The sequence below is a fragment of the Enterococcus thailandicus genome, assembly GCF_001886265.1.
GTDB lineage: Bacteria > Bacillota > Bacilli > Lactobacillales > Enterococcaceae > Enterococcus_B > Enterococcus_B thailandicus.
The window spans coordinates 1-57671 of sequence record NZ_JXLE01000012.1 but is presented as its reverse complement, the minus strand read 5'-3'; the positions used below and the strand labels follow the sequence as shown (position 1 = coordinate 57671).

Below are 57671 nucleotides of genomic sequence, written 5' to 3'. Positions count from 1 at the left end.
AAGTTCATCTTGTCTCTCCTTTTTAATTCTGATATTCAATTGTTTTTGATAAAAAATGGATTGTGTTAGTCATGAAACCACACAATCCATCATTAGATTAAACTGTTTCAGAAACAGTGTCCTTAAACGTATACTGAATCACTTTTGCTTGGTCTTCAGATAACGTAGCATATCCTTCCTGACCAACACCGTTAACAGCGAAAGCTAAGCTTAGTTCCACATTATCTTCTGCTGTCGCATTTGGTGTAAATTCCGAAACATAAGCTTGATAATAAGTTGCTTTATATTTATCCGCGTCTTCACCAATTCCATTTTCTGCTTTGTTAATTTCCCAAATTTCAACAATTTCGCCATCTAATAATGCTTTTTTCATCTCGTTGACATGTGTGTCTCCTTTGGCAACAATCGAAGTTGCAGAGAAATCATATTCAACGGGACTCAAAGTATGGACATTTCCATCTTTCGTCACAGTGGCTTCTGACTCACGGGTTAAGCCATTTTCGTGTTCCGTTTGAAACGCCATTTTCCATGCGGGTCCTTCACTTGATTTGCTTAATAAACGATAAAGCAAAATAACGTCAATTCCTTTTAGTGCTTCCATTTTTCTTCCTCCTGTTTTTGGTTCAAACAAAATAGCTCCATTTTTGACCATCTTATTTGAATTTTTTTGAAACAAAAAACATTAATCTAAGTAGAAATCACCACCTTATAATAACTTCAAGAAAATCTTTCAATTCTAGTTTAGTTTTCTTCATTTTTAAGAAGCAAGTTAGTTCATTCTGAAATGTTTATTTTCTTGATGATATTATTTTAGCCTGTTGACTATGAAAAAAATTCCTGAGTTTTTCCATAGTTACAAACCTAACTCATCTGCAACAGTTTCAAAAAATTCATTTCTTAGTTCATAAGCCTTACTTTTACTAATAAACAAACGTTGACTCATTCCTAGTAAATTAACTGTTGCATTTTTTTGTAAATAGAGTTTTTCAATAATTTCTCTCGTATTTTCATCCGCACGCGCCAAACAATCTTTCACTACGTCACGATTCCTTTCCAAATTCCAAAGTCGGCGATCCATCGCAATGGTGATGGCCATTCTTTCAGTTGCTATACTATGGCTTCCTTGACCACGAATCGAACTATTTAAATCAGCTTCTATGAATGGATGACGTAATTCTTCTTCTCTTTGTTTAATATACGCATCTGTTTGATAATAGTCGGATAAAATATCCTTAATATAATTAAATGTTGATTTTCGCAAAATACTTCACTCCTAACTAATTTTATATAGGTAAAAAATATATTTTATTGTAAATTTCTCCTCTCACTATCTTCATAAAAAAATATAATTAACCAGATAAATCAAACTTACATTGACACAAATCCCAAAGTTCTATAAAATAAAAGTAACAAAACGACTCTTCTCATTCGTTTTGTGTTTCTATGAGTAATCTATAAACAATATTATCCCATTATTTTATAATTTACAATATTTTTATAAAAAAATATAAAAAAGGAGCTTTTACAATGATTTTATACGAAAGAGTTTCAGAACTTTCAAAAAAACAGGGAATCAGTTTAAACAAACTGGCAGAAGATATTGGATTATCTAAAAATGTGATTTATCAGTGGCGAACAAGTAGTCCAAAAGCTGAGACTCTTGAAAAAGTAGCAGAATATTTTCATGTTTCTGTAGATTATCTGCTTGGACGAACAGATACACCTGCTCTAGGAGATAAAGTAAAACTACCTGAGGATCTCGACAAAATTCTAGACAATGTGAAAAGCTTTGATGGAAAACCAATGACTGATAATGACAGAGAGGCCATTCGCGCATTTTTAGAAGGACGAATGAGTAAGTAAGGAGTCTTTTTTATGAAAACAATAAAGGAGCTACTCGCTAGTCATGGAATTGAGCTAGTCGTAATGGAATTAGAAAAAAGAGGCTATTATTTTGATGAGTTGAAACTGATGGTCGTTAATCAAAATCAATCGGAAGAAAAACAAAAACAAGTGATTCTTCATGAACTCTATCACGCTCTTAATCATTCAGATTTTAACGCGTTATACACTAATCCTGTCTTCCATTCAAAAATGGAAAACGAAGCAAATACTTCGATGATTAATTATTTGATTCAAGAAAATGATGGTCAATTCAACTACACAAGTGTGCTAGAAGAATTTAATTTGGGGTTAGGTTGGGAATGTCACCTGAAATAAAAAAAGTCCGTGCTGTGAACACGGACTTCCACCTCATTTTTGAGATACTTACAACATAATTATATCAAAGAAATGGGGAGTTAAGAATGAGAAAAGTTATTTTGGGGTTATTATTTACATCATTATTTTTAGGAGCATGCGGAAATAAGCCTAACAGTGAGTCTAGTGCATCAAGCAGCACACAACAAGAGATTACAGAAAAGAGTAGTGAAACAAAGGCCACTTCTTCAAAAGTAGAAACTACAAGTGATTTTGTTGCAACTGCGTCAGAAGCAACTTTCGATGGCACTATGTTAAAAGGGAACTCTTATTCTATTAAGATTACCGATTATAAAGTTATCCAACCTGGTGAAGCTGGCAATGACTACGGGGAAAAACCAGTGATTGCTTTTTGGTTTGATACTTTAGTAAATCCTGATTATGATAATTCAGCACCGATTTCGCCCAACACTGCATGGATTCTAAATTTTAAAGCGATACAAGATAACGATCCAAATAAAGTAAATAAACTAACTATTGCAAGTTTGCCTGATGATAAATATTTACAAGATCAATCAGCTGAAATTAAACCCGGTGGCTCCATTTCAAGTGCAGTTGCCTATGAATTGACAGATACAGAAACGCCTGTAACTCTTACTGCTGAAAGTATGATGGGGGATAATTTTGGTAGTGCTGATTTTCCTGTAAAATAGCACAAAAAACACACCTTTCAAAGTAAAGGTATGTCTAAGATAAATAAACCTAGCATTATGCTTATTATAACATCAACAGGAGACGTTAAAAATTGTGTATGAAATTATTGATTGGCGCTTGAACTATTTTTAAGTATGTAGAAAGATATAAAAATCCTTATTCTGAAAAGGAAAAAAAGATTAGACTAAAAAATTTATGTGCAACTTAATGAGAAGAAAAAAGAGAAAATTCTGTTTCATGAAAAAATAAATCAGTAAGCTGTTTAGAAAGAAATGGTCTTTAATTATTTTGTATCTTTTTCGCCTCTTTCTCTTTATAGTATATAAAAAAGATAAAACCCATTAGAGCCCTAAAGCTCCAATGGGTTTTATTGCACAATTATTTAACTGCGTCTTTCAATGCTTTACCTGGTTTGAATGCAGGTACTTTGCTAGCTGGGATTTCGATTTCTTCACCAGTTTGTGGGTTACGACCTTTGCGAGCTGCGCGTTCGCGAACTTCGAAGTTACCAAAACCGATTAATTGAACTTTTTCGCCGTTAGCTAAAGCATCTTGAATAGTTGAAAATACAGCGTCTACAGCTGCAGTTGCGTCTTTTTTAGTTAAATCAGTAGCTGAAGCAACTTTTTCGATTAATTCTGCTTTGTTTGCCATGGATTAGATTCACCTCCTCAACAAGAGATATGATGTAAAACATCAACCAATTAAACAATCTGAGTGGTCCAGAATGTTTAATAGAAATATTGACTTACTTCAATATTCTGTTATCACGATATCATATAAACCGCTTAATGGCAAGGTTTTTACTGATTTTAACGTGCTTTTTTTGGTCATTAAAACGTAATAAAAGAAAGTACCTTTATCCTTTGAAAAAAAAGAATGACTATGGTAAAATGCCTATTTTCTTCTTCTTGGAATGATTCGAATCGAAGTTCCTTCAAAAGTAAATGCCTTACGAATTTGATTTTCTAAAAATCGTTCGTAAGAAAAATGCATTAATTCTTCTTCATTAACAAATACCACAAAGGTTGGCGGCTTAACAGCCACTTGTGTTGCATAAAAAATCTTCAAACGTTTGCCTTTATCTGTTGGTGTTGGATTGATTGCCACAGCATCCATGATGATGTCGTTCAACACCGCAGATGAAACACGTAGATTTTGATTCATGCTGACATCTTCAATCATTTCTGGCAGACGATTCAAACGTTGTTTCGTCACTGCAGAAACAAAAACAATCGGTGCGTAGTCAAGATAACGGAACTCATCGCGGATTTCTTGTTCAAAATCACGCATTGTGTTCGTTTCTTTCTTCACTAAGTCCCATTTATTCACCACAATGATGACTCCGCGACCTGCTTCGTGTGCATATCCCGCAACACGTTTATCTTGTTCACGAATTCCTTCTTCAGCATTTAAGACCATCAAAACGATATCTGAACGATCAATAGCGCGCATAGCACGCATAACACTGTATTTTTCAGTATTTTCATACACTTTCCCGCGTTTTCTCATACCTGCTGTATCAATCATCAAGAATTTTTGACCATTTTCTGATACAAAATGAGTATCGATTGCATCACGAGTTGTTCCTTCAATGTCCGAAACGATTACACGATCTTCGCCTAAAATTGCATTGATTAAAGAAGATTTACCGACGTTTGGACGACCAATTAAACTAAATTTAATTGTATCATCGTCTTCTTCTTCCGTATCAGTGGCAAAATATTTGACTGCTTCATCTAAAATATCACCAATTCCCAGACCATGACTCCCAGAAACAGGGTATGGATCGCCTAATCCTAATGCATAAAATTCATAAATATCATTACGCATTTCAGGATTATCTACTTTGTTAACTGCTAAGATAACAGGTTTATTACTGCGATATAAAATCTTTGCAACCATTTCATCCGCATCAGTGATACCTTCTCGTCCACTGACTACACAAATAATCACATCTGCTTCATCAATCGCGATTTCTGCTTGATGCTTGATTTGTTCCATAAATGGTTCGTCACCTAAATCAATCCCGCCTGTATCGATCACGCTGAATTCACGACCTAACCATTCGCCTTTTGCGTAAATACGATCGCGAGTCACTCCTGGAGTATCTTCGACAATCGAGATACGCTCGCCAGCGATGCGGTTAAAAATCGTAGACTTACCGACGTTCGGACGGCCAACGATTGCAATTGTTGGATTTGCCATATTTTTTCCTCCTCACAAGTTTCCAATCCTACTTAGTTTAACGAATGAACCCCAAACTTTCAAGCTTAGTTATTCAATTCATCCAACTATTTTACATTTTTCTTGATTATCTGTAATCAATAACGAAAAAAATAAGACCAAGACAAAAGCTTTCACTTTCGTCCCAGTCATAAACTGACGTTACTTAATTATTTATCTGATTCGTCGTCTGCTGTTTCTTCAACTTCTTCTTTTAAAGCATCACCTAAAATATCACCCATTGTGAATCCAGTATTTTCTTCTGGTAATTCATATGATTCAATATTTTTTGGTTCTTCTTCAGAAGCTGGTTTTTCTTCCAGTGCTTTGATACTTAAAGCAATACGATGTTCTTCTGGATTAACTTCTAACACTTTCACATCAATTATTTGACCTTCTTGAAGTACTTCATGAGGTGTCGCAATATGTTTATGTGAAATTTGAGAGATATGAACAAGCCCTTCTACCCCAGGAAAAACTTCCACGAAAGCGCCAAAACTTGTTAGTCGTTTAACTGTGCCTTCTAAAACAGCTCCAACTGGTGCTTTGGCTTCAATGTCTGTCCAAGGTCCAGGCAATGTATCTTTGATTGATAGTGATACACGTTCTTGTTCAGGATTGATTGATAAAACTTTTACGTTTACTTCATCCCCAACAGCCAATGCATCACTTGGTTTTGCTACGTGACTGTGTGAAATTTCTGAAACGTGAACAAGTCCGTCGATTCCGCCTAAGTCAACAAAGGCACCAAAGTCAGTCAAGCGTGCAACACGCCCTTCAATGACATCACCTTCATGAATAGCAGTTAACACTTCTTTTTTCTTTTCTTCTTTTTCAGATTCAACTACTGCTTTATGAGAAAGGATCAAGCGATTTTCTGATGGTTCGATTTCAATAATCTTGAAGCTCAACGTTTGACCTTTATAATCTGAAAAATCAGCTACAAAGTGATCTTCAACCATTGATGCAGGTACAAATCCACGTACGCCAACATCAACAACTAAGCCACCTTTAACTACGTTTGTTACTGGTGCTTCGATAATTTTACCAGCTTGGAAGTCTTTTTCGATGTCTTCCCAAACTTTTTTTGCATCTAAACGGCGTTTTGATAATAAATAACTTCCGTTTTCTTTATCTTTACCAATTGTACTAATAACAACTAAGTCTAAAAGATCGCCTACATGAACAAGTTCATCAATGTCATCTACAGGTAATGTCGATAATTCTTTTGCTGGAACGACACCTTCAACGCCAGCACCTTCGATTCCAACAATTACTTGTTTGTCTTCAATAGCTAAAACTTCACCTTTAACTACATCGCCAACACTAACTTCTTGAACGCTCTTCATTGCATCTTCCATTGACTGATTGCTATCTGCTTGATTTTGATCAAATTCTGTCATAACACTTGTCCTCCTAACCAACATTATGCCGTAAATACGGTACTAATTTAAGTTTAATTGATTCTTAAAAAAAAATAAAGCGATTTCGCCCGGTTTATTTGAAAATTATTGACTTTCCGCCAATTTCATCGTTTTTTGTCAATTAATACTTACAGTTGGTAGCCTTTTTCAGAAACAACGTTTTTAATCATTGCTACCACTTCTAAAATAGATTTTCCAGTTGTATCAATTCGGACGGCATCTTCTGCTTGTTTCAACGGAGAAATTTCACGCGTTGAATCATAATGATCACGCTCTTGGATTTCTTTTGTTAGTGTTTCTAAGTCAGTTGGGATTCCTTTTTCTTGGTTTTCTTTATAACGGCGTTGTGCTCGTTCAGAAACACTCGCTACTAAAAAGATTTTGACCTCTGCATGTGGTAGTACGGCTGTCCCAATATCACGTCCGTCCATTACTACGCCACCGTTCTCACCAATTTGTTGTTGAATAGCAACCAGCTCTTCTCGAACTTTTCCATGTGCAGAAACCTCCGAAACAGCTTTCGTTACATCTGGTTGTCGAATTTCAGCTGTTACATCTTGTCCTGAAATAAACACATGTTGACCATCTGCTTGTTGTTGGAAAGAAATCGGATTTTCTTTAATCAAAGTAACTAATCCTGCTTCGTCAGCAAACGAAATTTGATGCTTGATTGCCAAATAAGTCACTGCTCGGTACATGGCTCCTGTATCTGTGTAAATATATTGAAAATCTTTTGCTAAAATTTTTGCTACAGTACTTTTGCCCGAAGAAGCCGGCCCATCAATTGCAATACTAATCTTTGTCATAAAAACGCTCCTCAAAAAAAAGCCGCAAAATGCGGCTCACATTATTTCACTCGTAATTCTTGTCCAGGATATAACATATATTTATTTGGATCCATTCCATTTAATTGGAATAGTTGATCAATGGTGATTCCAGCACGCTCAGCTACTTGTTTTGGTCCTTCACCTGCTTGAACAACTGTCGTTGAACCAGCTGCCACTTCTGTTGATGAAGAAGGCGTTGTTTCTGCTTCTTGTGCTACTGTTTCACTTGAAGCTGGTGGTGTAACTGGTGCAACTGAACTTGAAGTTTCAGGCTCAGTGATACTTGATTCTACTGTTTCAGAGCTTTGAACTGTTTCAGTAGTTGAAGAAACAGTTGTTGACTCTTCTTTTGAACTCATAGTTGAACTTTCAACGATTGATGAAGTTGTCGATGTTGAAGACGAACTTGCTGCATTATTACTTGAACCATTTCTAATCCAGAAGTAAGCACCTGCTGGGATTGCGATACAAAGTACTAATAAAAACAAAAAGAGTGACAAGAAAACAGTGTTTCCTTTCTTTTGCTGTCTTTGAGAGCTTCTTGAAGAATTTTCATCTTCTGTGTCATAAATTGGTTGCTCCCATGGTTCTTGTGTTTCGTTATTTTCTGATGATTGATGTCTATCTTTTCTGCTCACCTTTGCTACCTCCTAATTTCTTTCGTGAGTATTATACCATAGGAAAATGGGCCATGCCTAAAAAAATTACCCCTCTACGTTTTTTTTAAATAAATTTAGTAAAATCTCTTCCCAGTTATTCTCAAAATTACTTGTTCCTACTTTTGTTTCTGCTAAAAGGAGCCATGATGCTTCATCAATGTCACAACAATTTTGTGGTTTTTCTGTCAATTTTTCGCCAAAATAGTTCAAAATAAATTCTCTGCGACAAGTCGTTGCATGAATATAACGTAACATTTGATATAAACGAAACTGCTTCTCTTTTTCTTGAATCTTTAATTTTTCCATCCATTGATCTGGCTGATTTGTTTTTTTGACAATTTCTAGCCATTTTTGCTGAAGTTCGTCAAAGGGTTGTTCGATCTCTTGCTCATGTGCTAAATAAATTTCAAAACCTTGACGCTGCTCTTTCGCTAATTGATTAAAAAAATGATGAATCACTTCATCTCCTGTTTGATACAATAAAATTGCTGTACTTGGCTTCTGATCGCGGCCAGCACGTCCAATTTCTTGTACATAATTTTCCAGACTATCTGGTAAATCATAATGGATAATATAACGAATATCCGCTTTGTCTATCCCCATACCAAATGCGTTTGTTGCAATTAAAAATTGCAATTGATTTTGGGAAAATTGTTGCTGTAACTGGCGTCTTTGGCTTGCATCTAGACCACCGTGATAGTAGCCAATTGAAAAGCGACCACGCAATTCTGCATACAAACGCTCCACTTCTTTTTTAGTTGCACAGTAAATAATGGTTGCGCCATTGATTTCTTTCATAATGGCTTCTAGCTCAGCTGTCTTTTGAGTTGTTTTCCTTACAAATAGAGCGATATTTTCTCTGTTCACAGAATGCTTAACGATTTTGGGTTTGTTAGTAAATAACACAGTTTCAATATCTTGTTGAACTGCGCTTGTTGCTGTAGCTGTAAGTGCCAAAGTCACTGGAATCGCTAATTGTGTTCTTATTTCGCCCAAACGTTGATATTCTGGGCGAAAATCAACCCCCCATTGTGAAACACAATGTGCTTCATCAACCACAAAAAGACCGATTTTTTGTCTTTTTAATTGTGTTAATATTTCTGATTGCACTAACATTTCCGGGCTTAAAAATAAAAATTTGTATTGAGATAAATGCTCCATAACGTATTTCCGTTCTGAAAAAGTCAGCAAACTATTAAATGCTACAACTCTTTTTTCTCCCATTTTTTGCAACTGCATAACCTGATCTTCCATTAGCGATAGCAAGGGTGAAACCACAATGACCAAACCTTCCGATAGATAGCCAGTTAACTGGTAACATAAACTTTTCCCATTTCCAGTTGGCAAGACAGCTAGTACGTCGTCTTTATCCAGCAATGTTTGAATAATTTCTTCTTGGCCTGGACGAAAAGTTGAAAAGCCAAAATAACGTTTTAACTCAGCTGATAAGTTCATCTTTTTGGCCTCCTTTTAATGCTCGTATTTGATAAAAACGAAATTCACCATAATCAAGTGTACCTGTTTCATTTAACTCTTGGTAACGCCAAGTTTGAACAGGAGCTGTTTGACTAGCTAATAATTGGTTCGTCTCTTTTGAAATCAACTGATCAAACGGAAAGTCGTCTAAGAACAAGGCCCATTCAACTAGATGATCCGTGATTGTCCCCTTTTTCAAATGACGACCTGCCATAATTTCAGTAAGTGAATATCCTTCAAGAAAAAGTTGCCGTGTAACCAGCATACTTTGATTGTAATTTTGTGCCACAACAGGTAAAAGCAACTGAGCCAATAAGAAATCCGGAAACTGTTTCAATTGGCTCAAAAAAGCGTGAACAGCTTGCGCCTGTTGTAAATAAATTGTCGTTTCATCCTCGTTCGTCTCAATTAGCTGATAAGGCAGTAAACCGATTTGTTCAAAACCAGAAAACTGATTGGCTAATAAATTGGCCTGCTCTGTCGTTAGTTTGCTTAAACAAGCCGATAGCTCGTGATAAAAAGTATCAGCTAGCTGTTCTTTTGAACAATCGCTATGGGCTAGCCAAGATTTGATTCTAGTTGTATAAAATGGGCTAGTCTCTGCAGGTAAATAATCTGACTGACTTGCAGCTAAATATGAAACAACTTGAATTGCGAATTTTGTCAGTCGCCACACCTCTTCCCAGTTTCTACCGTAGAGGTCAAAACGTAATTCAGGATATAAGACATTCAATTTCTCTTGGCGTTCTCTCCCTCTCGCTGTCAAGAAAACTTCATTTTCTTCAATTTGAATCAAGCCTGATGTTTCTAACTCAGTTAATCGTTGCTGGTAGGTTTCCTGAGTTAGTTCTGGTAAACTACTGTGAGCTGGCAACAATTCATTCAAGAAACCAAAAATCAATACTGAAGTTGTTTTTTTACCTGTCAGTAATTGATAAAAAGAACTGACTCGCAACTTGTTTCTTGTAGGAAATAAAGATAGAATAAATGAAAGCATAGCAATTCTCCTTAAGTTAGGATGGTTAAAAATGTCACTATTATGTAAACTTGTACCCGAACGTTGTATTGCTTGCGGTCTTTGTCAAATTGAGGCCCCTGATATTTTTGATTACGATGAAGAAGGAATCGTGCTTTTTGCACAAGAACCAGAAGCACATCAACAATTTGTCACTGAAGCAGAAACTGAGTATGTAAAGAAAGCCTATCAGAAGTGTCCCGTTCGAGCAATACTATTGGAGGAACAAAACTAATTTGTCATTACTTCGACAATTCAATTATGAGTTTCATAAGAAGAGTTGTCTATAAAATAGGATGAGCAAAGCTTCTGCTCAAAAAAAACGTGAGTCCAATCAGAAACAGCTTGAAAAATTAGCTCAATCGCTACTTTTTCAAGCTGTTTCGCTAGACTCACGTTTTTTACTTACTAGTGGTGAAAGGGATTACCAACCATTTTGCTTCAACCAATTTTCAATCGTATTTACAAGAGCGATTTGCTGGTCTTCGTTCGTAATTTCTGCTTCTCCATCTTTTTTCTGTTCACCATATGCACCAAATCCACTGTGGTTTCCACCATTAATCACCACATACTTTGTTTGCGCAGGTAAGTATTGTTTGGCCTCTTCATATGCTTCGTGATTTAATACTTGATCTTTTGATGCCGTAATTGAAAGTACCGGAATTTTCGACTGAGATAGTGCTCCTTTTTTGTCAGGATAACTTGCTAAGAAAAAAATGCCTTTATTCTTATCTGTTACATTTTGAGAAACATACCGACTACTCATTACCCCGCCAAGTGAATGTCCGCCAAAAACAAAGGTGCGATCAGGAAAATCCTCAATCACTTTTTCTGCACGATTTTTATCTAGTATCGCTAGATTGAGTGGCATTTTAACAATTGCCACATCGTAGCCAGTTTCAGAAAGTTTATTTGCCCAAACACTGTAACTTTCTGGCTCAACTAAAGCACCTGGATAAAAAATAATGATTGGATGTTGTTGTGCCAGTTTCTTTTTTGGACTTTTAAAAAAAAGATACTCCTTATTATCAATTGCTTTTTTACTGGTTGTTAATGCGGTTTTGCTTGGTTCATAAGTATTTTCTTTTAAATAATAATAGCTTCCAACACTAATCAAACCTAAAATAACCAATAAGCCTAAAAATATTTTTCCTAATTTTTTCAAGCAACCACCCTCCTTCAATCATCTTTTAATTTATTATACGTGTATTTCAAAAAAATGACGAAAGAAATTTCTTAATTGCTTCAAAAAAAGAGATGTGACAGCATCGTCACACCTCTTTGATTAAACATTGTACAAAAAATTTTCTCTCATAGAATTAAGATGTTTCTATAAGATTACTCACAAGCTACTTATTTTGCACACAAGCGATAAACAGCTTCAGCATAAATTTCCATTGCTTTATACATGCTGCTTAATTCCCAACGTTCGTTGGCTTGGTGCATGAAATCTGGTGTATCAGGGAACATTGCTCCAAATGCCACACATTGATTCATTGTACGAGCAAAAGTTGCGCCACCTGAAACAAATGGTTCAGTCATGTCGCCAGTGATATCACGATAAGTTTGCAAAAGATTTTTTACTAGTTCACTATCTAGTGGCACGTATAGTGAATCTAAGAAATCAAAATCTTCATAAGTTAGTTCATATTTTTTAGCTGTTTCTGTTAGTTTTGCTACTAAATCATCTTTTTTAAATGTTACTGGAATACGCATGTCTACACCAATTTTTGTTTGTTCTGGTGTAATTTCTAAACTAGCAAAGTTCATTGTTAATTCGCCAGATTGTTCATCTTTCGTCTTTCCAACAACATTTTCACCCGTTGCGTTTTCTTTCACTAATTTACCTAAGAAATCAATTGGTGCAAAATTAAAGACTTCAGCTAAAGCCATAGACAAACGTGAAATAGCATTTATGCCTTCTGGTGCATCCTTCGCATGAATGCTTTTTCCAAGAACAATAATTGAGTCACCATGATCCTCAAAATCAAAACCAAGTTTGTTCAATGCTTCTTTCACTTCTTCTAATTTTTCACCAGCGTATGGTGCAGCATCAGGAACGACGTTTAATGCGCCACCTGCTTTCACAGAAAAATCAGATGTACCAGGACCTGTCAAATAGGCTTGTAGTAATCCTTTTTCAGCATAAATCAATGGGAATTCAGCATCTGGTGCAAAACCTTGTGTGATTCCTTCTTCTTTTTCATTGTATTTATCTAAGCAGCGCCATAAGTTTTCTTCATCTGTCCCAAAAATAAAGCGAATCCGTGTATTAAATTCAATCCCAGCATCCATCAATGATTTAACAGCATACATTGCCGCAATTGATGGTCCTTTATCATCTTGTGATCCACGTCCAATCAACCAGCCATCTTTTACAGTTGGATCAAACGGCTTTGTATCCCAATTTTTTTCATCCCCAGCAGGAACAACGTCCATGTGACACAAAATACCAAATAATTTATCACCAGAACCAACTTCTGAATAACCATAATAGCCGTCTGGGTCTTTAAATGTGCGGAAGCCTAATTCTTCACTGATTGCTAAAACCTTATCTAATGCTTCAACAACTTTTGTTCCGAAAGGATGGCCTTTCCCAGTATCCTCTTCATCTAATACAGAAGGGATTCTGATTAGTTCATTAAGTGATTGTAACGCTTGTTCATGATGTTCTTTTGTAACAAATTGTTTCATTCCACTTACCTCCTAATAAGATAAAAGACCCGATAGTTTGCCTACCGAGTCTTCTTAAAGCCAACTCAGTTAGCTTTGTTTACTTTATTATTTAATGATAGATGTTTCTAACTGTTTTGTCTAGGCAAAACTAAATCATTGCCGCAACACCGAGAATCACACAGATAGCTACAAATAAAATAGCAATCAGTTTACCTGTGAATTTCCACCAAACAGAGATGTCAAAACGAGCAATCGCAACAGCCCCCATAACAATAGCAGAAGTTGGTGTAATCAAGTTAACCAATCCAGAAGCAGATTGATAAGCAGTGATAACTAAGTCTTTACCTACACCAGCAAATTCACCCATTGGTCCCATAATTCCCATTGTAGCCGCAGCTAAACCTGATGTTGATGGAATCAAGAATGACATTGGGATATAGAAGATGAACGTAATGATGATGAACACGCTTGAAGATAATGTGCTCAATCCTTGTTCTCCCCAGTGTAAAATAGTATCAGTAATCAAACCATTGTTCATAACAACTTGGATACCACGAGCAACAGCAACAACGATTGCTACGCCGATCAAGTCTGATGCACCAGCTAGGAATTCTGAAATAAATTCAGATTCTTTCATGCCGTATGTGAATGCAACAACGATTGCCATAACTAAGAATAACATAGTGATTTCTGGGAAGTACCAGTCACCAAGTGGTAACATGTCAATCCCTAATACTGTACCAATTACAGGAAGTCCTGTTAACCAGTTTGTTAATGATTCAAAAATAGTAAAGTTTTCATTCAATGTTGTCCAAGGAATCAAACTGATGATCATGATACCAAACGTAATAAAGAATAAAATATTAACAGATTTTTGTTTGCTTGTAATTGTTTCTTGACGACCAATCGATTCGATATCGAAATGTTTCATGTCTTCTTGTCGTTGGCTATAAACCAAAGACTTGGTTGGATCTTTTTCGATTTTTGAAGCATAACGATAAACATAAACGATTGAAATACCTAATAAAATCACAAACATCAAGAAACGTAAGCCAATTCCTTCACCCATTGAGATACCAACAGCTTGAGAAGCTACCCCTGTGGCAAACGGATTAACAGTTGATGCCAAACAGCCTACTTGCGAACCAACTAAAACGATTGCAACAGCTACTACAGTATCAAAACCAACCGCCATCATAACTGGAATTAGTAATGCATAAAAAGGAATTGTTTCTTCGGCCATTCCGTAAGTTGAACCACCTAAAGCGAATAAAATCATTAACACAGGAATCAACATTTTTTCTTTGCCTTTAAATTTCTTAACGACAGAAGCGATTCCGGCATCTAATGCACCCGTTTTATTGATAATTCCTAAAAATCCACCCACAATCAAGATAAAGAACGAAATCGGAATAGCAGCTGGTGTCGCACTTGTTAGCTCACCTGCTTCAACCCCCAACATCCCATTGATTGGTGCCATGAAAATATCCCAAAGACCTTGTGGATTTTGTTTTACTCGTTGATAAGATCCAGCAATGATGTTGCCTGCATCATCTACACTATAGTGACCAGCCGGAATAAACCAAGTAAGGACAGCGATAATTGCAATGATAATGAATAAGACCGTATACGCTGACGGCATCTGAAATTTTTTCTTTTTTTGTTCCATTTTCTTCTTCCTTTCCCTTTTTCATTTTTTAGAATCAAGTAACATTGGTTCTATCGTTATTTTATCAAAAAGAGTGGCAGAACAAAAATAATATCTCAAATAAATGATACTTTTTGTTCATAAAACCATTTATAATGACGAATCATTGCCTCCTTTCAGCTAAGATACTTCTTTCAAAGTAATTGTAGCCTGTCTTTTTGTTTTTCAAACAAACCTATTCGTCATTTAAAAAGAGAAGAATTTCACATTCGTTCATTACAAATTCATGTTTATGCATAAAAAAATAAAATACTCAATAACAACTAATAAAACGTTTACATTTACGGTTTTATTGCATTTTTTTTCAAAAAAAAAGGACCAAAAAATTACTGGTCCTTTTGAATATACATTTTAAATCGTATGTCTTTGTTCTAAGGCATGCTGTTTACGACTTAGCCAAGGTAATAACTTAGCATGTAAAACTAAGAAAGCAGCACTAACGATAAATCCTTTGATTAAGTTAAACGGAACAATTCCAATCAATACATAATTAACCAACGGCATACCTAGCATTTGATTAGCATTCAATCCAAAAAACATAAGATATAATGGTGTAATAACAAAATAGTTTGCGATACTCATGAAAATTGTCATTGCTAAAGTTCCTGTGACAACACCTAAAATTTTGTTTCTATTCGCATGTTTTTTATTTTGTTTGAAGAAGTAGAAAATTGGTAACGTAAAAATTGTCGTTGCCAAAAAACTTGCAACATCACCAACTAAATTGTCTGGTGAAAATCCTGTTGTCACCAAATGTAAAAGTGAGCGTAAGAAAGCTGTTGCGACACCAGCTACCGGCCCGAATAAAAACATACTGATCAAGACAGGTATATCACTAAAATCAATTTTTAAAAAACTAAATGCTGGCATAATTGGAAAAGCAATAAATTGTAAAACCAATCCGATTGCAGCAAACATCGCTACCATGACCATTTTTTGTACCCGTGTGTTCTTCATTTGAAATCCTCCTGTTAGGACTCCTCTTCAGCGAACTATCCAACTAATTTTTTCAAACAAAAAAACTCTACTTTCACAGGGAAAATAGAGTTAGAGTTATCTGATAAATGATTAGTCAAATAAGCTCTATCTTCTTTATCCAGACTTTACTGTCGGTATCGGAATTTCACCGATTCAGCTATTTCTTAGAGAAATAGGTCGTGGACTGTAACCACCGGTCGGGAATTGCACCCTGCCCCTGAAGACGAACCTTTTATATTATTTTGTTTACACTTACATTATACATAGCCTTGAAAAAAAAGCAACAATTAGTTCTTACAAAAAGTAAGCTGTCATTTTGAATGATTTAATAATGTACTGATTTCTTTTTTGTTTAACTCACGATACTCTCCTGGACGTAGCCCTTGAAGAGTCAGATCACCATATTTTTCTCGTTTCAGTTTTTGTACGGGTAAGCCAACTGCCTGTAGCATGTTTTTCACTTGGTGATTACGTCCTTCATGAATTGTTAACTCAACAATACTGTGATTTGTTTTAGGATCAACTGACAAGATTTGAACTTTAGCAGGTGCCGTTCTTCGTCCTTCTAGTTTAATTCCTTTCGTTAAAGGAGATAGCACCGATTTTGTAGCGATTCCTTTTACTTTTGCAACATAGACTTTATCTACCTCATGCTTTGGATGCGTCAAACGTTGCGCAAATTCACCATCATTTGTTAATAGTAAAATACCAGATGTATCATAATCAAGGCGTCCTACAGGATAAATTCGTTCTTTTACCATCGGCAACAAGTCAGTAACCACTTTTCGGTTTTTATCATCTGATACTGCAGAAATGACCCCTTTTGGCTTATAAAGTAAATAGTAACCATATTCTTCTTGATAAATTGGCACTTCGTCTACTTCAACAACATCGTGTTTTCCAACTTTTACACCTAATTCTCGCACAACTGTGCCGTTGACTTTTACCCGACCAGCTAAAATAAATTCTTCTGCTTTTCTTCGAGAAGTAATTCCCGCATGCGCGATTACTTTTTGCAATCTTTCCATTACATTTTTTCTCCTTCGCTCACTCCATCAAAAAATAAATCCAATGATTCATCATCTTTTAACGCGTTTTCTAATTCTTGTGTATCTGGCAACTCAGTTAAATCTTTTAATCCAAAATAATCAAGGAAATAGCCAGTTGTTCCATACAAAATGGGACGACCAGGACCTTCCACCCGCCCTTTTTCTTCAATTAGCTTATGAGCAACCAATCGCTGAACGGGACCAGAAGCTTGGACACCTCTGATTTGTTCGATTTCTGTACGTGTAATTGGTTGTTTGTAAGCAATGATTGCTAACGTTTCAACTGCTGCTTGTGATAACGTATTTGATGATCCTTGCGCATATTTTTTTAAGAGTGGCGCTAATTCTTTCTTAGTTGTTAAGACGAAATGGTCTTCTGTTTCAAAAATGTGTAACGCTGAATCAAGAGTTGCTTGGTATTTTTTTTCTAAGGCTAAAATCAATTCAGCTAATTCTTGTTTATCAACATTCAATAAATAGCTTAGTTCTTCACTACCGATTCCTGCTTCGCCGGCCACAAAAAGGATAGCTTCTAGTTCACTTAATTTTGTCATTCGTTGTATCTCCTACTACTGGATAAAGCATGATTGAATCATAATTTTCAGCCTGCTCAGCAAAAATCTGGCCATTTTTCATCAGTTCAAGTAACGCTATGAAGGTCGTCACGACTTCTGCTTTTGTTGGTGCTTCAAAAAATGATTCAAATGTACAGCCCGCTTGACTGTTCACTAGCTTTTCCTTAATAAAACTCATACGTTCTTCGATTGTCGTGTCGTCTGGGGCAATCGTCTTTTCCACTTTTTGTGAAAATTGTTTGCGCTCCAAAATGGCTTGCATCGCCCGAAATAAATCGACTTTTTTTACTTGTCCACGTTTGAGAGGCAATTCTTTTTCTGCTAAGTCTTCTACCATCGTTGGCTCTTTTGAGTAATATAAACTACGTTCCTCAGCTTTTTCAACTAGTTTTTCTGCTGCATACTTGTACTTTCGATATTCTAAAAGTTGCATAACCAATTCGTCTCGTGGATCTTCTTCCCACGTTAAATCATCTTCAATGGCGAGTTCCTGAACAGGCAATAATGTTTTACTTTTGATTGCCATCAATGTAGCTGCCATCACCAGGTATTCTCCCGCTAGCGCTAGCTCCATTGTTTTCATCGTATGAATATAGTTCATGTATTGCTCAGTAATTGTCGCAATTGGAATGTCATAAATATCAATTTCCATTTGCTGAATCAAATGAAGCAATAAATCCAGTGGTCCTTCAAAAATATCTAGTTTAATATTGATTTCAGTCAAATGATTCACTCTTTCTTCATTATGCTTCATTGCCATTTAGACAAGTAAGGTTTCGTAACCTCAGTTGCTAAAAAAGTCACTTCTGGATATTTTTCTTGAAGCTCATTTAGCATCAAGAATCCCATGTTTTCTCCTCGATAAGAAGGGTTCAACGAAATATCATGAATGACTAATTGATTCTTGTCGATCCATTCAATACCGATAATTCCTTGAATATTTGTCGAGTCTTCTGGTGTGAAGAAAAACAGTTCATAATCATTTTCTTCCTCATAAACATCGATTTCTTTTAACAAATCGGTTTGATCCGTCAATTTTTTATGAAAGCTTAATAAGCCCATTGCAATTTTTCGGTTCTCTTTTCGGTAATGTGTTAACATTGTTTCACCTTCCTCTGATTAAGCCCTTGGAAAATGCTGCTTGTAAACATCTGTCATTCTTTTCTTAGTGATATGTGTATAGATTTGTGTTGTTGAGATGTCTGCATGTCCCAATAGTTCTTGTACCGTCCGTAAGTCTGCTCCGTTTTCTAATAAATGTGTAGCGAAACTGTGACGTAAAGTATGTGGCGTAACGTCTTTACGAATCCCCGCTTGTTGTACTAATTGTTTTAAATTTTTCCAGATTCCTTGTCGAGAGAGTCCTTTTCCATGATTGTTTACAAATACATGTAGTTCGGAAGTATCCTTTACTAACAGAGGGCGCGCTTCATCCAAATAACGTTCTAACCATTGAATTGCATAGTCTCCTAAAGGAATGATTCGTTCTTTATCTCCCTTACCGATTGTTTGTAATAAGCCGAGGGAAAGATGAAGATCACCTAATTTTAGACTGATTAATTCACTGACCCGCATGCCCGTTGCATACATGACTTCTAAAATTGCTCGGTCGCGAATCCCTAATGTTTTGGATGTATCTGGTGTTTCAATCAATGTTTCGACTTCTTTAAGTGTCAATGTACTTGGTAATTTTTGCGCCTTCTTTGGTGTATCAATATGCTGCATAGGATCATGGTCTGTATAGCGTTCTTGTCGCAAAAACTGATGAAATCTTCTTAAGCTAGAAATCATTCGAGTAATCGTCGCAGTCGCCTTTTGTTCTTCATGTAGTTTTTCTAAATACTGAATAACTAGATAACGATCGACCATTTGCCAAGAGGTAATCTTCTTTTCTTCCATAAAATGCAAATATTGTTCCAAATCACGTTCATAACTTTTACGCGTATTGGCCGAGAGTCCACGTTCAATATTCAAATAATGAAGGTACTCACTTAGTTCTTCTTTCATACTATAACCCACCTCATGCTTTCTCTATCATATCAGATACACCCTTATTTCGATAGTCTATTTACGTTATCTGCACAAAGAAAAAGCCGTCTTTTAACAGACGGGCTACTTTTTCTTTTCGTTTTCTTGACAGTCGTGACAAATTCCATGAAAGGTCAAACGATGATCTTTCACTAAAAAATGATATCTTTTTTCAACAACTTGTTCGACTTCTCCTAAAAGATCTTCTTCAACTTCCTCGATAGCACCACAATTAAGACATAACAAGTGGTGATGAAAATGTTTCGCACCCTCTTTTCGTAAATCGTAGCGTGCTAATCCGTCATTGAAGCTCACTTTATCGACAATTTTTAAATCAGTTAGAATTTCTAATGTTCGGTAAACCGTTGCAAGACCAATTTCTGGACTTTTTTTCTTAACTAAAAAGAAAATCTCTTCAGCAGACAGATGCTCTTTTTCATTTTCTAAAAGTACGAGCAGTGTCGCCTCTCGCTGCGGAGTTAACTTAAAACCCGATTCATGTAATTGTTGTTTCGTTTTTTTCATTGCCAATATAGCATTCATCCATTAATTCAACTCCAACAATTTATAATAATTACAAATAAACAAATGATAATACTTTGTTAAATTATAATAATTATAAGCTAGTTAAGAAAAACATGCAAGATATTCTCAATTAGATTTTTCAATTAATTTTGTGACGCCATCTTCTTGTTTGATTAATCCTTGCTTCATCAGATTACCCATTGCACGTTTGAAGGCGCCTTTGCTGATTCCAAAAGTTTTCATGATATCTTCCGGATCTGATTTGTCGGTAAATGGTAATTGTTTTTCTGCTGAGCGCTCTAAAATTGTCAAAATCATTTGTGCATCATCACTGATGGCTTCATGCGCACGTGGTTTCAACGAAATATTCAAAACACCGTCTGGTCGAACGCCTACAACACGACCGCTCACGTGTTCGCCTAATCGTGGCTCTTGATAACGTTCGGAAGGATGAATAAACGCCACATAAAAATCATCGGTTAAGACATACGTTCCTGCTAATTTCAAACGGTACGTTGTTCCAGAAATATCTTTATTTTTTAACTCTTCATTCCCATGTTTACTCAATGACTTAAAGATTTTTTCATCTGCGAGTTCACCCCAAATGCGATCTTTTGCATCCACCTTCAAAGCAATCATCAATCGATCCCCTTTTTTAGGCCACAATTCTGTCATCGTGGGTAACTCGTCTAAAGAAACAACAAAGTCTTTATCTGGTAAGCCAATATCAACAAAAGCACCTAGATCTCTTCTAGTTGCTGTTACGGTTCCAAAGGCATAATGACCAATGCGACTTTTAGGAATCAATGTTGTTAAACGATTTTCGTGTTTTTGATTTTGATAACCAAATCCTTCAACTGCTTCACCAATTTGATGCTCTCCTTCTGATTTGCTTAATCCAAAAGTTTGTCCGTTTTTTTGGACAAAATAATTTTTTTCATTTTCATCAATAATAATTCCTGTAAATATGTTTGCTAATAAATTATTCATTTCGATCTCCTTTTAATTGAAAGGCTTTGATTTCCCGTCACTTTTCTCTGCTATCATAACATACAGCTTTCACCAAGAACAATGTTCGAAGCAGTACTCCATAAAAAAAACTTAGGCGAATCATTCATCCTGATTCGCCTAAGCCAGTCATCTGTTAGATTAGTAAGTTTTTTAATTACTTCCATTCCCGCCAAACCAACCTGTTTTACAGTTGATTGTTACGATATAAAATGGTAAGGCACTTTCCCCAATACCACTCATTAGAGATGATTTGGTTGAAGTCGCATAAAGATTATAATAGCCCTCACCATTTTTAATTTGCGCTTTTTCTAACTTATAGCCGCCTTCGACAATATAGCCTCGTTGAATACAAGTAGCAATGACACTTTCTCCCACTCCAGATGCCCAGTTCCACGCTGTATTAGAACTATCTGCTACATCACTTGCATTCGTTCCCATGATTGGTTGATTTGCTGTTGAACCTGAACCTACAGTAGTCGTACCAGAAGCTGTACTTGCTTTCGCGGCTTCTTGAGCTGCTTTTTCTGCTTGGGCGGCTGCTTGAGCCGCAGCGGCTTGCTCTTCTTTTGCCTTTTGCTCTGCTTCTTGTTTTGCTTTTTCTTCCGCAGCCTTTTTCTCAGCTGCTTGTTTTTCTTTTTCAGCTAATTGATGATCTACTTTTGTTAATTGTTGTTTGAACGGCTCGGCAAGTTCTTTGTTTACGATTTTATCAACCGCTTCTTTCGCTACTTTGTATTGATCACGTGTAGCTGAATCAACAACTTTTTCATTTTGATACACAACTTTTATTTTTTCTTTAGCTGTTTCAATTTGTTCAAGTTGTTTTTTTGCCTCTTGTTGTGCTTTTTGAATAAGCGCTCCAAAAGCTGAATCATCTGTTTCAATTGCCTCGATTTTATCAGTATTTTTTAGTACTGGCTGTTCAACTAAATGATCATCTTCAATCACAGGTTCAGTAAACAAATCATTTACTTTTTTGATACTGATTATCTTTTCTTGAATGTCGTTGTATGTTTCATTTAATTTTTGATAATCTTTTGTAGAGTCAACTTCTTTTAACTCTTGCTTGATTTTTGGCAAGTCTTGATTCAAGTGGTCTGTACGAATGAACTCATTTGTATCATCAACATAAAAACTAGCTAGTTCTTGTTTCATTTCAGAAACTTGCTTTTCTTGTCTGGCTACCTCAGCAATTCGCTCGGCTTCGACTTTTTGCTGATTGTCATAGTATGCCCAACCACCAACACCTAATAAAATAACTGCAGCTAATAAAAGATAAGGTCCTTTTTTAGCTTTTTTTGGTTGTTCAGTTGGTTGTTTTGTTTCTGACATTGTCGGTTCTGATTCTTTTTGAAAGGCTTCTTTATCTGTAGCGGATGTTACAGTTGGTTTTTCAAGCTTTTCAGGCTTCACAGTTGTTTGCTCAACCGTTTCTTTCGTTGATTGTTTCACTGCATCGGCATTTTTTTTAGAACTCATTTTCTCTTTTTTTACTTGAACTGGCACAGCTTTGCTTGTATTTTTTTTAGCAACTTTTAAGGATTCATCTTTTGTTGATTGTTTCTTAGAAACAACTGTTGGTTCTTCAGTTGCTTTTTCTACTGTTTTTTTTGCTTCGTCAACTTTAGATTTCTGGTCATCGACAACTTGCTCAACAGTTTTTTCTTTTGTTGCCAAATCTTCTGAATGTTCTATGTTTTTTTCTTTTTTGTCGTCACTCTTAGCAGAATCAGATACGATAGCTTCTGTGTCAGTACGGTTTTCTTCTTTGATATCTGCTACATCTTCTGCAATCTCAGGTGCCTGTTCAGCAGCAATCTTTTCGTGGATCATTTGCATTAATTCTTTTGATTGTTCTTCATCCACGTCTTCACGATGAGCCTGAATGTACGCTGCAAGAATTGACTGGTTATCTTCTTTTTCAACATTTTCTTTTAGCTGTGCAATGCGTTCTTTTTTTTCTTTTTCAACCGTTTCATCAATCGAAAGTTCTTGTTTCACTTTGGTTTCTTTTTGATTTTCTGGTTGGTTATCTTGATTTTTTTTCATAGGTTTGACAGCTTTCTCTTTCTTTTCTTCCAATTGTTCACCTGCAGTTTCTTTTACTGCTGTTTCTTCTGGGGTTTCAGACGTATCAAACAATTCCATAACTGATTCAAGTGGCAAATCTTTTAGCTCTGACCATTCGATTGGGTCATTTAACTCTGTATCTGGAAAATCTGGTTGATTATTTTCTTCAGGAATTTGTTCAAGAGATTGGTCTGTTGTTTCGACAACATCTCGTTCATTTTGAATGTGCTGATCATTTTCTTCAAGGCTAAAGCCGCAATCTGGACAAACTTTTTGGCCTTTAATCTTTTTTGATCTACATTTTGGACATTTTTTTTTCACTTAGTGATCGGCTCCTTTAACTAAGTTTAACGCTAACATTTAATCTATCACATTCTAGCCTATCAGCCAATAGTTTATCTTTACGATTTTCTAACAAATCAGTAAATCGAACGTTAAAAATAAGAGTTAAAAAAATTTTTTCACACAAAAACAAGTTTTAGAAAGCAAAGATTATGTGAAAAAAATTATCCATTTGAACAACTAAAAAAAGCTGACACAAAACGAATTAACGTTTTGTGCCAGCTTTTTAGTTTTTATTCCAAGAAATCTTTTAATTGTTTTGAACGTGATGGATGGCGTAATTTTCTTAGTGCTTTTGCTTCAATCTGACGAATACGTTCACGCGTTACACCGAAAACTTTCCCAACTTCTTCTAAAGTTCTTGTTCGACCGTCATCTAAACCGAAGCGTAAACGCAACACGTTTTCTTCACGGTCAGTCAATGTATCCAATACATCTTCCAATTGTTCTTTTAATAATTCATAAGCCGCATGTTCAGCAGGGCTTGTAGCTTCTTGATCTTCAATGAAATCACCAAGATGTGAATCATCTTCTTCACCAATTGGTGTTTCTAATGAAACAGGCTCTTGCGCAATTTTTAAGATTTCGCGTACTTTTTCTGTAGGTAGGTCCATTTCTGCCCCAATTTCTTCAGGTGTTGGTTCTCTACCTAAGTCTTGAAGTAGTTGACGTTGGATACGAATCAATTTATTAATTGTTTCAACCATATGAACTGGAATACGAATTGTACGTGCTTGGTCAGCAATCGCACGTGTGATTGCTTGACGAATCCACCAAGTCGCATAAGTTGAGAATTTGAATCCTTTACGGTAATCAAATTTTTCAACGGCTTTCATTAAGCCCATATTTCCTTCTTGGATCAAATCTAAGAACTGCATACCACGACCCACATAACGTTTTGCAATACTTACAACTAAACGCAAGTTTGCTTCAGCTAAACGTTGTTTTGCTTCTTGGTCGCCTTCTTCGATTTTCAAGGCAAGTGCTACTTCTTCTTCAGCTGTTAAAAGGGAAACTCGGCCGATTTCTTTTAAATACATACGAACTGGATCGTTGATTTTTACACCAGTTGGTGCAGATAAATCTTCTGTTTTTGCTTTTTCAGCTTTTTTCTCACCACTTTTTAAACTGTGAATTGATGGATCACCATTTTCATCGACAACACTGATTCCAGCATCCTCAACTTTTTGAATTAGTTTGTCCATTTCTTCAGCACTCAATGTAAATGGTGTAGCAAGTTGGTTTGATAGATCATCATAGACAACTTGTCTTTTAGGTTTGTGTTCTTTGATGAAAGCTGTCACTGCTGCTTCATACTTTTTCTTATCTGTTACATTTGCCATAAAAGAAGGCCCCCTTCAAGTAGCTATTTGGCTTGTTTTAACTGTCTCGTTAAATTAATGATCTCGATTGTCAATTCTAATTCTAACTGTTTATTACCTGTACGTCTGGCTTCTTGCTGCAATTGTTTTTTTTCGATTATTTTATCAGCTAAGCCAGATTTACTGATAACAGCCAGTAAATCTTGAATTTCTCGCGTAGAGCTTTCTTCAGCGACTCGCAAATAGGCAATCTCCACCACTAAACGCCTAATTTTTTCATCTTGCAAAAAGTTTAAAAAATCTGCAAGGTTAAACTCTTCATATTGTGATAGATACGCATCAAACAAAAAATAGATTTCTGCGTACTCATCGTGGATAAATTGAAACTCTTGTTCTTTCAGCAAATTCCGAACAGAAATTTCTTTAAACACCCGATACAACAACATTTGCTCCGCTTTTTCGACTTGCGTCAGAGGTTGCTTTTGTTGCGGTAACTCCTGCTTGACCATTGGTATATTCGGCTCAGCAGTCCGTTGCTGTTCTTGGCGGTTTGCTCGTTTCAATTCACGCAATTGTTTTTGAATCGTTTCACGACTAACTTGAAATTCACTTGTCAGTTGTGAAAGATACATATCTTGCTCAATTGGCGAGACAACTTTACTTAATTCAATCAACACTTCTTGAAGATAATCTAACTTATCTTTTTCATTATCCAAATTCTTATTTTGCTTTAGATAGCGTGTTTTGAATGTAAAGACTGTTTCACGACCATGTTGAATCAATTCCTGAAAGGATGCTTCACCATACTTTCGCAAATATTCGTCTGGATCTAGCTTTTCTGGTACAACTACAATTGATAACTGTAATCGACTATTTTCACGTAGAAGTTCGATTCCACGATTGGTAGCCTCAAATCCTGCTTGGTCACCATCATAACAAAACACCAGGTCTTTCGTTAAGCGCTCCATTTGCTGGATTTGTTGAGTAGTTAAACTGGTTCCCATTGAAGCTAAACCATTTTTGATTCCGGCTTGCCAAGCTGCAATTACATCCATAAATCCTTCAAATAGTAGTATTTCACCAGTTTTTCGGATCTCGCTTCTTGCTTTATCCAAGTTAAATAAAACTTGACGCTTATTAAATAGTTCTGTCTCTGGACTATTTAAATACTTGGGTTGATCTTTTTCTTGACCTTTTTCTGGTGCTAACCACCGACCAGAAAAGCCAATCGTTCGACCTTGCGGATTGTTGATTGGAAACATGATGCGCTGATAAAAGCGATCAGAAAAATGACCATCATCATGCTTGATAAACAATCCAGAATGCTCAAAAACATCACTTGATAATGATTCATTATTGAACACTTGAACTAAAAATGAACGTTCATTTGGTGCAAAACCAATCTTAAACGCTTCAATTAATTCCATTGTTAACCCACGATTCAGTAAATAATCAAGTGCAGGCTGTCCAGCTTTCGTGTGTAGTAACATGTGGTGATAGACCTCTACAGCTTTTTCATGTGCTGTAAGTAACTTGCCCGTAGCTGAATTTGTTTCATCAGTAGCATACGTTTGTTGTTTCCATTGATCTGCTAAGGGAATTTGTTCAAATTCTGCAACTTTTACCACTGATTCTGGAAAAGTTAATCCTTCAAGTTCTTGAAGAAAAGTAAAGACATTTCCACCTTTCCCGCAACCAAAACAATGAAAAATCTGTTTGTCTTCAGCTACAGAAAACGAAGGTGTCTTCTCTTCGTGAAAGGGACAAAGTCCTAAATAATTTTTTCCAGATTTCTTTAATTGAACGTATTGTCCAATCACCTCAACGATATTCGTTTGACTCCGAATATTTTCAATCACTTCCTGAGGAATTCGCTGAACCATTGTTTCCACCCCCTCATTTGTATACTCCATAAAAATCGAGTAAATCTATCAGGAGAATAACCGGTAAAAAATCGCACCAACCGAAATCAGCGCGATTTTAAAGGACACAATTATACATGTTTGATTGTATCATATTCCTGTTCTTTTTCAAGTATAACGTTTTAAGAAGTTAATGAATTGTTTAAGCAAACTTATTCAACAGTTTTTCTTGAATATTGGCACGCCAATAAGCTAGACGAAGAACAATATTTATTGCCATGAGCCCAACGAATAAGCCAAGTTGATTTCCCACACCTAAATTCACTTCTAAAATGCCATGGAAAAGCATCGCTGCCACATAAATTCCAACAACCGTCGTAACAGCTAAGAAAATTCGTAATGGGTTGAAAGGATAACAAGCTTTGATTACAGCTAAACAACTAATTCCAATCAATAAATAATACATTAATGTTGTCGTTTCACCATTCGACCAATCCAATCGTTGTCCCAATAGATAAACTGTCACAACATTTAAGACAACTAAAAGTGCATTTGGTAATGCATTGATAAGCGCTGTTGGCAAGTAGCGATAATTGACTTTTCGTTTATCTTGCTCAAAAGATAAGAAGAAAGATGGGTACCCTTCAATTGCTAAGTCAATCAATGTGATTTGAATGGGAATGAATGGGAACCCAATCGCAGTAATCGCACATAAGATAGACAAGATGAAAGAATAAATTGTTTTGATAAAGAAAATTCCTGAAACCTTCGTCACATTGTTAACCACTCGACGACCTTCAAACAAAACTTCTGGCAACGTCGTGAAGTCCGAATCCAGTAAAACTAAGTTGGCGATTTGACGAGTTGCGCCATCACCTTCTGCCATTGCAATACTACAATCAGCTTCACGAAGTGCTAACACATCATTTACACCATCACCTGTCATCGCAACTGTTTTACCACTTTCCTTTAGCTCATTGACTAAGATTTTCTTTTGTTGAGGGCTTACTCGACCAAAAACTGTATAGTCATGCGCAGCTTGTCGTACATCTTCTTCATTAATTAAATCAGAAAGATCAATATAGGCATCGTAATTCGGTAAACCTGCACGTCGCGCAATATTCGAAACGGTAAAAGGGTTGTCCCCAGAAATAACTTTTAGATCCACACCTTCTTCATGCAAGTAAGCTAATGTTTCTGGTGCATTTTTTCGAATAGGATCGTCAATTTCAAATAAAGCAATCGGATCAATACCGGTTGGTTTATCCTCTGATAATTTTTGATTAGGTGCAACACCTAGCATCAAGACACGATAGCCATTTGCTTGTGCGGACATTAGTCGATCTGGCAACTGATTTTCTGGAACTAATCGTTCTGGTGCCCCAACGTACACTACACCTAGTTCAGGAAATTCCATTGCGCCCCATTTTCGGTCAGAAGAGAACGCTAAGACTTCTTCTACTTGGTAACGATTGGAAACTGCAAAATAATTACGTAAAGCTTGCATCGTCACATTATTATCATTGCTTTCTGCTAAATAAGTACCAATAATTTCTGGAATTGCCTTTTCATAACGTACATCCAACGCCTCTACATGTTGGATACTCATTTTTCCTTCCGTAATGGTTCCCGTTTTATCTAAGCAAAGTGTATCGACATGGGCTAAGGTTTCAATTGCATACATGTCTTGAACAAGGATTCGTTTTTTTGCTAGCTTCGTAACTCCAGTTGTCAAAGCAATACTAATTAATAATACCAATCCCTTAGGTAACATTCCTAGTAACGCAGCGGCTGAAGCAACAACGGATAGTTTGATTGATGCATCTCTGATGAACAAGGCTTGTAGAAATAAAATAATCCCTAATGGAATAATGACAAAACTGGTAAATTTTGATACTTTTCTGATTGAGTCAACTAATTCAGACTGAATTTTCTTGTGCTTCTTAGCTTCGCTCGTCAAACGAACTGCATAGTTGTCTGCGCCAACGCGAATCACTTTTGCAAAGACTGAACCACTTGTTAAGAAACTTCCAGAAAGCAATTCTGCTCCAGCTTCCTTAATAATTAAATCTGATTCGCCCGTCAACAAAGCTTCATTTGCTTCTGCTCGACCACTCAACACTTCCAGGTCTGCAGGAATTTGCTCTCCCGCACCAATTTTTACTAAATCATCTAGTACAAGTTCTTTCGTCGAAATCGCTCGCTCTTTTCCATCTCGCACAACTGTTACTTCAGATTGAGAAACAATCGACAATTTGCGGACAAGATTTCTTGCATGAATTTCTTGGTAGATTCCGATAACGATATTCATGATAATGATTGCGATATAAGCCATGTTGGAATACGCACCAACTAATAGCAGGCAGACCCCAATTCCAAAGTTCAGGAAATTGAATAATGTCAGAATATTATCGCTGAAAATTTGTCTAGTTGTTTTTGAAGCATCTTCTTGATAGTCATTTTGCTGACCTAACGCCAGCTTTTGCCTAACTTCTTCCTGTGTTAGACCGATCATTTTTTTATTTTCCATTTTTCGCCAACTTTCAAAAATAATCACGTCTTTAAGTCTAGCGGTTTCCAGACTTAAAAACAACTTGTTTTTTAGGGTTCAAACAGATTCTCAACTAAAAAATTAAAGTCTGTCCCTCGAATCTGTCTAAATAAAATTCAGACAGATCGTGCGTTTATTTTTGCTTACTTAAACATTTCTTCATACGCTTGAATAATTTTTTCATTCATCGCAACAATATCCGCATAAAACATATTTCCACCATTATGGTAAAGGTACCCACCATTATATAAAACGGATTGGACTCGCCAATAACGATATTGTGTTTGCTCTTCATTTCCTAACAGTGGACTCAAAATTGTTTTAGAATATTTTTCAGCTAACTTAACTGTGTTTTCACCACCGTTTTCTTTTACATACGCAATATAATCCTTTCCAAAATTATACGCTTGAATCGCAGTCGCTAAATCACAACCTTGTTTTTTAGCTTCCGTTATCATTTCTGCCAGATAGCTTACACCTTGATTGATACTTTCTTGTGGGTTATCGATTACGTTAGCTTCCCCATGCGCACTTTCAGAACTCTGCATCAAATCTTTACCAGAACCTTTTGATTCCGTTAAAATGATTGCTTTGACTAAAGCTTCATAATTTTCCATTTGATATTTTTGCGTAGCTTCTGTTATTTCTGTTTGATAAGCTTCTACTTTTTTTACAGCTTGGTACGTCCGATTAGCAAAAAAGATTGCGCCTCCGACCAGCGCGAGCACTACTGTAAAAAAGAAAGCTTTCAGTATTGAAAATCTTTTTTTCTTCATCACACATCACCTAGTTATTTAGACATCTTTTTTTATCTTACTATTTCTTTTCAAGATTCGCCATTTCTTCCTTGTTTTCTGTAAATTACTTAATAAAAAATGAAATTTTCCAATAAAATTTGTCAACTTACAAAATTGATCGGTAAGTTTCAAGGAAAACAATTGTCTAAAAACAGAAAAAATCGTTATAATTTAAACAGTAGGTGATTATGTGGAAAAAGAAAAGAAATATGCAAAAATGACAGATGGCAGTCAAATCTATTATGAAAAAAGTGGTAGTGGATTCCCTCTTTTTTTGCTTCACGGTAATGGTGGTAATGGAAACTTTTTTTCACAACAAGTACCGCTTTTTGAACAACACTTCACAGTTTATTTAATTGATAGTCGTGGGCAAGGACACTCAACAAACGAATCAGCCAATTTGAGCTTCAACTTAATGGCGGAAGATCTAGCAACCATTTTAGCTTTGGAAAATATCCAACAAGTAGACATTTTAGGATTTAGTGATGGGGCAAATTTAGCTTTAGTTTTTGCAAGTTCCTATCCCAAAAATGTTCATCGCTTGATTTTAAACTCTGGAAACACCTTGGTTCAAGGTGTTCGTCTACTTCCATTGATTGGTAGCTATCTTCACTATGGCATTATTTGGATTACTTCCTTATTTTGGCCAAAGTTGCGAAAAAAATTAGCAGTGATTTCTTTACTGTTACATAATGTTGGTTTGACTGAAACACAATTAAGTAATATTACGTGTCCAACACTGATTTTAGTTGGGAAAAAAGATGTGATTAAGCTCCAACACTCCCTTTTCTTGGCGAAAACTTTACCTAACGCCTCCTTTGTATTAGTAAAAGGAAGTGGCCATCAATTAGCGCGTCAGGATCCACAACGATTCAATCAGGAAGTACTCAAATTTTTAGAAGAATAGTAGGTGATTTATGTGTTAAAAACAGCCCTTCAATGGTTTAAAAATCATTTAGGACTATTTAAAACAATTTTTTTGATTTCTGTTGTTGTTATTATTTTTGGAGAACTCTTATCAATTGGTAAAACTTTATCTGTCGATCAGCTTGCTCAAACTTTCTCCGACATCCCAATTTGGAAAACATTTTTGATGTTCATCATCGGGCTACTTTGTGTCGCACCAATGATTGGTTACGATATAATTTTAAATCGTTTATTGGGTCAAAAATTATCTTGGAGTTATTTACTCGAAACTAGTTGGTTAATCAATTCGATTAACAATGTCGCTGGTTTTGGTGGTTTTGTAAGTATCGGTCTTCGTTCAGAACTTTACGGACAAAAAAAGGATGGAAAAAAAGTCATGCAGGCCCTCTCAAAAATTTTCTTATTTTTGATGGCAGGACTCTCTATCTATAGTTTGTTGTCATTTTTGCTGGTACTTTTTACGCCTGTCACTCCCTTTATCAAACAATATTGGATTTGGTTAATTGGCGGCGGATTATATTTCCCGGTTGTCTTGTTAGTCACTACCTTAAAGAAAGAAGGATACTTAGGTGGGTTGACTTGGAAGCTACGTGGACAACTACTTCTTGTTTCTATTTTGGAATGGACAGGTGTATTGCTAAGTTTTCTTTCGGTCGGTTTTTTGATGGAGATTCCGATTGATTTATGGCAAACAATTCCTTTATTTATTGCAGCTTCTGTCATTGGGATTGTGTCAATGATTCCCGGTGAAATTGGAAGTTTCGATGTAATGATGATTCTTGGGTTATCAGCAATTGGAGTTCCTCGTGAAATTGTAGTAGTCTGGATCTTGCTCTTTCGGATTTTCTATTACTTTATTCCATTTTTATTAGGCATCGTCTTTTTCTTCAAAAATATTGGTGCCTCTTTCAATCAAAGATATTCTGGCATTCCTAGACAACTAGCAACAGAAATCGCGCACAAAATTGTTGTCGTTTTACTTTATTTTTCTGGAATCATGCTCGTATTATCTGCTACAATTCCACAAGCTTTTTCGGAGTTTCATTGGTTACATACATTGAACCCGCTAAAATTCCATTTTATCATTCAATTTCCAAGCATTATTTTAGGTTTCTTACTATTGATTATGGGACGAGGAATCGCCGCGCGGGTCACTAGTGCCTATTTACCAACCATTATCATTGTAGGACTCGCTTTACTTTACGTTATTCTTGGTGATTTTACCTTAACTGGATCAATTTTCTTGACCTTATTATTAGTAATCATCATCGCTTCAAAAAATGAACTTTTCCGAGAACAATTAGTTTATTCTTGGGAATGGTTAACTGTCGATGGCTTGTTGATTGGCACATTAACTATTTTATATCTGGTGATTGGCGTCTATAATCTGCCAACCTTTCCACATCGGAAGCATCATTTTATTTCATTCTTTTTATTCCCATCTGAAAAAATTTGGCTTTCTGGTTTCTTAGCCATTGTTACCGTTAGCTTGATCATGATTCTCTTTGTTCACTTTTTACAAGGGAAAAAAAAATTAGTCGGTGAAGCTTTTGATGAAGAAAAAGCAAAAGCTGTACTTGTTAATTATGGAGGGAATTCTGATAGCCAACTGATTTTCTTGAAAGATAAACGAATGTTTACTTACGAAGCAAATGGTGAACCAACTGTATTATTACAGTTTGCTTCTTATAATAATAAATGTGTTGTTATGGGTGATCCTTCTGGGAAAAAGGAAGACTTTCCAAAAGCAATTGAAGCATTTATTACAGAAGCAGATCGTCTTGGCTACTTACCTGTTTTTTATGAGTCAAGTGAAGAACTTGTAATGATTCTCCATGATGTGGGCTATGATTTTATCAAAATGGGAGAAGAAGCGTATGTTGAGTTACCTGAATTCACAACTTCAGGTAAAAAGATGAAGGGCACGCGAGCAGTCATTAATCGAATTGAACGTGAAGGCTTCACATTCGAAGTCCTTTCTCCACCGTTTTCAGTAGAACAAATGCAAACATTTAAACAAATCTCAGATAACTGGCTTGGCAGCCGTAAAGAAAAAGGATTCTCTCTAGGTTTTTTTGCTGAAGATTATCTCCAACGCGGCCCCATCGCCGTTGTCCGAAATTCCGAACAAGAAATAGTTGCCTTTGCTAACATTATGCCAACTTATACTGATAATAAAGTTGGAACAATTGATTTGATGCGCTATGATCCAAAAAAAGCGCCTTCTGGTAGTATGGATTTCTTATTCATCCACCTATTCAATCATATGAAAGAACAAGACATTCAATGGTTCAACTTAGGAATGGCTCCCCTTTCAAATGTAGGAACCTCGAGAAAAAGTTTTCTTCAAGAACGAATTGCTTACTTGGTTTATGAATTTGGCTCCCACTTTTATTCTTTCCACGGATTACGTGAATACAAAGAAAAATATGCAACACATTGGACACCTCGATATACGCTTTATTCCCGAGATAGTTGGATTGCGTATGTCATGATTGCATTACTGATTATCGATAATGCTCCTGTCGAAAAAAATGGAAAAATGAATCCTTTACAAAAAGGATTTAAAAAATGGTTTAAAAAATAGCAAAAAAAGGATTCCAGAAATCATTTCTGGAATCCTTTTTAATTGTAACAAATTGTTTTTCTCAAAGTTTTTATGCTTCAATTTCAGTAACGATACCTGAACCAACAGTACGTCCACCTTCACGAATTGAGAAAGTTGTACCATTTTCAATTGCGACTGGGTGAATCAATTCTACGTCGATTGTTACGTTATCGCCTGGCATAACCATTTCTGTACCTTCTGGCAATACGATTGTACCTGTTACGTCCGTTGTACGGAAGTAGAATTGTGGGCGGTAGTTATTAAAGAATGGTGTGTGGCGTCCGCCTTCTTCTTTTGTCAACACGTAAACTTCTGCTTTGAATTTTGTATGTGGTGTGATTGAACCTGGTTTAGCAATTACTTGTCCACGTTCGATATCTTCACGTTGAATCCCACGAAGTAACACACCTACGTTATCTCCTGCCTCACCGTAATCAAGTGTTTTACGGAACATTTCAACACCCGTAACAACTGCCTTTTGCGTTTCTGGTTTGATACCAACGATTTCAATTTCATCACCAACACGAACGGCACCGCGGTCAATACGACCTGATGCAACAGTACCACGACCAGTAATAGAGAAAACATCTTCCACTGGTAATAATAATGGTTTTTCAGTGTCGCGCTCTGGCGTTGGAATATATTCGTCAACTGTATCCATTAATTCCATGATTGCAGCTTCAGCATCTGGATCACCTTGCAAAGCTTTCAAAGCTGAGCCTTTGATTACAGGTGTATCATCACCTGGGAAACCATATTCACTTAATAGTTCACGAACTTCCATTTCAACTAAGTCAATTAATTCTTCATCATCAACTAAATCTGTTTTGTTTAAGAAAACGATTAGATATTTAACACCTACTTGGCGTGATAACAAAATGTGTTCACGAGTTTGAGGCATTGGGCCATCAGTAGCAGATACTACTAAGATTGCACCATCCATTTGAGCCGCACCGGTAATCATATTTTTTACGTAATCCGCATGTCCTGGTGCATCAATATGTGCATAGTGACGTTTTTCTGTTTCATACTCTACGTGCGCTGTATTGATTGTAATTCCACGTTCACGTTCTTCAGGAGCCGCATCGATACTTGCATAGTCTTGAGGATTTGCTAGGCCTTTTTTCCCTAATACTGTTGTGATTGCAGCAGTTAAAGTGGTTTTACCATGATCGACGTGTCCAATGGTACCAATGTTAACGTGTGGTTTACTTCTGTCATAATGTTCTTTTGCCATAATTTACAAACCTCCTAAATAATATAGATCACTGAAATTTTCAGCTCTCACGCTTTTATTATAGTCCTTTTTTTATAAAATAAAAACGAATATGTCCTCCTTACTTTTTGTAAGGTTGGAACTATGATTATTATACGTCAAAATTGGTCAAAGTCAACTAAGAACACTTTCGCTGAACTTCTCTCTTCTACGCTTACCTTTTGTATCCTTTTTATAAATAAAAATTAGTTTGAGCGGATTCAATAGACGAATCACAACTTTTCAGGAATAATAGAGAACAGAGGTGAAATAGATGAAAAAATTAATTGGACTAATTGCCCTACTAGCCGTCTTTCTCGGTGGCAGTCTGTTTGCTTATGATTATTTTTATGGTGGCGAAACTTACTACACTGAAATTACTACAAATGGGGAAAAGCATACTGAACTCTCTGATAACGGAGAATCTTATACCGCGTATACGTACAAACAAAACGCCTACAATAAAAATGGCGAAAAGAAACGAGTTACTTTGAACGAAATGCGGGAACGTCCTTTGAAATTAAATGCCTATTTAAAACTTAAGGTCAATCCACGTAAAGGCGTCATGAGTTGGGAAGAAGTCAAAGAAGCTGACGTTCCCAAAGAAGCTTTAGAAAAAATGGAATAATCCTCTCATGTTCTCGAAACAAAAAGCAGTTCAGAAAAATTTATCTGAACTGCTTTTTTGTTTATCTTTTGTCTATTGTTTCTCGTTGATTGATCAAATTTTTATTACAATCGATTCAAGACCTCATCAACGTTTTTAATCATTACAGAAATTGTTCCATCTGGATTGTTCACAAATTCAATCAAATCGGGATTGCGATAGACATCTACTGGAACGATCAATTCAATTCCGTTAGATAATTTGAACTTTTGCTTGCCAAATTTTTTCTCTGAGATTTCTTGTACTTCTTTCACAGGAATTGCTTCTGGAACAAAGCCATGTTCCTGTACTTCCTCCTTAAAAGCCATCTTGGCAGAGATATTTTCCTTGAATACTTTTTCGGCAATCATTTCATGATCCAGACGACCTTTTTCCTCAATGGTATCGTAAACAGCTTCTTTCAGATCAGCAACCATATCAAATTCATCAGTCTCAAATTTCTTGCCTATTTGTTTCGCCACTTTTTGAATTACTTTGACGTTTTGCTCTAACGAAGGTGCTGGTACACTTTCAATCACTTTTTCTGAGAAATACCACTCTTTTTTTCCAGAAAACTCATATTTTTTCTCTAAGAGTTCATACGATAGCTCTTTCAGATTCACCGCAATTGCCTCATCTGCCTTTTGAGATTTAGAACCTAAGATTGCGCGGTTCAAGATTAATTTATTTTCAATCCCAGTTTCATCTGCGTCAACGAAATGGGTATACGATTCACGATAATTCACCTTTAATAGTGCCACATAAAGTTCTGTGTCTAGTTCATACAACACAACAAATACATCGGCACTTGGCGCCTCTTCACTTTCTTGATAGATTTCATACCAACGCGCCACGATTTCTTCACTGGCTACAATGAAATCTTCAGAAAAATGCTGGACGCTTTTGGCAAATTGGCTTTCTTCTGCTAAGTGACCTGTTTTGGTTTGTGCAGAAGAAATTTTTTGAATTTTTTTTTGTAAAAAATCACGAATGAAGTCCTTCGTTAAGTCTAATTCTTTTTGTGAAAAAACAGGTGAACCTGTTTCGCGATCAATAATATGCAAGATTGCCTTCTTTAAATAAATATCCATGAGCTCATTCCCTTCTTGTCTAGTTTACCGAAAAAACGAAAAAAAGCTAGCTTGGTCAAAAACATTTTTGTTCAAGTTTTCTTTTTCCTTTTTCTCGTGATAAAAATCAAAGCATGATGCCTTACTTTTTGTAAAAAGTGCGCTAAACTAGATAAAGGAAAAAAGAAATGGAGATGTGAACATGGAAAACTTAACAAGCACGTATCGTTTAGCAAATGGTTATGAAATCCCAGTTGTTGGTTTTGGTACTTGGCAAACACCTGATGGCGATGTAGCAGTTGCCTCTGTAAAAGAAGCATTAGCGGCAGGTTACCGTCATATTGATACAGCACAAGGCTATAAAAATGAAGAAAGTGTTGGTCAAGCAATCAAAGAAAGTGGTATTCCTAGAAAAGAAATTTTCTTAACAACAAAATTGTGGAATACCAATCATAGCTATGATTTAGTAATGTCTTCTTTTGAAGAGTCTTTAGAAAAACTACAAACAGACTATCTTGATCTTTTTCTTATCCACTGGCCAAATCCAATTACTTTCCGTGAAAATTGGGAAGAAGCAAATGCTGAAACTTGGCGTGCTTTTGAAGAATTATATGAAGCAGGAAAAATCAAAGCAATTGGTGTAAGTAATTTCTTGCCTCATCATTTAGATACTTTAGCAAAAACAGCGAAAATCATGCCAATGGTGAATCAAATTTTCTTAGCACCAGGTGAACTACAACCTGAAGTAGTTGACTATGCTCGACAACATGACATGATTCTTGAAGCTTACAGTCCTTTAGGAACAGGAAAAATCTTTGATGTTCCTGAAATGCAAGCAATTGCTGAAGCACATGGAAAAACAATTGCACAAATCTCATTACGCTGGTCTTTACAACACGGCTTTTTACCTTTACCTAAATCGGTCACACCAAGTAGAATCAAAGAGAACACAGAGTTATTTGACTTCGAATTGACTGAAACAGAAATGGCACAAATCGATTCATTAGATGGTGTCGTAGGTAAAGCCAAAAATCCTGATACAACTGAATTTTAATTTAGTAGGTGATTGTATGAATCCCATTCAAAGGTTAGAAGCGTTACCTGAAGAAATTCTTCGGACATTTCATCCAGATTTTATCTTTTTGATTGAACCCGATAAAATCCAACACTTTCCAGCCAGAAATATGTCACATAATCAAAAAATCCACGAAGTCAAAAAGCGCTTGGATCATTCGTTGATGGTGACTCACTGGAACGAGCATGAAATTATCTACTCGCCGGAACTAACCGTTTTTGCGTTACTACCAAAAGAGTAAAAACAGCTTGGACAATCTCTTTGTCCAAGCTGTTTTTTTGTAGCCATTTATCTTCTTCATTATTCTTCTGAGCAGAACTTTTTTATTCGTTTTCCCCGCTTAATATTAAAAAAAAACAAAAATTTTTGATAAAAATCAACAATTATTGGGTCATTATGCGTACTTACGCAAGTTTTTTCCTTTAAATCCTTTTCAATTGGCAAAATTTTTCTTATAATCGATAAGGTATGAGTGAAGGAGAGAAATCAAAAATATGAAGAAAAAACAAAAACAAAAATTATTAAATCAATTTCGTCCCTCTTTAGATGGAATTAGAAGTCAACTATTCAATTCATTAGAAGAAGAAAGTTTACGTCGTTACGGCTTACCTTTACAAGTAATGCTTGATCCAAAGAATCGTCAAATTTTAACAATTGGTTTGGCTGGAAATTCAAACGAATCAACTCGTATTAACGTACCAATTGATGAGAACTTTACGAGTGTGTTAAAACGCATTCGTTCTGGTGAACAAGATATCTTTGAACGTTTTCGTGATAACTTGTTGATTGAAATTGTTTCTTATTGGAACGATCAACGAATGAAAAACGATGAACCAACTGCAGAAGTTGTTTCAACTCCAGTCGCTCCTGTTGCTGAAGTGAAAGAAGAAAAAACAGAAAAATCAGTTGCAACTGAAGAAGTCAACGCAGAACCTGTCACTGAGGAAGCACCAGCAACAACTTCTAACTTAACCTTTGATCAGTTTGCAGCCGCTGTTGCAGAATATCCAAAATTCTATGTTGAAAAAACAGCAGATGCTGCAATCGTTTTTGAAAAAACAGCAGATGAGCCACGCCAATTAGCTGAAATCTCAATGACTTCTGAAAACGAGTTTACAGTTGAAAAAGCACTTGAAAGAAAGTATAAAGTGAAATTAACGCTTGTACCATTAATTGAGCAATTTGCGGCAATGCCAATTGTTAATCGCTAATAGCTAATAATAAAAAAGATGACATCCATGCGTATGGCCCTTCCGTTAGACAAAAAATCTAACGGAAGGACAGACATGGGTGTCATCTTTTCTTATCTGATTACATTTATCACAAATTTTTGATTTGTTTTTCCTGTATACGGGTAAGTAATCAACTCACCGGATTGATTATGAACACTGTTTTTTACATCTAGGTAAAGATTACTTGCACAATTTTTCAAGTAGTATACCTTGTTCTTGCCATGTTCTCCTGCTGGAATAAGTTGCCATAATCCCCTGTTACTGTCGTCCGCACGTTCAATCACAACATTATATCGTGATGTATTATAAGGGGTAGTTGCTTGTCTTAGTGCAAGGTGACCATAGTCATATGTATGTATGCGATAGGCTTTTGTATTTGAATCGTACCACATTTGCCATTTTTGGTTACTTCCGTTTTTATTTGGATAAATAATACCCAAATCGTTGGCTTGGTTCCAGTCGACAATTTTATTTGTATCCAGTAAAGTTTGGATTGTTACAATCGAGCTATCGTATACTCCATAGTTCTCTGGATTTTTTAAAAGCCGTTGATTTAAATCAATAACACTATTCACTAACTCACTGCTCGGATAATCAGCTATTACGATCCCTGCATGTTTCATTTGGTTATTACGAATATAATCTACAACGAATGGATTCATTTTTCCTGCAAAGCCTTTAATTTGATAAAAGAAATTTGATGCACTTAAATAATTAATATATTTAATATTATCTGTTCCTCCACTCTTTGTGGATTTTACCAATTGTTGCTCAATTGCCCAGCGTTTATCTTCAGGATTCACTGGCTCCCAATAATCTTGAATATCAAATTGACTTGGATAGGAGATTCCAACACTATTTCCCAAAAAATTGCGTAAAATGACGATTTTCCCTCTCGTTTCGCCTAAAGTTGGATTACTATTTCCGTAATAAAAAAAATCTTTCCAACAACTATTTTTTAGGTATTTTTCATTTAAAACTTGATTGAATATCTGATCGTTTACTGAACTATTTTCTTGCTTCAGACGCATATAAACAACTTCACTTGGATTTTTTGTAAGAAAACTCGTTACTTGATTCAAAACATCGCCAAACATTTGATTCAAATAAAAACTACCATGATGCATCGCAAAAGAACCATTTGTTTCACACACACGCGCATCTAAAAAGCGGATTCCATTATTCAATTGTCTCGTGATATCAATACTTTGTGTCTTCACATACCCCAGTCCCACAGTGTCTTTGATAGCATGTGTTGCTGAATCGTGTGTTCCTGGAATTGACAGCTCTGAAAGGCGTGTATTATCTTTAAGTTCATTCATCCAGTATCTATTTTTTGCTCGACCTTCCCAATAAAAATCACTCATCTCAGCATTTACCGTTATTGCTGGTACTATACATCCCAAAAAAATTATTCCTACGAACAACATCTGCCATACTTTCTTTCTCATAGATTCTCTCCTTCATATTTATTTTTGTTACTTTTTTATTTTATCATCTATACATTTAATTAAAAAAGCGATAACTTAAGTAATGACAGTGTTTCAAAGAAAATAATATAATGTTATAAAAAATACAATCTATCTTATCTTAAGATATTAAAAAGCAAAAAACTGAGACCATAAATTTGCCCCAGTTTTTGCCTATCTATCAAAAATAGTTTATTCAATTGATTTTATGTTGCTTGCTGAACATCAAGTAATATTTCTTTCGCAATTTCTTGGTTCATTTTTGCTTTACTTCTTAGTGCTTGCGCAACTTGCTCGATTTCGGCTCCTTTTGCACCAACAGTCATCGCTAATGTTCTTGCTTGAAGTGCCATGTGTCCTTTTTGGATACCATCAGTTACTAACGCACGTAACGCAGCCAGATTTTGAGCCAAACCAACGGCTGCAATTAGTTGTGCAAGTTCTTTTGCAGAATCGACTTTTAGTAGCTCAAAAGACGCTGCAGCTTTTGGTAATACCTTTGATGCACCACCAACACTTGCCACAGCTAACGGCAATGTGATTTCTCCAACCAAACCATCCTCAGTTAGACGCCATTGTGTCAAGCCTTCGTAGTGACCATTTTTAGCAGCATAGGCATGGATAGCTGCGCCCGTTGCGCGAGTATCGTTACCTGTTGCTAAAATAACTGCATCGATTCCGTTCATGATTCCTTTGTTATGCGTTGCTGCACGGTAAGGATCTAATTTAGCATATTCTGCAGCTTGTTGGATTTTTTTAGCAATTTGTTCACCCATTTGACGATCAGCAGCTAACCGCTCAAATGGAATAATACAATGAGCGGTTGCCAAAGACTCAGTGGCTAAATTACTTAAAATACTAAACAAAATTTCTCTTTCTGGAAACCATTCACGAAGTTTTGTCGCCACACCTTCTAGAATAGCATTAACAATATTGGCACCCATCGCATCTTTCACATCAATCAAAAAATCAATTGATAAGTAAGCTTGGTCTTCTCCCTGAAATTCGCGACTTGCGATTTCACGAACTCCTCCACCACGTTTAACAATGGATGGATAGCTGTCATTTGCGCACAGAATCAATTCTTCTCTGCGTTCTTCAAGTGCTTGAATGATGTCCTGATACGCTTGTTGACCAGCTAAAACAATTTGCCCACGCATCAATCGTTGTGGTGTTTCTGCCTTGATATCTCCACATAATTTTGCACCATTACTGGCTGCTGCAATCACTGAGGGTTCTTCTGTAGCCATTGGAATCCATTTTTTAATCCCATTAATTTTAAAATGCTGTGCAACGCCTAAGGGAATTTCAACTTCACTGATTTGATTTTCAATCAAGTGATTCGCTATTTCTTCGGGTAATGTTTGTTGAGCAAGCAGGTCAGCAGTGTTTTCTGTTAGCTCACCTTCTTCAACTAATTGATTTCGACGTTGTGCTGGCGTCAACTGATAGAACTTTTTTTTTTGTAAAAATTGTTCTTCATTCCATTCTAGATTTGCTTCAAGTAACATCGCTAATCCTAGACCACCACCAATGCATAATGAAGCGACACCATAGCGTTCTTCTTCTCTTAATAGCCCATAGCCTAAAGTTGTCAAGATTCGAGCACCACTTGCACCGATTGGATGGCCTAAAGCAATGCTACCGCCATAAATATTGACTTTGTCACTTTCCAACTGAAGTTCCTGATTCACAACAAATGAAGAAGCTGCAAAGGCCTCGTTGATTTCAAATAAACCAATTTCTTCTAAAGGAATATCCGTTTTAGCCATCAAATGATTAATGGCAGTAATTGGCGCAATGCCCATCATTGATGGGTCGATACCGACTTCCGCTACTGCTTTGATTGTCGCCAAATAAGGAAGATCATTTGCGATAGCATATTCTTTTGAAGCCAAAATTAATACAGAGGCTCCATCATTTAATGGCGAGGCATTTCCTGCCGTTACTGTTCCATCCTCAGCAAATACGGTACGCAATGTTCCTAATTTTTCTACCGTACTGTTTCCGCGAACAGATTCATCTGTTGCTAACCAGTGCGTTTCCTCAACTTCAATTGGAATAATTTCTTCCTTAAAAACGCCTGCTTCTGTTGCTTTAGCTGCTTTAAGTTGTGAAGCAAGTGCATATTCATCTTGTTCTTTTCTAGTAATGTGATAATGTTGGGCAACATTCTCAGCTGTTAATCCCATATGCGTATTTGAAAAAGCATCGGTTAATCCATCATTGACCATGCTTGAAATTGGTTCACCATAACTATTTGTTTCAGATTCATAAGGTTGAAGCAAAGGTGCTCTGGACATACTTTCCGTCCCACCAGCGATAACGACTTGTGCTTCACCTAATTGAATCAGTTGGCGTGCTAAAATAACTGCTTTCATTCCTGAGCCACATACTTCATTGACTGTCATCGCGGGGACACTTGTAGGAATCCCACTGTTGATTGAAATTTGTCTAGCAACATTTTGGCCATTACCGGCTTGCAAAACATTTCCAAAAATGACTTGGTCAATTTGTTCTTTGTTGATACCAGTTTTTTTCAATAATTCTTTCGTAGTCAAAGTTCCTAATTCGACAGCAGAAAAACGGCTCAAGCTCCCACGGTATTTACCTATAGGGGTTCTTGCAGCATCTATAATTACGACTTCTTTCAAGTAAGCCACCTCCTACAAAAATATAACATTCTTTCAAGTAAAAACAAATAGCTCACTACTATCGACAGTTTTTTCCGCTTGAAAATTTTAACAATCCTTAAATATTATCTTTTTTATATTTCTTTTAAACATTTTGTGATACTTTATTAAAGTAAGTTTTAATTATGAGTGAAGAGGTGTTGAAATGAAAATCGGGATTGATCGTCTTTCCTTTTTTATTCCAAATTTATATTTAGACATGACAGAGCTAGCTGAGAGTCGTGGAGATGATCCTGCCAAATATCATATTGGTATTGGACAAGATCAAATGGCGGTTAACCGCGCAACAGAAGACATCATCACTTTAGGAGCGAATGCTGCTAGTAAATTAGTTACAGCTGAAGACCGTGAACAGATCGACATGGTCATCGTTGGAACAGAATCTGGTGTTGACCATTCAAAAGCCAGTGCCGTCATTATTCATCATTTATTAAAAATCCAACCATTTGCTCGTTCATTTGAAGTAAAGGAAGCTTGTTATGGAGGGACCGCTGCTTTACATATGGCAAAGGAATATGTCCGCAATCATCCTGAACGAAAAGTTTTAGTGATCGCTAGTGACATTGCTCGCTATGGTTTAGCAACTGGCGGAGAAGTTACTCAAGGGGTCGGAGCTGTAGCGATGATGGTCACTGCCAATCCAAGAATTCTTTCAATTGAAAATGATAGTGTCTTTTTAACAGAAGATATCTATGATTTTTGGCGCCCAGATTATAGTGAATTTCCTGTTGTTGATGGTCCATTATCAAATGCGACATACATCGAAGCTTTCCAAAAAGTTTGGCAACAACATAAAAAACAAACTGGTTTGACCTTAGAAGACTATCCAGCATTATGCTTCCACATCCCTTATACAAAAATGGGAAAAAAAGCGTTGCAAAGTGTTCTAGATGAAACAGATGAAGCAAATCAATCACGTTTGCTGACTCGTTATGATGAAAGTATCCAATACAGTCGTCGTGTCGGCAATTTATATACTGGTTCTCTTTACCTTGGCTTGATTTCCTTACTTGAAAATTCATCTGCTTTGCAAGCTGGTGATCGCGTTGGACTATTTAGTTATGGTTCTGGAGCAGTAAGTGAATTCTTCACGGGAATTTTAGAAGAAAATTACCAAGATTTTCTAGACAAAGAAGACCATCAAGCTTTATTTGATAACCGCCAACAAGTTTCTGTAGTAGAATATGAACAAATATTTAGTGAAACTCTGCCAGAACATGGCCAACATGCAGCATATAACAGTGACGTACCATTCTCAATTTATAAAGTAGAAAATGATATCCGTTACTATAAAGAAGCAGAATAAAAAGCAACTGCCCCGTACCAATCAACAAAAAATTGGTACGGGGCAGTTTTGTATTCAATCATGCGGATACGCTAAAATAATCAATTATCTTTTATTCTGATTACAAAAAGTACTATTCATTCTCACTAAGTTTTTGAGGACTAATCCCGTATCTGCCACAGAAGCACGCGATACGTTACTGTCGTTGTACTGATTTGTTCAGCTTTTTGGCTAAATAACTGTGAGATTTTTTTTTTCAGCTCAGCTGTCATCTCTGCTTCATAATATTCAGTTAACAGCTCTCGTGAAATCGTCTCTTTGATCTGATAAGTAAAATCTTTTTTCTTAACTGGAATTTCTTTACTCTGTAAAAATTTTTCTATTTGGTTACTAATGAAGGGTGTGGTGTTTGGATCTCTCACTGCTATACCTAATTCGTCATCTATAACTGTGAAAAGATCATCTTCTGATTGGATTACTCGTACCATGACACACCATTTTTTCGCTTTCTTCATTAGTTTTTCAACTTGTGTTGTTTGAGTAAAAGCTGGATTTGCCGCTGAAAAAATCACCTCGTACTGCTCTTTAGAATCTAAAAACTTAGCAAAAGTTTGTTTCTTGAACACCACATTTTCTGCTCCAGAACGTTTTGCCTTTTGTTGCGCGTATCGTAACATTGACGCTGAAAAATCAATTAACTCATACTTAGCAACCTGTTCAGCAAGTAATGGTAGATACCGACCTGATCCACCGGCAACATCTGCTAGTGATTCTGCGGGCAGTACAGATTCCTTGTATAAAAAGTCTACGATGTCCGCAACGATTGGCACTTGTGACTCTTCTTGAACTGCGTAGTATTCTTCTGCAAATTCGTCCCATGCTTCTTCATTCATTTCTTTCACCCTTAATTTCAAAAAAGAAGTATGCCAATCACTTAGCACACTTCTTTTTGTTTTTGTAGCTAACTACTCTATGACTAATCGCTTGTTTATTCTTTTTCTTTTCCATTTTGAACATGAACAATAATTAGTTTTGTGATTTCCATTAAAAGAATGGTTACAAAAGCAATCCCTAAACAAATCAAGATTTCTGATACGCCAAAAGCTGTTGGAATAGAAAAGACTTCTTTTAGTCCCGGGATCATTGTTAAGCTAAACAAAGCACTACATACAACTACTGCAATCAAGACAACTTTATTGGCAAAGAAGCCTGCTTGAATTGCTGTTTGCGTATTTGAACGTGCAGGGAATGTTTGTAACGTACGACACCAAATCAATGTTGTAAATGACATTGCTACACCAAATTCAGGTGAATGCTGCATCCCTAACCATTGTGCAAAGATAACCGCAATCCCAATCAAGATCCCACGATAAGTCACTGAAACCAATGTTCTACCTGTAAAGATCCCTGTATTTGGATCTCTCGGTGGGCGACTCATTGTTGCAGGTTCTGCTTTTTCTGTTCCTAAAGCAATTGCAGGTAAAGAGTCATTTACTAAGTTGATGAAGAGCAGCTGCAATGCTGTGAATGGATTTGACCAATCAGCAACCAATGCAAAGATGATTGCAATGATGGCACCTAAGTTTCCGGCAAATAGATAAGCAACAGCTTTTTTGATATTGTCAAACACATTACGTCCAACTTCTACTGCACTAACAATTGAAGCAAAGTTATCATCTGTTAAGACCATTGCCGCTGCATCTTTGGCAACATCCGTACCAGTTCCCATAGCAATCCCAATGTCTGCTTGTTTCAATGCAGGAGCATCGTTGACACCATCACCAGTCATTGCAGAAATATGCCCCTTCGCTTGCCAAGCGCGAACAATTCGAATTTTATTTTCAGGAGAAACACGTGCGTAAACGGTCACGTTTTCTAAGATATTCATCAACTCATCTTCTGATAAAGCATCTAGTTCTGTACCAGTTAATGCTTGGTTTCCTTCTTCAAAAATACCGATTTCTTTTGCAATTGCAACAGCTGTTGTTTTATGGTCCCCAGTAATCATCACTGTTTTGATTCCCGCGCTACGAGCTTCTTCAACAGCTTGTGTTACTTCTTCTCTTGGAGGATCAATCATTGCTAAGATTCCGACTAAAATCAGATCATTTTCATCATCAAAAGTTAAGTCTAAGTTATCGATTGGACGATAAGCGAAAGCCAACACACGTAAAGCACGATTAGAAAAGGCTTCGTTTTGATTTTGGAAATTGGTCATCAATTCATCTGTCATTGGTACAACTTCACCATTCAACAAGACTTTTTTACTACGGTTAAAGACGATGTCTGGTCCACCTTTAACCAACAAATATTTTTCATTGTCAAATGTATGTGCAGTTGACATCAATTTACGATCTGAATCAAATGGCAGTTCTGCTTCACGAGGAAAGTTTGAACGGATTTCTTGATAAGGTTGATTTAATTTTTCACTAAAATCAATAAAAGCAACCTCAGTTGGATCACCTAGTTTTGTTCCGTCTTCACTGATTGACGCATCGTTTGCTAACACAGAGATTTCAATCAAGCGACGTTCATCATCAGACCATTTTTCTGGATTGTCTGTAAAGTCTCCGGAATTGCCATTTGCTAAGTAATAATCAACAACCGTCATTTTATTTTGAGTCAAAGTACCTGTTTTATCGGTACAGATAATACTTGTCGAACCTAATGTTTCTACTGCCGGTAACTTACGAATAATCGCATGACGTTTGGCCATCTTATTTGTTCCTAAAGATAACACGATTGTAACGATTGACTGCAACGCTTCTGGAATCGCAGCAACAGCAACGGCAACAGCAAACATCACCGCATTAACAATATCAACAGTTAAGTCACCTGTACCTTCACCAAGGAAAATACGTAATAACTGGATGCCTAAAATCAGCAATGACAAAGCAAGAATTGCTAAACTTAACTTCTTACTAAATTTATCTAATCCACGTTGTAATGGCGTTGCTTGCTCTGTTGTACTTTCCAACAAACCAGCAACTTGACCAATCTCAGTGTTATTTGCAGTTGAAGTAACTAAGAATTTACCACGACCATATGTCACAATGGTTCCACTAAAAACCATATTTACACGATCACCAACGGGAACAGTATTTGTAATTTCAACAACTTCTTTTTCAGCTGCAGTCGATTCACCTGTCAACATACCTTCATCTACTTGTAATGAGCCAGCTTCTAATAAACGACCGTCAGCTGGAACGTAATCTCCTGCTTCCAGTAATACTAAATCGCCAACTACTAATTCTTTTGCTGGCACTGTTTTTTCTTTGCCATCACGAATGACGCGAGCGTCGGGTGCTGAAAGATTTTTTAATGCTTCTAATGAACCTTCTGCTTTTTTCGCTTGGACCACACTGATAACCGAGTTAAGCATCAATACCGCAAAAATAACGAAGAACTCAACATATTCGCCCATGATCATTTGAATAAGCGCAACAATCAGTAACACAATTACCATCGCATCTTTGAATGTTTCTAAGAACAACTTCCAAGTCGGCTTTTTCGGTGCTTCTTTCAATTGATTTAGTCCGTCTTTTTCCAGTTTTTCTTTTGCAAGCGTCGTGCTCAAACCATTATTTGAGCTGTTTGTTTGCTGCATCAACGAATCAATTGGTTCTTGATAAATCACTCGTTGTGCTTGTTCTTTGTTTTCCAAATTTCATCCCCCATTTAATCTTTTTGCTCCTAGTATTATTTGACTGAAAAAAAAGAGACCCAAGACAAATCAACATTTGTCTTAGGTCTCACCATTTCATACAATACCAGAAAACCAATTGGTTAACTTACTGTTGATATTATCGCAACGATTTGTTGCCGGTTACTCCCCTAAGGAGATATTCAACTGTACTAATATCCTATCGTATTAAATGACAAAAAGCAACTATTTTATTCAGTTTATTCAACTAATTCACTAGGTTTTCGTTGATTGAAGGCAGTTCTCCCACATAGGTTTATTTTTCGACTCATGTTATACTAACACTATTGAAATAAAGGAGGATAATTATTTGGTAGGATTTATTGTTTCAGCAATTTATTTAATTAATGCCGTTTTTGCATTGATAACTATTTTAATCAAGCCACGTGATGTCGCAGCAATTTGGGCTTGGCTACTTGTTCTGTTTGCATTACCTATTGTTGGATTTGTTCTATATTTATTTTTTGGACGCGGTTTAACAGACAAGAAAAAATTCTATTTACGACAAAGCGACTTAAAGGAACTAGAGAATTTTCAAAATTTTCGTGATGATACCATCGAGCACTATGATTCTCAAACAAATGAAATCGAAAAACAAACCTATGTTGACTTTTTCTCATCCTTGAATCAGATGCCTTTAACTCGAAAAAACGGACTTACATTACTCACTGATGGACAAGAAAAGCTAACCTCTTTACTAAAAGATATTGAAGAAGCCCAACATTCTATCCACATTGAGTATTATGCATTTGTAACTGATGAGATTGGCAATCAGATTTTGCGTTTATTAGAAAAAAAAGCAGCGCAAGGAGTTCAAGTTCGCCTACTTTATGATGCGTTTGGCTCACACGGTACAAAAGCAAAAGATTTTAACCAACTAATCGCTAATGGTGGAGAAGCTCAAACCTTTCTAACTTCTCAAGAAGCCCTGCTTCGTTTTCGTTTAAATTACCATGACCATCGAAAAATCGTCGTAATCGATGGAAAAATTGGGTATACTGGTGGCTTCAACATTGCCGATCAGTATGTCTACACAACCAAGAAATTTGGTTATTGGCGCGATACTCATATTCGAATTTTCGGTGCTGCTGCTTCACTGCTTCAACTTCGCTTTTTAATGGACTGGAACGTTTCCGTCTCAGAAGAAAAAAAAGTTGGCTATCATTTGGATTATTTCTTTAAGAAAGTTGACGAAAATAATGAACAACATGGTAACGCTGACATTCAATTAGTTTCAAGTGGCCCAAATAATGAACGCGAACAAATCAAGTTAGCTTTTATCAAACTGATTACTTCAGCCAAAAAGCGAATTTGGATTCAAACACCTTATCTCGTTCTTGATGAGAGTGTGATTGCTGCATTAAAAATTGCTGCTGCTTCAGGTGTCCATGTTAAAATCATGATTCCAAATAAACCCGATCATCCATTCATTTACCGTGCTACACAATATTATGCACGACAATTGATTAAGGAAAACATTGAAATTCTAGTTTATGAAGCTGGTTTTTTACACGCAAAAACATTGATTATGGACGATGAAATCTGCATGGTTGGTTCCGCCAACCAAGACATCCGTAGCTATCGTTTAAACTTTGAAACCAGTGCAGTCATTTATGATCATAAATTTTTAGAGCAACTTTCGAACAAGTTTCTTGAAGATGAAGAAGACTGTTCTGCTATGACAACAGAGACAGTCAAAGAAATGTCGACTTGGCTGTTATTCAAACAACAAATTTCCCGACTACTATCACCAATTTTATGAAAACGACGAAATAAAAAAAGCAATCCAACAAATTGACGTATCTTATTGTGAAGCCACTAATTGGCTCACCTTCGTCACTTGTTGTTGATTGCTTTTTTTACTCTTTATTTATTTCACTACTAACACATTGCATGACGCATGGTTCACCACGTATGCAGTAGTCGAGCCTACCAAAACACGTTCCACTGCATTTAACCCAGTTGATCCCATAATAATCAAGTCGATTGGTTCCTTTGACTCATTGAAGTTAGCAATAAGTGTCTTAGGATAGCCATAAAGGATATACGTTTCAATATCTGTCCACCCTTTTTCAATTGCTAAATTTCGATGAGCTTTCATTTGATTTTCTGCTACTTCATCGAGCTCTGCTTGTAAATTAGTTGTTACAAACGCAAAATCACCAAAATAATTCCCTGTTACTTCATTAACATATAAGATGTGCAAAGTTGCTTGGTTTCGTTTTGCAATCGCAATGGCTTCAAGAAATGCCTTTTCTGCTTTTTCTGAGCCATCAATTGCAACTAAAATATTTTGATATGTGTCCGTCATTGTAAACGCCTCCTTTTTCTTTAGTTTATCACTGTTTTTTTCTAGGGACAACCAATGTGGTCCTATTTAATCACCTAAATCAAAACGCAAAGTCATTTGTGTTGCTCCCTTTTCAACCATTTGACCTAGCAACGCAACCGTTCGATTGTAGCATTCTTCCGCAAGTTGTTGGTTGATTTCTTCTAAATAGTCGGTGCTAAAATCCTTTGTTGCTTGTGCATCAGCTAGCAACTGTTTATTTCTAAAAGAAGCCATACTTTCTTGTTCATAGTCAGCATAAATATCAGTAAAGCGGTCATAATCATAATCCCCAATCAATGCTGCCATGCAGAATAACCAATACGGATGATTAAAATCAAAACTAGTCGACGTGTCAGAATAACGTGCAGGTGTTTGTTCAACATTGGTATAAAAAGGAACCAACACATTAAATGTATTAGGCCCAAATGCTAGCCATTGAATACCGGAGATTGATTTAGGAACATCATTTCGCAATTGTAAAATATGACATTGAATATTGCGATTGATGCCAATTGGACGGAAGCTTTTCTTTTGCTGATCTGTTCCCACGCCGTACGCATCAAATACAGTATCTTGATAATGTGAACTCAAAACAAATTTAATCTCTTCAACTGATATTTTTCGATTTGCATAGCAAATGAACGGCAAATCATCATCCATTGGATCTTGCACGATTTCTGGAGTGAAATATTTTTGGCCATACCAAGCACGTGGATTATTATAATGATGATCTTTGATTGTGGCACTCCCAAAAATGTGGCGCAAATTAAGTGCTTCCTCTGGATTAGGATTCAAGTGATTGTTTTCGATTAATTCAACTAAATCTTCAGAGCACATTGTATTTTCTGAATCCACCTCAAAAGTATCAATATTCATTCGGTTTGGTGCAATGACATACGCTTCATCAGGAATCTTGATTGCTGCCCAATGATGCCCGCCGATTGTTTCAAAGTACCAGATTTCGTCATTATCTGAAAACGCAAGGGCATTAGGCTCGTAAGTTCCATATTCTTCTAATAACTGACCTAGTCGTGTAACTCCTTCGCGGGCACTGGAAATATAAGGTAAGACAATTGTTAATAGATCTTCTTCGCCAATTCCATTTTCTACATATGGATCAACACCTAAAATTCGTGAATTCGAAGTAATTGTTTCCGTTGCTGTCATCGCTACATTTGCTTGATTGATTCCTGCTTCACCCCAAATTCCGATTGAATCATCTGCATTTGGTGTGGCTGTGTATCGCAAAGGATTTTCAGGTAAGGAAATTGATACATGACTAATCTTAGACTCATAAATTTTAGGTTGAGATTCCGGTTGAACAACGATAAAACGTTTAGGTTCGATTGCTTTCTCACTGTCTTCATTTCGAGCAATCATTGTTGAACCATCGATGCTCGCCTTTTTACCAACTAAAATTGTTGTACATGAACTTTTTACTTTATTTCGCATGTTCTCCACTTCTTTCTCATTCGTTCTACTATTAGTCTACTGCGAATATTCCCAGAAGTGAAATGATACCCTAGCAAAAAATTAAACTGGAGGAAAATTTTGACATTTCCTCCAGCCTTTCACATTCATAATTTACTTCATTGCTTGGTTAATCAATCAAATCCATGATCATCAGCTACTTGTTTAAACCAATGACCAGATTTCTTGATGGTACGCGCCCCTTCTTTATCTAAATCAACAGAAATGAAGCCGTAACGATTCTTATATGCATTTGTCCATGACCAATTATCCATGCACGTCCACATATGATAGCCGACACAATTTGCTCCTTCTTCAATTGCTTGATGAACATATTTCAAATGATCTTTAACAAATTTGATACGATAATCATCTTCAATTATACCAAACTCATTAACAAATCGTTCTTCTCCTTCGACGCCCATACCGTTTTCTGAAATGAAACATTTGATATTACCATAGTTTTCTCGCGTATTCGTTAAAATATCATAGATTCCCTTTTCGTAAATTTCCCAACCACGATAGGGATTCATTTTTCTACCTGGCATTTCATAATTATCAAAGAAGTCTTCTGGCATTGGTGATACTACATTGACCAACGGTGTTTCTTTTGCTTTGATCCGTCGTGGTTGATAATAATTGATTCCTAACAAATCAACAGTATTGGCTTTTATCAATGTTAGATCCCCTGGAACAATTTCGGGAAGCAAGTTTAATTCTTTAATAATTGTAACTAGATCTTCTGGAAATTCTCCTTTGACAGCCGGATCCAAAAAGGAACGATTAAAAAACGCATCCGCAATTTTTGCTGCTTTGACATCTTCTGGATTAGCATTATCCTTTGGATAGCTTGGTGTCAAGTTTAAAATAATTCCGATTTCTCCTGATTGATTCAGTTGATGATAAGCTTGAATTGCCTTAGCACTCGCAATATTTTCATGATAACCAACTTGAATTGCTTCCTCCAAATTAATATGGTTTGGAAAATGAAACTGATACAAATACCCTCCCTCAACAGGTACGATTGGTTCATTATGCGTAAACCAGATTTTAACAATATCTCCAAATAGCTCAAAACAGGTTTTAGCATAGTTCGCATATGCATCCACTGTTTCTCGATTGAGCCAACCACCTTTTTCTTGCAAAGCTAAGGGCATATCAAAATGATATAAGTTTACAAATGGTTCAATACCATTTTCTCGTAATCCCTGAAAATATTCTCGATAAAAAGTGACCGCAGTTTGATTAATCTCTCCTGTTCCCTTTGGAATTAATCGACTCCATTGAATAGATGTTCTAAATGAATTATGGCCTGTTTCTTTCATCAATTGGATGTCTTCTTTGTATTTTGTATAAACCTGTGATGTTTTATCTGGGCCAACCTCATTAAAAAATTTTTCTGGTTCCTTTGTATACCAATAATCCCAAATGTTTTCACCTTTGCCGTCTCCAGCAATGCGTCCTTCTGTTTGTGGGCCGCTTGCAGCAGATCCCCACCAAAAGTTATTTGGAAAGTTATATTTTTTCATTTTAAAGGTCCTCGCTTTTTAGTTGATAACGCTATCTTATCTGAGGAATAAATAAAAATCAACACTTTTTATATAAATGACTAGACATTTATATAAATCGATGCTATATTTTGTTTGTAATCGATTGCAAAAAACTCAGAGGTGAAAAATATGAATGGATTTATGGACAAACTTTCCGAAAAAATCATGCCCTTAGCCAATCTCTTAGGGCAAAATCGTTACTTGACCGTTTTACGTGATGCTTTCATGCTTTCTTTTCCATTAACAATGTTTGGTTCAATTGTTGTAGTTATCAATAATCTTCCATTTTTCAATGATGCGACCAAAGGAACTTTATCTACTCTCTTTGGAAATGGACAAAATGCAACAATGAGTATCATGTCAGTATTTGTTACTTTTGGTATTGGCTATTATTTATCTAAATCTTATGACGTTGAAGGTATTTTTGGTGGAGCTGTTTCTTTTGCTAGCTTTTTGATTCTTACTCCGTTTGTTATGACTACAGCTGGTGGCGAGGAAGTTTCCGGTGTACTTACACTTGATCGACTTGGCGCCAAAGGAATGTTTATTGGCATGATTGCTGCCTTCTTAGCAGCGGAAATCTATTGTCGTATTACAAAACGTGGCTGGCAAATCAAAATGCCTGATGGTGTGCCACCTGCAGTTACGAAATCTTTTGCTGCTTTGATTCCTGCTGTTGTAACATTAACAGTCTTTTTATTTATCAACGCACTTGTGACTGGTATGTTCAATACTAACTTACACGATGTTGTTTACGAAGTAATCCAAAAACCTTTAACAGGACTTGGTAGTAGTTTGCCAGCAACTTTACTCGCTTTATTTTTTGTTCAATTTTTATGGTTCTTCGGGCTTCATGGACAAATCATCGTCAACTCAGTAATGGATCCAATTTGGAATACTTTAATGTTAGATAACTTAGAAGCTTATCAAGCTGGTAAAGACCTTCCGCACATTATTACAAAACCTTTTATGGAAACATTTACTGTTGGACTTGGTGGATCTGGAATGACTTTGGCCGTAGTTTTGATTATGGCTTTCTTCTTAAAGAAAAAACAGTACCGTGACGTTGGCCGACTTGCCCTTGCACCTGGTATTTTTAATGTCAATGAACCAGCAATTTTTGGCTTACCAATTGTTTTGAATGCAACAATTTTAATACCTTGGGTGATTGCACCACTTGTTGTGACCACATTGAACTATTTAGTAATGGCAGCTGGAATCGTTCCTCCTCCAACCGGTGTTTCTGTGCCATGGACTGTCCCAATCGTTGCTAGTGGTATTCTTGCAACTAATTCATGGTTGGGTGGTCTTTTACAAGTGATTGATTTCATTATTGTTGGACTAATTTGGTATCCGTTCCTGAAAGTTTTAGATAAACAACCCGTGACTGATATTTAAAACAACAAAATTAAGACCAAAGCATTGGATAGTGTCTAATGGATTTGGTCTTTTTCTTTTCACTTCTTTCTTCTAGTAGTTGTCCGTTGTTCCAACTTTCGCTATACTCAAAGAGAGGTGAATGTCGTGCCAAAATATGAAAATATAGCGAACACATTAAGAGATCGTATTCGCTCAAAAAAATACCCACCAGATAGTTTTTTACCAAATCAAACTGACCTAGTCAAAGAATTTGATGCTAGTCGTATGACAATCAAAAAAGCAATCAATATTCTCGCAATGGAAGGTCTCGTCTATTCCCAGAGAGGCTCTGGAACAAAAGTTTTGAACCATCCTTTTTTCAAAAAAGATACTTCTCCAGCCAATGAATACGAGGGGCTTAGTCATCAGATGGCGCGACGTCAGCAGTCATTAGCTAGTCAAGTTATCCAGTTCGACGTTGAATTTCCAAATGAACAAATACAAGAACATTTAATGATTCAGCCTGAACAACCTGTCTACAATATTCAACGATTACGAATTTTAGAAAATGAACCATATATATTAGAGCATACCTATATGCCTATCCATCTGGTTCCTGGTTTAAAACAAGAGCATTTGCTATCTTCTATCTATGATTATTTACATCAGTCGTTAAATATTTTCTTTGCTGGTGCCTACCGAACAATTTCTGCAGATAAAAGCACAGAATTTGATCAAAAATACTTGAATTGTTCTGCAACTGATCCTATTTTAGAAGTTCAACAAATTGTTTACTTAAAAGATGGTCAACCAATTGAATATTCAACAAGTCGTAATCGTTTTGATGTACGTAGCTATTCGATCTTAGATGTTCAATCAAACTAAAAACGGACCCAAGCTGGGTACCGTTTTTTTTCTTTTGCTAAAAGGACAGAATAATTGCATTATCTGCAGATTCTTACTATACTAGTGAAAATCAAACTTACTTTTTGTAAGTGTTTCTTGGAGGAACAATTATGGACACACAAATTAGAGGCTTACATCATGTTACAGCTATGACTTCTAGCGCAACCAAAATTTATCGTTTTTTTACTGATGTTTTGGGCTTGCGTCTGGCAAAGAAAACAGTTAATCAAGATGATATCGAGACGTATCATTTATATTTTACCGATGAAAATGGCGCACCTGGAACAGACATGACTTTTTTTGATTTTCCTTATCAATCTAAAGGTTCTAAAGGAACAAATAGTATTTCTCGCGTTTCTTTCCGTGTTCCTAACGACTCTGCCTTAAATTTTTGGCATGAACGTTTATCAGAGTATCAAGTTACTCATTCAGATATTAAGGAACGTTTTGGTAAAAAATATTTAGAATTCGAAGACTTTGATAATCAATCCTATCAATTGATTTCAGATCAACAAAATCATGGAGTTGCTGCTGGTGTGCCTTGGACAAAAAGCAATGTCCCTACTCAATTTGCACTTATCGGACTTGGACCAGTTTTTGTTCGAGTCAGCCGACTAGAAAATATTGAGCAAATTCTCAAAACATTACTTGGATTTCATGAAACTGCTAAAGAAGGAAATTTCCATCAATTTGAAGTTGGCGAAGGAGGAAACGGCGCAACCATTATTGTTGAAGTTCGTAATGATTTACCTGATGCAATCGAAGGTTTTGGAAATATTCATCACCTTGCACTCCGAGTTGCTGATAAGCAAGCTTTGCGCTACTGGATTCAACAAATTCAGCAAGTAGAATTGCCTGATTCTGGTTTTATTGATCGTTTTTATTTTCAATCTGAATATTTTTTAGCCTCTTCACATGTGCTTTTTGAATTGGCAACAGACGGTCCTGGTTTCTTTGAAGATGAAGAGAAAAATCATGCAGGGGAAAAGCTTTCTTTACCACCTGCTTTTGAAGAAAAACGTTTGGCCATCGAAGAGATCGTTAGACCTTTTGATACTAGCGATGCGAACATGCAACGTTAACAAAAATAATAACAACTCGAGGTGAGCAATATGAACTACATTTTTGAACAAGGAACAAAAAATGCAGCAAAATTTATTTTACTGCATGGTACAGGCGGAGATGAACATTCTTTACTCGAACTTGCGAGATTTATTGATCCAGATAGCTCAGTTTTATCGTTTCGCGGAAATATCCAAGAAAATGGAATGAACCGTTTCTTTAAGCGACATGGACTCAACCAATTCAATCTCAAAAATTTAGAAGAAGAAACAGATAACTTATTAAAGCACATTAAAGAAATTAGTGTAGAAAAAAATATTCCGTTAGAAGACTGGATACTACTTGGTTACTCTAACGGAGCAAACATTGCTGCGCACCTATTACTAGAAAGAGAACACGGACTATCTAAGGGAATCTTTTTTCATCCTATGTCACTGGGTGTAAAGAAACACTCGATTGACGGTAAAGATAAAACAGTCTGGCTTTCTTATGGCAATGGGGATCCAATCGTTTCGAAAGAATCTTTTGATGAACTAGCTAATGCTTTTGAAAGTAACGGTAGCCTCACTTATGTCTATTCTTCAAATCAAGGTCATGAGTTAACAATGGCAGAACTAGAATCAGCTAAAGCATGGGTAAATAACTTATAATGCAAAAAAGAGACTGGCAACACTAAAGATACAGTTGTTCTTAACGAATCCTTCAATTAAAAAAACCTAAAATCCGCGTTTTCAAAAACGAATTTTAGGCTTTTTTTAGGATAATTTTGTCCTAGATGTCTTTATTTCATTAAATATAATAAATAAATATTTTCTATAAAAAAACACCAACATATTTTTTATGTTGGTGTTTCATTGATACCGGCGGCCGGGGTCGAACCGGCACGACCTCGCGGTCACTGGATTTTGAGTCCAGCGCGTCTGCCAATTCCGCCACGCCGGCATATTAAAACTTATTTTAAAATGAACTGGGGTAGCTGGATTCGAACCAACGCA

Annotated in this window: 51 protein-coding genes, 1 tRNA gene and 1 riboswitch (1 of these 53 running past the window's edge); of the genes, 16 read left to right on the top strand and 36 right to left on the bottom strand. The window is 36.3% G+C overall.

All coding sequences use genetic code 11. From position 1 onward, the window contains the following. The 3 genes from RV17_RS09285 to RV17_RS09275 all read right to left on the bottom strand — a co-directional run. Nucleotides 1-8: the 5' portion of a tail assembly chaperone gene (locus RV17_RS09285; protein ID WP_067484904.1), read on the bottom strand. 340 nt of this gene lie to the left of the window's left edge; 8 of the gene's 348 nt are visible here — the first part of the coding sequence; it begins with the start codon at nucleotides 6-8; its stop codon lies off the left edge, out of view. Between the two features lie 89 nt (nucleotides 9-97). Continuing rightward, on the bottom strand, nucleotides 98-601 hold the full coding sequence (locus RV17_RS09280) for a phage major tail protein, TP901-1 family (RefSeq protein WP_067485098.1): 504 nt from the start codon (nucleotides 599-601) through the stop codon (nucleotides 98-100). 252 nt (nucleotides 602-853) lie between these two features. After that, nucleotides 854-1261, bottom strand: a complete 408-nt coding sequence (locus RV17_RS09275; RefSeq protein ID WP_067484901.1) for a DUF722 domain-containing protein — start codon at nucleotides 1259-1261, stop codon at nucleotides 854-856. A gap of 266 nt (nucleotides 1262-1527) precedes the next feature. Here RV17_RS09275 and RV17_RS09270 point away from each other — a divergent pair, with 266 nt between their 5' ends. The 3 genes from RV17_RS09270 to RV17_RS09260 all read left to right on the top strand — a co-directional run bounded on the left by RV17_RS09270 (nucleotide 1528) and on the right by RV17_RS09260 (nucleotide 2912). Then, the gene (locus RV17_RS09270; protein WP_071869064.1) at nucleotides 1528-1863 is read left to right on the top strand and encodes a helix-turn-helix domain-containing protein; all 336 of its coding nucleotides are present in this window, start codon (nucleotides 1528-1530) and stop codon (nucleotides 1861-1863) included. Nucleotides 1864-1875: 12 nt separating this feature from the next. Continuing rightward, nucleotides 1876-2220 (top strand): ImmA/IrrE family metallo-endopeptidase, encoded by a 345-nt coding sequence (locus RV17_RS09265; RefSeq protein ID WP_067484895.1) that lies wholly within the window; start codon nucleotides 1876-1878, stop codon nucleotides 2218-2220. Nucleotides 2221-2306: 86 nt separating this feature from the next. Then, entirely contained in the window at nucleotides 2307-2912 is a 606-nt protein-coding gene (locus RV17_RS09260; protein ID WP_071869063.1) for a DUF5067 domain-containing protein, read from the top strand. Nucleotides 2913-3291: 379 nt separating this feature from the next. Here the strand turns inward: RV17_RS09260 and RV17_RS09255 are convergent, their stop codons facing one another. The 7 genes from RV17_RS09255 to RV17_RS09225 form a co-directional block, all read right to left on the bottom strand. Further along, nucleotides 3292-3567, bottom strand: coding sequence for an HU family DNA-binding protein (locus tag RV17_RS09255; RefSeq protein ID WP_002290178.1), 276 nt, complete (start codon nucleotides 3565-3567; stop codon nucleotides 3292-3294). A gap of 243 nt (nucleotides 3568-3810) precedes the next feature. Continuing rightward, entirely contained in the window at nucleotides 3811-5121 is a 1311-nt protein-coding gene (gene der, locus RV17_RS09250; protein ID WP_067484889.1) for a ribosome biogenesis GTPase Der, read from the bottom strand. Between the two features lie 188 nt (nucleotides 5122-5309). Next, a complete protein-coding gene (gene rpsA / locus RV17_RS09245; RefSeq protein ID WP_071869062.1) occupies nucleotides 5310-6542 on the bottom strand; it encodes a 30S ribosomal protein S1 in 1233 nt (410 codons plus the stop codon). Between the two features lie 149 nt (nucleotides 6543-6691). Next, nucleotides 6692-7369: a (d)CMP kinase gene (cmk, locus tag RV17_RS09240; protein WP_071869061.1), complete on the bottom strand. Its 678-nt coding sequence runs from the start codon at nucleotides 7367-7369 to the stop codon at nucleotides 6692-6694. Between the two features lie 41 nt (nucleotides 7370-7410). After that, complete coding sequence (locus tag RV17_RS09235) at nucleotides 7411-8028, bottom strand: SAG1386/EF1546 family surface-associated protein (protein WP_071869060.1); 618 nt, start codon at nucleotides 8026-8028, stop codon at nucleotides 7411-7413. Nucleotides 8029-8094: 66 nt separating this feature from the next. Next, on the bottom strand, nucleotides 8095-9504 hold the full coding sequence (locus RV17_RS09230) for a RecQ family ATP-dependent DNA helicase (RefSeq protein WP_071869059.1): 1410 nt from the start codon (nucleotides 9502-9504) through the stop codon (nucleotides 8095-8097). Further along, entirely contained in the window at nucleotides 9488-10522 is a 1035-nt protein-coding gene (locus RV17_RS09225) for a helix-turn-helix domain-containing protein (RefSeq protein ID WP_071869058.1), read from the bottom strand. Before RV17_RS09225 ends, RV17_RS09230 begins: the two co-directional genes overlap by 17 nt. 31 nt (nucleotides 10523-10553) lie before the next feature. On the opposite strand from RV17_RS09225, the gene RV17_RS09220 reads away from it, so the two are divergent. Continuing rightward, a complete protein-coding gene (locus RV17_RS09220; RefSeq protein ID WP_067484872.1) occupies nucleotides 10554-10775 on the top strand; it encodes a ferredoxin in 222 nt (73 codons plus the stop codon). 189 nt (nucleotides 10776-10964) lie between these two features. On the opposite strand, the gene RV17_RS09215 is transcribed toward RV17_RS09220, so the two are convergent. The 16 genes from RV17_RS09215 to RV17_RS09140 form a co-directional block, all read right to left on the bottom strand. Further along, nucleotides 10965-11705 (bottom strand): alpha/beta hydrolase, encoded by a 741-nt coding sequence (locus RV17_RS09215; RefSeq protein WP_071869057.1) that lies wholly within the window; start codon nucleotides 11703-11705, stop codon nucleotides 10965-10967. Between the two features lie 188 nt (nucleotides 11706-11893). Continuing rightward, nucleotides 11894-13234, bottom strand: a complete 1341-nt coding sequence (locus tag RV17_RS09210; protein ID WP_071869056.1) for a M20 family metallopeptidase — start codon at nucleotides 13232-13234, stop codon at nucleotides 11894-11896. 130 nt (nucleotides 13235-13364) lie between these two features. Beyond that, nucleotides 13365-14885, bottom strand: a complete 1521-nt coding sequence (locus tag RV17_RS09205) for a YfcC family protein (protein WP_071869055.1) — start codon at nucleotides 14883-14885, stop codon at nucleotides 13365-13367. 390 nt (nucleotides 14886-15275) lie between these two features. Then, nucleotides 15276-15881, bottom strand: a complete 606-nt coding sequence (locus RV17_RS09200) for an ECF transporter S component (RefSeq protein ID WP_067484859.1) — start codon at nucleotides 15879-15881, stop codon at nucleotides 15276-15278. 124 nt (nucleotides 15882-16005) lie between these two features. Further along, a riboswitch (FMN riboswitch) is annotated at nucleotides 16006-16131 on the bottom strand. A gap of 82 nt (nucleotides 16132-16213) precedes the next feature. Continuing rightward, on the bottom strand, nucleotides 16214-16930 hold the full coding sequence (locus RV17_RS09195; RefSeq protein ID WP_067484857.1) for a pseudouridine synthase: 717 nt from the start codon (nucleotides 16928-16930) through the stop codon (nucleotides 16214-16216). Further along, complete coding sequence (gene scpB, locus RV17_RS09190; RefSeq protein ID WP_067484853.1) at nucleotides 16930-17505, bottom strand: SMC-Scp complex subunit ScpB; 576 nt, start codon at nucleotides 17503-17505, stop codon at nucleotides 16930-16932. The genes RV17_RS09195 and scpB overlap by 1 nt, the downstream gene beginning before the upstream one ends. After that, nucleotides 17489-18259: a segregation/condensation protein A gene (locus RV17_RS09185; RefSeq protein ID WP_282956835.1), complete on the bottom strand. Its 771-nt coding sequence runs from the start codon at nucleotides 18257-18259 to the stop codon at nucleotides 17489-17491. The genes scpB and RV17_RS09185 overlap by 17 nt, the downstream gene beginning before the upstream one ends. A 17-nt stretch (nucleotides 18260-18276) precedes the next feature. Beyond that, nucleotides 18277-18627 carry a GNAT family N-acetyltransferase gene (locus tag RV17_RS09180; RefSeq protein WP_071869054.1) on the bottom strand — a complete coding sequence of 117 codons (351 nt, stop codon included), beginning with the start codon at nucleotides 18625-18627 and terminating at the stop codon, nucleotides 18277-18279. An 18-nt stretch (nucleotides 18628-18645) separates the two neighbouring features. After that, a complete protein-coding gene (gene xerD / locus RV17_RS09175; RefSeq protein WP_067484847.1) occupies nucleotides 18646-19533 on the bottom strand; it encodes a site-specific tyrosine recombinase XerD in 888 nt (295 codons plus the stop codon). Between the two features lie 105 nt (nucleotides 19534-19638). Further along, nucleotides 19639-20097, bottom strand: a complete 459-nt coding sequence (gene fur, locus RV17_RS09170) for a ferric iron uptake transcriptional regulator (RefSeq protein ID WP_067484844.1) — start codon at nucleotides 20095-20097, stop codon at nucleotides 19639-19641. A gap of 108 nt (nucleotides 20098-20205) precedes the next feature. Continuing rightward, nucleotides 20206-21069, bottom strand: a complete 864-nt coding sequence (locus RV17_RS09165; RefSeq protein WP_067484841.1) for a CvfB family protein — start codon at nucleotides 21067-21069, stop codon at nucleotides 20206-20208. 171 nt (nucleotides 21070-21240) lie between these two features. After that, a complete protein-coding gene (locus RV17_RS09160; protein WP_071869053.1) occupies nucleotides 21241-23481 on the bottom strand; it encodes a cell division site-positioning protein MapZ family protein in 2241 nt (746 codons plus the stop codon). 254 nt (nucleotides 23482-23735) lie between these two features. Beyond that, nucleotides 23736-24845, bottom strand: coding sequence for an RNA polymerase sigma factor RpoD (gene rpoD / locus RV17_RS09155; protein WP_067484835.1), 1110 nt, complete (start codon nucleotides 24843-24845; stop codon nucleotides 23736-23738). A 23-nt stretch (nucleotides 24846-24868) separates the two neighbouring features. Then, a complete protein-coding gene (dnaG, locus tag RV17_RS09150; RefSeq protein WP_071869052.1) occupies nucleotides 24869-26707 on the bottom strand; it encodes a DNA primase in 1839 nt (612 codons plus the stop codon). A gap of 181 nt (nucleotides 26708-26888) precedes the next feature. Continuing rightward, nucleotides 26889-29201 carry a cation-translocating P-type ATPase gene (locus tag RV17_RS09145; protein ID WP_176694874.1) on the bottom strand — a complete coding sequence of 771 codons (2313 nt, stop codon included), beginning with the start codon at nucleotides 29199-29201 and terminating at the stop codon, nucleotides 26889-26891. A gap of 179 nt (nucleotides 29202-29380) precedes the next feature. Further along, nucleotides 29381-30013, bottom strand: coding sequence for a lysozyme family protein (locus RV17_RS09140; protein WP_067484826.1), 633 nt, complete (start codon nucleotides 30011-30013; stop codon nucleotides 29381-29383). A gap of 211 nt (nucleotides 30014-30224) precedes the next feature. On the opposite strand from RV17_RS09140, the gene RV17_RS09135 reads away from it, so the two are divergent. Together RV17_RS09135 and mprF are read left to right on the top strand one after the other, a co-directional pair. Next, nucleotides 30225-30941 (top strand): alpha/beta fold hydrolase, encoded by a 717-nt coding sequence (locus tag RV17_RS09135; protein WP_067484823.1) that lies wholly within the window; start codon nucleotides 30225-30227, stop codon nucleotides 30939-30941. Between the two features lie 12 nt (nucleotides 30942-30953). Then, nucleotides 30954-33548 (top strand): bifunctional lysylphosphatidylglycerol flippase/synthetase MprF, encoded by a 2595-nt coding sequence (mprF, locus tag RV17_RS09130; RefSeq protein WP_071869081.1) that lies wholly within the window; start codon nucleotides 30954-30956, stop codon nucleotides 33546-33548. Between the two features lie 70 nt (nucleotides 33549-33618). Here mprF and tuf read toward each other — a convergent pair whose 3' ends face one another. Further along, nucleotides 33619-34806 (bottom strand): elongation factor Tu, encoded by a 1188-nt coding sequence (tuf, locus tag RV17_RS09125; protein ID WP_067484820.1) that lies wholly within the window; start codon nucleotides 34804-34806, stop codon nucleotides 33619-33621. Nucleotides 34807-35098: 292 nt separating this feature from the next. Between tuf and RV17_RS09120 the strand changes: the two genes are divergently transcribed. Beyond that, complete coding sequence (locus RV17_RS09120) at nucleotides 35099-35452, top strand: YxeA family protein (RefSeq protein WP_071869051.1); 354 nt, start codon at nucleotides 35099-35101, stop codon at nucleotides 35450-35452. 104 nt (nucleotides 35453-35556) lie between these two features. On the opposite strand, the gene RV17_RS09115 is transcribed toward RV17_RS09120, so the two are convergent. Further along, nucleotides 35557-36561, bottom strand: a complete 1005-nt coding sequence (locus RV17_RS09115) for a nucleoid-associated protein (RefSeq protein WP_067484815.1) — start codon at nucleotides 36559-36561, stop codon at nucleotides 35557-35559. Nucleotides 36562-36742: 181 nt separating this feature from the next. On the opposite strand from RV17_RS09115, the gene RV17_RS09110 reads away from it, so the two are divergent. From RV17_RS09110 to RV17_RS09100, 3 genes are all read left to right on the top strand, one after another. Then, the gene (locus RV17_RS09110; protein WP_067484812.1) at nucleotides 36743-37594 is read left to right on the top strand and encodes an aldo/keto reductase; all 852 of its coding nucleotides are present in this window, start codon (nucleotides 36743-36745) and stop codon (nucleotides 37592-37594) included. A gap of 16 nt (nucleotides 37595-37610) precedes the next feature. Then, entirely contained in the window at nucleotides 37611-37856 is a 246-nt protein-coding gene (locus RV17_RS09105; protein WP_067484809.1) for a hypothetical protein, read from the top strand. Between the two features lie 253 nt (nucleotides 37857-38109). Then, on the top strand, nucleotides 38110-38826 hold the full coding sequence (locus tag RV17_RS09100; RefSeq protein ID WP_071869050.1) for a hypothetical protein: 717 nt from the start codon (nucleotides 38110-38112) through the stop codon (nucleotides 38824-38826). A gap of 92 nt (nucleotides 38827-38918) precedes the next feature. Here RV17_RS09100 and RV17_RS09095 read toward each other — a convergent pair whose 3' ends face one another. Together RV17_RS09095 and RV17_RS09090 are read right to left on the bottom strand one after the other, a co-directional pair. Continuing rightward, nucleotides 38919-40298, bottom strand: a complete 1380-nt coding sequence (locus RV17_RS09095; protein WP_071869049.1) for a phosphatidylinositol-specific phospholipase C domain-containing protein — start codon at nucleotides 40296-40298, stop codon at nucleotides 38919-38921. 224 nt (nucleotides 40299-40522) lie between these two features. Then, nucleotides 40523-42970 carry a hydroxymethylglutaryl-CoA reductase, degradative gene (locus RV17_RS09090; protein WP_071869048.1) on the bottom strand — a complete coding sequence of 816 codons (2448 nt, stop codon included), beginning with the start codon at nucleotides 42968-42970 and terminating at the stop codon, nucleotides 40523-40525. 184 nt (nucleotides 42971-43154) lie between these two features. Between RV17_RS09090 and RV17_RS09085 the strand changes: the two genes are divergently transcribed. Next, entirely contained in the window at nucleotides 43155-44315 is a 1161-nt protein-coding gene (locus tag RV17_RS09085; RefSeq protein ID WP_067484797.1) for a hydroxymethylglutaryl-CoA synthase, read from the top strand. A gap of 140 nt (nucleotides 44316-44455) precedes the next feature. On the opposite strand, the gene RV17_RS09080 is transcribed toward RV17_RS09085, so the two are convergent. Both RV17_RS09080 and RV17_RS09075 read right to left on the bottom strand, forming a co-directional pair. Continuing rightward, the gene (locus tag RV17_RS09080; RefSeq protein ID WP_071869047.1) at nucleotides 44456-45187 is read right to left on the bottom strand and encodes a class I SAM-dependent methyltransferase; all 732 of its coding nucleotides are present in this window, start codon (nucleotides 45185-45187) and stop codon (nucleotides 44456-44458) included. A gap of 95 nt (nucleotides 45188-45282) precedes the next feature. After that, entirely contained in the window at nucleotides 45283-47958 is a 2676-nt protein-coding gene (locus RV17_RS09075) for a cation-translocating P-type ATPase (RefSeq protein WP_071869046.1), read from the bottom strand. A 349-nt stretch (nucleotides 47959-48307) separates the two neighbouring features. Here RV17_RS09075 and cls point away from each other — a divergent pair, with 349 nt between their 5' ends. Then, the gene (gene cls / locus RV17_RS09070; RefSeq protein WP_071869045.1) at nucleotides 48308-49759 is read left to right on the top strand and encodes a cardiolipin synthase; all 1452 of its coding nucleotides are present in this window, start codon (nucleotides 48308-48310) and stop codon (nucleotides 49757-49759) included. A 108-nt stretch (nucleotides 49760-49867) separates the two neighbouring features. Here cls and RV17_RS09065 read toward each other — a convergent pair whose 3' ends face one another. From RV17_RS09065 to RV17_RS09055, 3 genes are all read right to left on the bottom strand, one after another. Beyond that, the gene (locus tag RV17_RS09065; protein WP_067484785.1) at nucleotides 49868-50308 is read right to left on the bottom strand and encodes a universal stress protein; all 441 of its coding nucleotides are present in this window, start codon (nucleotides 50306-50308) and stop codon (nucleotides 49868-49870) included. 66 nt (nucleotides 50309-50374) lie between these two features. After that, nucleotides 50375-51781 carry a C69 family dipeptidase gene (locus RV17_RS09060; RefSeq protein WP_071869044.1) on the bottom strand — a complete coding sequence of 469 codons (1407 nt, stop codon included), beginning with the start codon at nucleotides 51779-51781 and terminating at the stop codon, nucleotides 50375-50377. Between the two features lie 152 nt (nucleotides 51782-51933). Then, nucleotides 51934-53328, bottom strand: a complete 1395-nt coding sequence (locus RV17_RS09055; RefSeq protein WP_071869043.1) for a glycoside hydrolase family 1 protein — start codon at nucleotides 53326-53328, stop codon at nucleotides 51934-51936. A 150-nt stretch (nucleotides 53329-53478) separates the two neighbouring features. On the opposite strand from RV17_RS09055, the gene celB reads away from it, so the two are divergent. The 4 genes from celB (at nucleotide 53479) to RV17_RS09035 (ending at nucleotide 57326) form a co-directional block, all read left to right on the top strand. Beyond that, the gene (gene celB, locus RV17_RS09050; RefSeq protein ID WP_067484776.1) at nucleotides 53479-54747 is read left to right on the top strand and encodes a PTS cellobiose transporter subunit IIC; all 1269 of its coding nucleotides are present in this window, start codon (nucleotides 53479-53481) and stop codon (nucleotides 54745-54747) included. A 126-nt stretch (nucleotides 54748-54873) separates the two neighbouring features. After that, on the top strand, nucleotides 54874-55593 hold the full coding sequence (locus RV17_RS09045; RefSeq protein WP_071869042.1) for a GntR family transcriptional regulator: 720 nt from the start codon (nucleotides 54874-54876) through the stop codon (nucleotides 55591-55593). Between the two features lie 131 nt (nucleotides 55594-55724). Continuing rightward, nucleotides 55725-56696, top strand: coding sequence for a ring-cleaving dioxygenase (locus tag RV17_RS09040; RefSeq protein ID WP_071869041.1), 972 nt, complete (start codon nucleotides 55725-55727; stop codon nucleotides 56694-56696). Between the two features lie 30 nt (nucleotides 56697-56726). Then, the gene (locus tag RV17_RS09035) at nucleotides 56727-57326 is read left to right on the top strand and encodes an alpha/beta hydrolase (RefSeq protein WP_071869040.1); all 600 of its coding nucleotides are present in this window, start codon (nucleotides 56727-56729) and stop codon (nucleotides 57324-57326) included. Nucleotides 57327-57534: 208 nt separating this feature from the next. Here the strand turns inward: RV17_RS09035 and RV17_RS09030 are convergent. Next, nucleotides 57535-57618: transfer RNA gene (locus RV17_RS09030), tRNA-Leu, on the bottom strand. Between the last annotated feature and the right edge of the window lie 53 nt (nucleotides 57619-57671).

Coding starts and splice junctions, on each gene's coding strand:
- RV17_RS09280 (WP_067485098.1), bottom strand. CDS start 601: ATGGAAGCACTAAAAGGAATTGACGTTATTTTGCTTTATCGTTTATTA.
- RV17_RS09270 (WP_071869064.1), top strand. CDS start 1,528: ATGATTTTATACGAAAGAGTTTCAGAACTTTCAAAAAAACAGGGAATC.
- RV17_RS09265 (WP_067484895.1), top strand. CDS start 1,876: ATGAAAACAATAAAGGAGCTACTCGCTAGTCATGGAATTGAGCTAGTC.
- RV17_RS09260 (WP_071869063.1), top strand. CDS start 2,307: ATGAGAAAAGTTATTTTGGGGTTATTATTTACATCATTATTTTTAGGA.
- RV17_RS09255 (WP_002290178.1), bottom strand. CDS start 3,567: ATGGCAAACAAAGCAGAATTAATCGAAAAAGTTGCTTCAGCTACTGAT.
- der (WP_067484889.1), bottom strand. CDS start 5,121: ATGGCAAATCCAACAATTGCAATCGTTGGCCGTCCGAACGTCGGTAAG.
- rpsA (WP_071869062.1), bottom strand. CDS start 6,542: ATGACAGAATTTGATCAAAATCAAGCAGATAGCAATCAGTCAATGGAA.
- cmk (WP_071869061.1), bottom strand. CDS start 7,369: ATGACAAAGATTAGTATTGCAATTGATGGGCCGGCTTCTTCGGGCAAA.
- RV17_RS09230 (WP_071869059.1), bottom strand. CDS start 9,504: ATGAACTTATCAGCTGAGTTAAAACGTTATTTTGGCTTTTCAACTTTT.
- RV17_RS09225 (WP_071869058.1), bottom strand. CDS start 10,522: ATGCTTTCATTTATTCTATCTTTATTTCCTACAAGAAACAAGTTGCGA.
- RV17_RS09220 (WP_067484872.1), top strand. CDS start 10,554: ATGTCACTATTATGTAAACTTGTACCCGAACGTTGTATTGCTTGCGGT.
- RV17_RS09210 (WP_071869056.1), bottom strand. CDS start 13,234: ATGAAACAATTTGTTACAAAAGAACATCATGAACAAGCGTTACAATCA.
- RV17_RS09205 (WP_071869055.1), bottom strand. CDS start 14,885: ATGGAACAAAAAAAGAAAAAATTTCAGATGCCGTCAGCGTATACGGTC.
- RV17_RS09200 (WP_067484859.1), bottom strand. CDS start 15,881: ATGAAGAACACACGGGTACAAAAAATGGTCATGGTAGCGATGTTTGCT.
- RV17_RS09195 (WP_067484857.1), bottom strand. CDS start 16,930: ATGGAAAGATTGCAAAAAGTAATCGCGCATGCGGGAATTACTTCTCGA.
- scpB (WP_067484853.1), bottom strand. CDS start 17,505: ATGACAAAATTAAGTGAACTAGAAGCTATCCTTTTTGTGGCCGGCGAA.
- RV17_RS09180 (WP_071869054.1), bottom strand. CDS start 18,627: ATGTTAACACATTACCGAAAAGAGAACCGAAAAATTGCAATGGGCTTA.
- xerD (WP_067484847.1), bottom strand. CDS start 19,533: ATGAAAGAAGAACTAAGTGAGTACCTTCATTATTTGAATATTGAACGT.
- fur (WP_067484844.1), bottom strand. CDS start 20,097: ATGAATGCTATATTGGCAATGAAAAAAACGAAACAACAATTACATGAA.
- RV17_RS09165 (WP_067484841.1), bottom strand. CDS start 21,069: ATGAATAATTTATTAGCAAACATATTTACAGGAATTATTATTGATGAA.
- rpoD (WP_067484835.1), bottom strand. CDS start 24,845: ATGGCAAATGTAACAGATAAGAAAAAGTATGAAGCAGCAGTGACAGCT.
- dnaG (WP_071869052.1), bottom strand. CDS start 26,707: ATGGTTCAGCGAATTCCTCAGGAAGTGATTGAAAATATTCGGAGTCAA.
- RV17_RS09145 (WP_176694874.1), bottom strand. CDS start 29,201: ATGATCGGTCTAACACAGGAAGAAGTTAGGCAAAAGCTGGCGTTAGGT.
- RV17_RS09140 (WP_067484826.1), bottom strand. CDS start 30,013: ATGAAGAAAAAAAGATTTTCAATACTGAAAGCTTTCTTTTTTACAGTA.
- tuf (WP_067484820.1), bottom strand. CDS start 34,806: ATGGCAAAAGAACATTATGACAGAAGTAAACCACACGTTAACATTGGT.
- RV17_RS09120 (WP_071869051.1), top strand. CDS start 35,099: ATGAAAAAATTAATTGGACTAATTGCCCTACTAGCCGTCTTTCTCGGT.
- RV17_RS09115 (WP_067484815.1), bottom strand. CDS start 36,561: ATGGATATTTATTTAAAGAAGGCAATCTTGCATATTATTGATCGCGAA.
- RV17_RS09110 (WP_067484812.1), top strand. CDS start 36,743: ATGGAAAACTTAACAAGCACGTATCGTTTAGCAAATGGTTATGAAATC.
- RV17_RS09105 (WP_067484809.1), top strand. CDS start 37,611: ATGAATCCCATTCAAAGGTTAGAAGCGTTACCTGAAGAAATTCTTCGG.
- RV17_RS09100 (WP_071869050.1), top strand. CDS start 38,110: ATGAAGAAAAAACAAAAACAAAAATTATTAAATCAATTTCGTCCCTCT.
- RV17_RS09095 (WP_071869049.1), bottom strand. CDS start 40,298: ATGAGAAAGAAAGTATGGCAGATGTTGTTCGTAGGAATAATTTTTTTG.
- RV17_RS09085 (WP_067484797.1), top strand. CDS start 43,155: ATGAAAATCGGGATTGATCGTCTTTCCTTTTTTATTCCAAATTTATAT.
- RV17_RS09080 (WP_071869047.1), bottom strand. CDS start 45,187: ATGAATGAAGAAGCATGGGACGAATTTGCAGAAGAATACTACGCAGTT.
- RV17_RS09065 (WP_067484785.1), bottom strand. CDS start 50,308: ATGACGGACACATATCAAAATATTTTAGTTGCAATTGATGGCTCAGAA.
- RV17_RS09060 (WP_071869044.1), bottom strand. CDS start 51,781: ATGCGAAATAAAGTAAAAAGTTCATGTACAACAATTTTAGTTGGTAAA.
- RV17_RS09055 (WP_071869043.1), bottom strand. CDS start 53,328: ATGAAAAAATATAACTTTCCAAATAACTTTTGGTGGGGATCTGCTGCA.
- celB (WP_067484776.1), top strand. CDS start 53,479: ATGAATGGATTTATGGACAAACTTTCCGAAAAAATCATGCCCTTAGCC.
- RV17_RS09040 (WP_071869041.1), top strand. CDS start 55,725: ATGGACACACAAATTAGAGGCTTACATCATGTTACAGCTATGACTTCT.
- RV17_RS09035 (WP_071869040.1), top strand. CDS start 56,727: ATGAACTACATTTTTGAACAAGGAACAAAAAATGCAGCAAAATTTATT.